This is a genomic window from Paenibacillus sp. GYB004 (genome assembly GCF_036577605.1).
In the GTDB taxonomy this organism is placed as follows: Bacteria; Bacillota; Bacilli; order Paenibacillales; family NBRC-103111; genus Paenibacillus_AB; species Paenibacillus_AB oceani.
In genome coordinates this window covers 1-57,671 of sequence record NZ_JARBDB010000033.1, presented here as the reverse complement: position 1 = coordinate 57,671, position 57,671 = coordinate 1, and the positions used below count along the sequence as shown (strand labels likewise).

47 protein-coding genes and 1 pseudogene (1 of these 48 running past the window's edge) are annotated in these 57,671 nt (G+C 51.4%); 32 read left to right on the top strand and 16 right to left on the bottom strand.

Translation table 11 applies throughout. The annotated features are described in order from the left end of the window. The 3 genes from PV433_RS14335 to PV433_RS14325 all read right to left on the bottom strand — a co-directional run. Nucleotides 1-50 carry the beginning of a sensor histidine kinase gene (locus PV433_RS14335; RefSeq protein WP_332072772.1) on the bottom strand. The gene continues 1,318 nt to the left of window position 1, outside the view, so 50 of the gene's 1,368 nt are visible here — the first part of the coding sequence; the start codon lies at nucleotides 48-50; the stop codon falls past the left edge of the window. Next, the gene (locus tag PV433_RS14330) at nucleotides 47-721 is read right to left on the bottom strand and encodes a response regulator transcription factor (protein WP_332072771.1); all 675 of its coding nucleotides are present in this window, start codon (nucleotides 719-721) and stop codon (nucleotides 47-49) included. The genes PV433_RS14335 and PV433_RS14330 overlap by 4 nt, the downstream gene beginning before the upstream one ends. Nucleotides 722-987: 266 nt before the next feature. After that, on the bottom strand, nucleotides 988-2,988 hold the full coding sequence (locus PV433_RS14325) for a glycosyl hydrolase family 28-related protein (protein WP_332072770.1): 2,001 nt from the start codon (nucleotides 2,986-2,988) through the stop codon (nucleotides 988-990). 289 nt (nucleotides 2,989-3,277) lie between these two features. On the opposite strand from PV433_RS14325, the gene PV433_RS14320 reads away from it, so the two are divergent. The 5 genes from PV433_RS14320 (at nucleotide 3,278) to PV433_RS14300 (ending at nucleotide 8,272) form a co-directional block, all read left to right on the top strand. Further along, nucleotides 3,278-4,267, top strand: coding sequence for a LacI family DNA-binding transcriptional regulator (locus PV433_RS14320; protein WP_332072769.1), 990 nt, complete (start codon nucleotides 3,278-3,280; stop codon nucleotides 4,265-4,267). 162 nt (nucleotides 4,268-4,429) lie between these two features. Further along, entirely contained in the window at nucleotides 4,430-5,818 is a 1,389-nt protein-coding gene (locus PV433_RS14315) for an ABC transporter substrate-binding protein (protein ID WP_332072768.1), read from the top strand. Nucleotides 5,819-6,457: 639 nt separating this feature from the next. Further along, the gene (locus tag PV433_RS14310) at nucleotides 6,458-6,742 is read left to right on the top strand and encodes a hypothetical protein (protein ID WP_332072767.1); all 285 of its coding nucleotides are present in this window, start codon (nucleotides 6,458-6,460) and stop codon (nucleotides 6,740-6,742) included. Between the two features lie 194 nt (nucleotides 6,743-6,936). Then, nucleotides 6,937-7,437 (top strand): DinB family protein, encoded by a 501-nt coding sequence (locus PV433_RS14305; RefSeq protein WP_332072766.1) that lies wholly within the window; start codon nucleotides 6,937-6,939, stop codon nucleotides 7,435-7,437. 271 nt (nucleotides 7,438-7,708) lie between these two features. Beyond that, nucleotides 7,709-8,272, top strand: coding sequence for a hypothetical protein (locus PV433_RS14300; protein ID WP_332072765.1), 564 nt, complete (start codon nucleotides 7,709-7,711; stop codon nucleotides 8,270-8,272). A gap of 415 nt (nucleotides 8,273-8,687) precedes the next feature. Here the strand turns inward: PV433_RS14300 and PV433_RS14295 are convergent, their stop codons facing one another. Continuing rightward, the gene (locus tag PV433_RS14295) at nucleotides 8,688-9,548 is read right to left on the bottom strand and encodes an AraC family transcriptional regulator (RefSeq protein ID WP_332072764.1); all 861 of its coding nucleotides are present in this window, start codon (nucleotides 9,546-9,548) and stop codon (nucleotides 8,688-8,690) included. 378 nt (nucleotides 9,549-9,926) lie between these two features. Here PV433_RS14295 and PV433_RS14290 point away from each other — a divergent pair, with 378 nt between their 5' ends. The 4 genes from PV433_RS14290 (at nucleotide 9,927) to PV433_RS14275 (ending at nucleotide 15,480) form a co-directional block, all read left to right on the top strand. After that, nucleotides 9,927-11,309: an ABC transporter substrate-binding protein gene (locus PV433_RS14290; RefSeq protein ID WP_332072763.1), complete on the top strand. Its 1,383-nt coding sequence runs from the start codon at nucleotides 9,927-9,929 to the stop codon at nucleotides 11,307-11,309. Nucleotides 11,310-11,332: 23 nt separating this feature from the next. After that, the gene (locus tag PV433_RS14285) at nucleotides 11,333-13,666 is read left to right on the top strand and encodes a right-handed parallel beta-helix repeat-containing protein (RefSeq protein WP_332072762.1); all 2,334 of its coding nucleotides are present in this window, start codon (nucleotides 11,333-11,335) and stop codon (nucleotides 13,664-13,666) included. A gap of 4 nt (nucleotides 13,667-13,670) precedes the next feature. Beyond that, nucleotides 13,671-14,483, top strand: coding sequence for a right-handed parallel beta-helix repeat-containing protein (locus PV433_RS14280; protein WP_332072761.1), 813 nt, complete (start codon nucleotides 13,671-13,673; stop codon nucleotides 14,481-14,483). A 565-nt stretch (nucleotides 14,484-15,048) separates the two neighbouring features. Then, entirely contained in the window at nucleotides 15,049-15,480 is a 432-nt protein-coding gene (locus tag PV433_RS14275; RefSeq protein WP_332072760.1) for a hypothetical protein, read from the top strand. A gap of 133 nt (nucleotides 15,481-15,613) precedes the next feature. Here the strand turns inward: PV433_RS14275 and PV433_RS14270 are convergent, their stop codons facing one another. Continuing rightward, nucleotides 15,614-16,816 (bottom strand): multidrug effflux MFS transporter, encoded by a 1,203-nt coding sequence (locus PV433_RS14270; protein WP_332072759.1) that lies wholly within the window; start codon nucleotides 16,814-16,816, stop codon nucleotides 15,614-15,616. Between the two features lie 470 nt (nucleotides 16,817-17,286). Here PV433_RS14270 and PV433_RS14265 point away from each other — a divergent pair, with 470 nt between their 5' ends. From PV433_RS14265 to PV433_RS14255, 3 genes are read left to right on the top strand one after another with little or no spacing between them, the layout of a single operon-like run. Beyond that, on the top strand, nucleotides 17,287-17,715 hold the full coding sequence (locus PV433_RS14265) for a hypothetical protein (RefSeq protein WP_332072758.1): 429 nt from the start codon (nucleotides 17,287-17,289) through the stop codon (nucleotides 17,713-17,715). A gap of 4 nt (nucleotides 17,716-17,719) precedes the next feature. Next, complete coding sequence (locus PV433_RS14260) at nucleotides 17,720-19,465, top strand: SPFH domain-containing protein (RefSeq protein WP_332072757.1); 1,746 nt, start codon at nucleotides 17,720-17,722, stop codon at nucleotides 19,463-19,465. Between the two features lie 27 nt (nucleotides 19,466-19,492). After that, nucleotides 19,493-19,981: a hypothetical protein gene (locus PV433_RS14255; protein WP_332072756.1), complete on the top strand. Its 489-nt coding sequence runs from the start codon at nucleotides 19,493-19,495 to the stop codon at nucleotides 19,979-19,981. Between the two features lie 229 nt (nucleotides 19,982-20,210). On the opposite strand, the gene PV433_RS14250 is transcribed toward PV433_RS14255, so the two are convergent. Beyond that, the gene (locus PV433_RS14250; protein ID WP_332072755.1) at nucleotides 20,211-20,426 is read right to left on the bottom strand and encodes a hypothetical protein; all 216 of its coding nucleotides are present in this window, start codon (nucleotides 20,424-20,426) and stop codon (nucleotides 20,211-20,213) included. A 3-nt stretch (nucleotides 20,427-20,429) separates the two neighbouring features. Next, a complete protein-coding gene (locus PV433_RS14245; RefSeq protein WP_332072754.1) occupies nucleotides 20,430-21,809 on the bottom strand; it encodes an extracellular solute-binding protein in 1,380 nt (459 codons plus the stop codon). Between the two features lie 637 nt (nucleotides 21,810-22,446). Between PV433_RS14245 and PV433_RS14240 the strand changes: the two genes are divergently transcribed. The 7 genes from PV433_RS14240 to PV433_RS14210 all read left to right on the top strand — a co-directional run bounded on the left by PV433_RS14240 (nucleotide 22,447) and on the right by PV433_RS14210 (nucleotide 34,540). Then, nucleotides 22,447-24,216, top strand: a complete 1,770-nt coding sequence (locus PV433_RS14240) for a hypothetical protein (protein ID WP_332072753.1) — start codon at nucleotides 22,447-22,449, stop codon at nucleotides 24,214-24,216. A gap of 45 nt (nucleotides 24,217-24,261) precedes the next feature. After that, the gene (locus PV433_RS14235; RefSeq protein WP_332072752.1) at nucleotides 24,262-27,327 is read left to right on the top strand and encodes a heparinase II/III domain-containing protein; all 3,066 of its coding nucleotides are present in this window, start codon (nucleotides 24,262-24,264) and stop codon (nucleotides 27,325-27,327) included. A 14-nt stretch (nucleotides 27,328-27,341) separates the two neighbouring features. Then, a complete protein-coding gene (locus tag PV433_RS14230; protein WP_332072751.1) occupies nucleotides 27,342-28,682 on the top strand; it encodes an ABC transporter substrate-binding protein in 1,341 nt (446 codons plus the stop codon). Between the two features lie 32 nt (nucleotides 28,683-28,714). Then, on the top strand, nucleotides 28,715-30,679 hold the full coding sequence (locus tag PV433_RS14225) for a right-handed parallel beta-helix repeat-containing protein (RefSeq protein ID WP_332072750.1): 1,965 nt from the start codon (nucleotides 28,715-28,717) through the stop codon (nucleotides 30,677-30,679). Nucleotides 30,680-30,974: 295 nt separating this feature from the next. Beyond that, nucleotides 30,975-32,366, top strand: a complete 1,392-nt coding sequence (locus tag PV433_RS14220; protein WP_332072749.1) for an FAD-dependent oxidoreductase — start codon at nucleotides 30,975-30,977, stop codon at nucleotides 32,364-32,366. A gap of 66 nt (nucleotides 32,367-32,432) precedes the next feature. Beyond that, on the top strand, nucleotides 32,433-33,905 hold the full coding sequence (locus PV433_RS14215) for a hypothetical protein (protein ID WP_332072748.1): 1,473 nt from the start codon (nucleotides 32,433-32,435) through the stop codon (nucleotides 33,903-33,905). Between the two features lie 53 nt (nucleotides 33,906-33,958). Then, on the top strand, nucleotides 33,959-34,540 hold the full coding sequence (locus PV433_RS14210; protein ID WP_332072747.1) for a histidine phosphatase family protein: 582 nt from the start codon (nucleotides 33,959-33,961) through the stop codon (nucleotides 34,538-34,540). Nucleotides 34,541-34,675: 135 nt separating this feature from the next. On the opposite strand, the gene PV433_RS14205 is transcribed toward PV433_RS14210, so the two are convergent. After that, complete coding sequence (locus PV433_RS14205; protein ID WP_332072746.1) at nucleotides 34,676-35,494, bottom strand: AraC family transcriptional regulator; 819 nt, start codon at nucleotides 35,492-35,494, stop codon at nucleotides 34,676-34,678. A gap of 227 nt (nucleotides 35,495-35,721) precedes the next feature. On the opposite strand from PV433_RS14205, the gene PV433_RS14200 reads away from it, so the two are divergent. From PV433_RS14200 to PV433_RS14190, 3 genes are all read left to right on the top strand, one after another. Further along, nucleotides 35,722-37,035 carry an ABC transporter substrate-binding protein gene (locus PV433_RS14200; protein ID WP_332072744.1) on the top strand — a complete coding sequence of 438 codons (1,314 nt, stop codon included), beginning with the start codon at nucleotides 35,722-35,724 and terminating at the stop codon, nucleotides 37,033-37,035. Nucleotides 37,036-37,050: 15 nt separating this feature from the next. After that, nucleotides 37,051-37,932, top strand: coding sequence for a sugar phosphate isomerase/epimerase family protein (locus PV433_RS14195; protein WP_332072743.1), 882 nt, complete (start codon nucleotides 37,051-37,053; stop codon nucleotides 37,930-37,932). 235 nt (nucleotides 37,933-38,167) lie between these two features. Further along, a complete protein-coding gene (locus PV433_RS14190; protein ID WP_332072742.1) occupies nucleotides 38,168-38,635 on the top strand; it encodes a hypothetical protein in 468 nt (155 codons plus the stop codon). Between the two features lie 93 nt (nucleotides 38,636-38,728). Here PV433_RS14190 and PV433_RS14185 read toward each other — a convergent pair. Beyond that, nucleotides 38,729-39,874 (bottom strand): annotated as a pseudogene (locus PV433_RS14185) (flavin monoamine oxidase family protein). Between the two features lie 247 nt (nucleotides 39,875-40,121). Between PV433_RS14185 and PV433_RS14180 the strand changes: the two are divergent. The 8 genes from PV433_RS14180 (at nucleotide 40,122) to PV433_RS14145 (ending at nucleotide 45,201) form a co-directional block, all read left to right on the top strand. Then, on the top strand, nucleotides 40,122-40,457 hold the full coding sequence (locus PV433_RS14180) for a DUF1801 domain-containing protein (protein ID WP_332072741.1): 336 nt from the start codon (nucleotides 40,122-40,124) through the stop codon (nucleotides 40,455-40,457). A 25-nt stretch (nucleotides 40,458-40,482) separates the two neighbouring features. After that, entirely contained in the window at nucleotides 40,483-40,836 is a 354-nt protein-coding gene (locus PV433_RS14175; RefSeq protein ID WP_332072740.1) for an ArsR/SmtB family transcription factor, read from the top strand. Beyond that, entirely contained in the window at nucleotides 40,826-41,326 is a 501-nt protein-coding gene (locus tag PV433_RS14170; RefSeq protein ID WP_332072739.1) for an SRPBCC family protein, read from the top strand. The genes PV433_RS14175 and PV433_RS14170 overlap by 11 nt, the downstream gene beginning before the upstream one ends. Before the next feature lie 188 nt (nucleotides 41,327-41,514). Next, nucleotides 41,515-41,655 carry a hypothetical protein gene (locus tag PV433_RS14165; RefSeq protein ID WP_332072738.1) on the top strand — a complete coding sequence of 47 codons (141 nt, stop codon included), beginning with the start codon at nucleotides 41,515-41,517 and terminating at the stop codon, nucleotides 41,653-41,655. A gap of 28 nt (nucleotides 41,656-41,683) precedes the next feature. Further along, nucleotides 41,684-42,463: a MerR family transcriptional regulator gene (locus tag PV433_RS14160; RefSeq protein WP_332072737.1), complete on the top strand. Its 780-nt coding sequence runs from the start codon at nucleotides 41,684-41,686 to the stop codon at nucleotides 42,461-42,463. Next, nucleotides 42,453-43,109 (top strand): GAP family protein, encoded by a 657-nt coding sequence (locus tag PV433_RS14155; RefSeq protein WP_332072736.1) that lies wholly within the window; start codon nucleotides 42,453-42,455, stop codon nucleotides 43,107-43,109. Before PV433_RS14160 ends, PV433_RS14155 begins: the two co-directional genes overlap by 11 nt. 136 nt (nucleotides 43,110-43,245) lie before the next feature. Beyond that, nucleotides 43,246-44,043, top strand: coding sequence for a DUF2935 domain-containing protein (locus tag PV433_RS14150; RefSeq protein WP_332072735.1), 798 nt, complete (start codon nucleotides 43,246-43,248; stop codon nucleotides 44,041-44,043). A 213-nt stretch (nucleotides 44,044-44,256) separates the two neighbouring features. Then, the gene (locus tag PV433_RS14145) at nucleotides 44,257-45,201 is read left to right on the top strand and encodes a GNAT family N-acetyltransferase (RefSeq protein ID WP_332072734.1); all 945 of its coding nucleotides are present in this window, start codon (nucleotides 44,257-44,259) and stop codon (nucleotides 45,199-45,201) included. A gap of 108 nt (nucleotides 45,202-45,309) precedes the next feature. On the opposite strand, the gene PV433_RS14140 is transcribed toward PV433_RS14145, so the two are convergent. The 6 genes from PV433_RS14140 to PV433_RS14115 all read right to left on the bottom strand — a co-directional run bounded on the left by PV433_RS14140 (nucleotide 45,310) and on the right by PV433_RS14115 (nucleotide 53,252). After that, nucleotides 45,310-47,208, bottom strand: coding sequence for a right-handed parallel beta-helix repeat-containing protein (locus PV433_RS14140; RefSeq protein ID WP_332072733.1), 1,899 nt, complete (start codon nucleotides 47,206-47,208; stop codon nucleotides 45,310-45,312). A 98-nt stretch (nucleotides 47,209-47,306) separates the two neighbouring features. Next, entirely contained in the window at nucleotides 47,307-49,298 is a 1,992-nt protein-coding gene (locus tag PV433_RS14135; RefSeq protein ID WP_332072732.1) for a hypothetical protein, read from the bottom strand. Nucleotides 49,299-49,312: 14 nt separating this feature from the next. Then, entirely contained in the window at nucleotides 49,313-50,134 is an 822-nt protein-coding gene (locus PV433_RS14130; protein ID WP_332072731.1) for an amidohydrolase family protein, read from the bottom strand. Then, nucleotides 50,125-50,886: an amidohydrolase family protein gene (locus PV433_RS14125; protein WP_332072730.1), complete on the bottom strand. Its 762-nt coding sequence runs from the start codon at nucleotides 50,884-50,886 to the stop codon at nucleotides 50,125-50,127. Before PV433_RS14125 ends, PV433_RS14130 begins: the two co-directional genes overlap by 10 nt. Nucleotides 50,887-50,911: 25 nt before the next feature. Further along, the gene (locus PV433_RS14120) at nucleotides 50,912-52,243 is read right to left on the bottom strand and encodes an ABC transporter substrate-binding protein (RefSeq protein ID WP_332072729.1); all 1,332 of its coding nucleotides are present in this window, start codon (nucleotides 52,241-52,243) and stop codon (nucleotides 50,912-50,914) included. 352 nt (nucleotides 52,244-52,595) lie between these two features. After that, nucleotides 52,596-53,252, bottom strand: coding sequence for a GntR family transcriptional regulator (locus PV433_RS14115; protein WP_332072728.1), 657 nt, complete (start codon nucleotides 53,250-53,252; stop codon nucleotides 52,596-52,598). Nucleotides 53,253-53,440: 188 nt separating this feature from the next. On the opposite strand from PV433_RS14115, the gene PV433_RS14110 reads away from it, so the two are divergent. Together PV433_RS14110 and PV433_RS14105 are read left to right on the top strand one after the other, a co-directional pair. Next, entirely contained in the window at nucleotides 53,441-54,370 is a 930-nt protein-coding gene (locus PV433_RS14110; RefSeq protein ID WP_332072727.1) for an SDR family NAD(P)-dependent oxidoreductase, read from the top strand. A 17-nt stretch (nucleotides 54,371-54,387) separates the two neighbouring features. After that, complete coding sequence (locus PV433_RS14105; protein WP_332072726.1) at nucleotides 54,388-55,509, top strand: mandelate racemase/muconate lactonizing enzyme family protein; 1,122 nt, start codon at nucleotides 54,388-54,390, stop codon at nucleotides 55,507-55,509. Between the two features lie 238 nt (nucleotides 55,510-55,747). On the opposite strand, the gene PV433_RS14100 is transcribed toward PV433_RS14105, so the two are convergent. Then, entirely contained in the window at nucleotides 55,748-56,554 is an 807-nt protein-coding gene (locus tag PV433_RS14100; protein WP_332072725.1) for an SGNH/GDSL hydrolase family protein, read from the bottom strand. Nucleotides 56,555-57,671 lie beyond the last annotated feature (1,117 nt).

Sequence of the window (57,671 nt, the reverse complement as noted above, 5' to 3'; positions counted from 1 at the left end):
ACCGAGAGCAGGAATGTCAGGACAACGCGGATATACAACGATTTGATCATTTGCCGGCCTCTAGACGGTAGCCCAGTCCGCGAACGGTTTCGATCCGAAAATCATCCGCCGATGCGAACCGCTCCCGCAAACGTTTAATGTGCACGTCCACCGTGCGATCATCACCCGTGTAGTCAATGCCCCAAATTTGATCGATTAACTGTTCCCGCGTATAGACTTGGCCGGGCGTGCCTGCCAGTTTGTACAACAGCTCGAATTCTTTCAGCGGCAGCGCAAGCGACTCCGTGCCGATGGTCACCTTGTATGTCTGGCGATCGAGAACGACGTTGCCCAATTGAATGAGATTGGTGGAAATAATGCGGTATCTTTTCAACAATGCTCTCACGCGAACCGTCAATTCCAATGGATCGAACGGTTTGGTCAAGTAATCGTCCGTCCCGAGTTCGAAACCTTTCACTTTCTCCCACGTTTCTCCTCTGGCCGTGAGCATCAGTAAGGGGAGATCCGGGTTCGCTCTACGGAGCTCCTTGCATAACGTCCAGCCGTCTATGATCGGCATCATGATATCCAGCACAACCAGGTCGACATGCATTCTGCCGTAAACGGCCAGCGCTTCCTTTCCATCGGTTGCCTCGACGGTTTCAAATCCATCATTACGCAAAAACAAGCACACGAGCTCGCGAATGTTCGCGTCATCGTCAACAACAAGTATCGTAGCCATGCCAACCCTCTTTCCTGGCTGTAAAGCTCCAGTGTAGAAATCGTTCATTACGATATCATACAACAAATCGTGCAACATTGCGTTACACCGCGGTACAAGCCTCTTGACTCGGTAAGGATATCAGAAATTAGTTATAAAGGCCGTAGATGAACTGGAGGGGAGCAATAGAATCAATACTTCATAACGCAAAAAGCCGCAATATACGCGGCCTTTTAAGGAGGTAGCGTTCTCGTCATCCGACACCGTCAAGAGCCACAGCCACCGGTTTAAACGGAAATTGCCCCAAAAGATTTCCATGTACCAGGTGTACCTGCGATCGTGCAGATCCAGCCCACGTTTGATCCTGCAGTCGGATTCGTGTTGTAGAAAATATCCCCTTGTTTCCACGTACCATCGATAGGCGCAGCAGTCCCGTACATGAAAGCCGGAGCCGAGGTCTCCGTAGCCCCGGTGAAAGTGTTACCGATAAGGGAAGGCAGCGGGGAAGCGCTGAGCTTGGTCAGATCGCCTGTGGTAGGATTTAGCGAAACATTTCCGATTAATGTCATTTTCTCGCGCACCTGAAAGGAGTATGATGAAGCGTTCCTAGAGACATTGCCGATCGCAATGGCATTTTGCCCGGCAAGTACGAAGTTGATCACCCCATTTTCCGCCGTGTTGAGAGCGTATATCGGGGCTTCCAGTATTCCTGCCGATACGTGTAAGCAGTTTTGCGCCGATGTCGTCTTCAATTTATTGCCCGTAAAGGAGAACCCTTTGCCGCCGCCTGGCAGCAAAGCAATGATGATCGCTTGATCTACAGCTTCGATCTCATTATTATGAATCCGCAATCCGTTGGTGTTATTGGAGTTCGCATCTGTATAAATGCCTTTGCGCACATTGCGGATCCGGTTATCTTCGATGGCAATACCATCCACATTTTTAGATATAAAAATACCGCCGCCAATCAACTTTTTGTTCACGTTGTTGATGGTGTTTCCCACTATGAGCGACTGTCTTGTATACGATACACTGATCGCGCTTTCATAATTATCGGTTGCACTGTCATTGTTCAGATTGTTAATGGAATTGTAAGCAATGGTATTTCCGTAATTCAAGTAACCGGCAGCGGTACCATGATCATCGATGCAATTCATTCTTTTAGTTGTGTCCGTAATATAACGGTCAGCCTTGCCTCCGCTATAGATGGTATTGAAAGCGGCTATATTATTGTTGCTCCCTTTATCGAAATCGATATGGGTAAGCGTCTTACCATCAAACAAACAATGCGTCACTTTATTGTATCGGGTTGCCCCGCCGGCAAACTCCAATGTGTTCCAAGAATATTCTCCTTTAAAGTAACAGTCGATAAACGTATGACCTTCGTTGTAATGGATAAAATTTTCAGTTGGAATCTGCTTTTCCCAATTGCTAAGCACGCGTATTGCAAAATCGCAACTGGATGTACCGGTTTGGATAAACCGGCATTTGCGTACCGATACGCGATAGCAGCCTCCGATGCCGCCACCCCAGCCAGGCTTTAATTCGTCTTGAGCGATCAGTGCTAGTTGCGGGCCGGAAGGATGACTGTATTCATCATTGAGCCCCGGGTCAATAAAAGATACATGATCGATAACCAAATCGCTGGAGGCGTTAACCAGTACGGCATAGCTTAGAACGTTGGCGGGTATTCGTGCGGAGCCGTTCTGGTGCAAACATAAATCTTTTATCGCGCCGTATTGAACGCCAACCATATCGATCATGCCCCGATATAAATATGTACTTCCCCAGCCGCTGGTGGCGAAAGCTTTGATAACGCTTACATTTCCCTCTCCGTGCAGAACTACATGGGAAGCCATTACAAGCGGTGAACTGATCATATACGTTCCGCCGGGTATGTATACGGTGCCGCCGCCTTTTGTTGAGGCCATATTGATGGCAGCCTGAATACTTGCGGTATCATCTGTTGTTCCGTCACCCAACGCGCCATGATCTTTTACGTTTACGACACACATGTGGTCAAGACGATTCATAATGCTTGCGATTTGCGCCTGCGCCTCTGTACAGCATGAATCCAGGCCGCCTCCTCCGTAGACCGAACTGGTAACGCTTCCATGAAAATCCGCAGCTTCGACCAAGCCTGGAGCCATTAAAGCCCGGGACCCTAAAGCGATTCCGGCGATGCCAAGCGATGCCAGAAGCGTCCTCCGGTTCATCCGTAAGCTCTTCTTCGTGTTCTCTGTGTTCTCTGTCTGCTCTGCTATCTGCAGATCCGCTAAGTCAGCCATAAAATACCGCCTCCTGAAATTGGTGAACCGGTAGGCCGGTTCTTTAGAGTGGATTGCCGTTGATTTAGCTGATGTGGTTGTAGTCTGTTAATGGCGATTATATACTTAAACGTTATCTTTGTAAATAACTATAATGCTGCGGGCTTGACCTGGTATATGATTAAAAAAGTGCTTCTGGTAAAGGGATTGAAGAAAGGTTTTTCTTGGTATTGTATGAATTGACAAAGGAAACGTTTAACTATATACTTTCAGCTAACGGATGAAAGTAGTTATGATTGGGGGGATGTTGGTGCCTACTATTAAAGACATAGCCAAATTGGCCGGCGTCACCTTTGTTTCGGTATCCAGGGCGCTAAATAACGAACCCGGAGTGAGCGAAGAGACACGCCGGAAAATTCTCGATATTGCCAAGCAAATCAATTATGTACCTAACTTGGCAGCCAAACGTCTGGTCGACCGTTCCTCGAATGGAGTCGGCTTGATTTGGCCGAAGCGGGAAGAGCCTTTCTTCTACCGGACTTGCAATCAAATTCAGGAGGAGGCGTCGAGCCGAGGCTATACCGTGATGGTATCGATGGCGGAACGGGAAGAGGCGCTCCGGTCGTTCCGGGAATATTTTATCAACAGGGCGGTATGCTGGCTGGACAGACGTAAGACTCCGGAGTATATCGCTGCCAAGCAGCAGTTTAACGGCACCATCCTCGAAGTCGGGGGCCGGGAAGGCTGGAATCAGGAGAATGCCCACTGGCTCGATATTGACCGCAAAGGAGCAGTCAAGCTGGCGATGAGTCATTTGTTCGAACTCGGACATACGCATATCGCCTTTTTGGGAGGACATTCGGATAAATGGCTAGGGTACACGGAATCGCTGGTGGAGCTTGGACTGGAATTCCGTCCAGAGTTGAATGTGATGACCTTGGTTGGAAATCCGGACATGTCGCTCAAGGTGCGCGACTTCATGCGGCATTTTCACGAATACGGGGCTACGGCGATTGTAGTCGACAGCGAAGGGCTGCTGCGTGAATTCGTCAAGGCAGCTTATGCAGAAGGTGTGCGCATTCCAGAGCAGTTGTCACTTGTAGTATATGACGACTTGCCGGAAACGCAGTCGCTGCTGCCCGTCGCGATTACGACTGTAGGACCTGACATCGTCGAACTGGCCCGCACAATTATCGATCTGATAACGGATGAAGCGGATGCCGCAGAAGAAGGCCATTTTTTTCGAAAGGTTCTAACGACGGAGCTGAGAGTCCGGGAATCAACTCGTTCGACGGGTTGAACCGGACTGCGGGTTCTTTGAGTAAGTACAAATTTTTTTAAATCTTTTAGTAAACGTTTAATATTAAATAGGCCATATTTTTCTTCTTATTTGAGTAAACGTATAACAATAATGCAATGGAGGTGAGTGAAATGTAGACGGCAACAGAAAGCTACAGTGAGGATGGCCAGGGATGAGAAAAATCACCTATTCATTTTGAAAGGGGACCGAAATATGAAAGGGATCTCAATCGGTTTGTTGGCCGGGACAATGGCACTCGGGATATCGGCATGTAGCAGTACTTCGGATCATTCGAAAGGTGCTGGGGACAGCGGGACTCCAGGACCAGGTCAGCCGGCTGCCGTTAAGACGGACCCGGTGGAAATCAATATTTACTCGAATAACAACGCATCGGAGCAAGTGTTTAACGAAAATTATGGAAACGCTCTCAGAAAAGCCTTCCCTCAATTTACCATCAACTACATACAGAGCAAGGCTGGGTCAACGTTGCCGGAGATGATTGCCTCGAAAACGAGAATCGATATTTTTTGGACGTCGATCGGCAATTATGAAACTGCGTTGTTCGAACATGGTTTGCAATTCGATATGACGGATCTGATCAAAAAACACGGCATCGATCTGAACCGGCTGGAACCAACCGTAATCGAGGCGATGAAGCAAATTTCAGGGGGGAAGATGTACGGGCTACCGGTTTCGACAAACACTCTAACGTTGTTCTATAACAAAGATATTTTCAATAAATTCGGTGTACAGATGCCCACGACCGATATGACGTGGGATCAGGCGAACGAGTTGGCTCGCAAAGTCACTCGAGTTGAAAACGGCAAGCAATATTACGGCATCGCGTCTTCACGCGATCACATCATCCGGATGAACCAGCTTTCCGTGCCAAATGTGGATATGGCTACCAAGAAGCCGACGCTTACAACCGACAGCCGCTGGAAGCAATTGTTCGAAACTGTCTTCATTACTCCGTCAGCCGACAGCGGTTACCGTGACGGGATGACTAAGCTGAAAAACTTCCCCGCTCTGGACCAGTTCGCGAAAGAGCAAAGCTTGGCCATGCTTGTATACCCCAATACGCTTCCGACCTCTGTGCCAAATGAGCTAAAAACGTTTGATTGGGATATAGCCCCGATGCCGACCTTTAAGGAACTGCCGAATGTTGGATCGCAATCGTATCCGGTATACTTCGGTCTTACTTCGCAAACGAAAAACAAGGATGAAGCGATGGAACTGTTGAAATTCATGGTATCTGAAGCGTATCAGAATGAGTTGGCCGCAAAAGGAGTATTGCCGATCGTGCAATCCGACTCGACGATGAGGCTGCTAGGAACGAACACGGAATTTAAGAGCAAAAACTACCAGGCGATGATATCCCGGAAGTTTGCTCCGATCACGCCAAAAGTTCCAGAGTATGATACGGACGTATTCCGATTTTACCGGGATCAGGCTTTACCGCTGGCGATGGGACAAACGGACATAAACACGGCATTCCGCATTGCCGTCGAGCAAGCCGAGAAGGTGATTCAGGAGAAGGGGAAGAAGTAATACGGTAAACGAAGGATATATGTCCTTGTCCTCAGCACAGGACAAGAATATATATCCTTTGCTGTATTAGGACAAGAACATATAACCATAATCGTATTGTCAAAAAAAGACCGATGTCGCGAATACGAATCCGACAACAACAGGAAATCTGCAAGTGGCCAGAAACGGTCAAATCAAACTGGCAGTTTCCCGTTCGCGAGAATAATAGATTAGATAAGCGTCATCTGGTGAAGTAAAATAGAGAGAAGTGGAGATATCCCTACGTCTGTTGACCGGGCGGAGAAGCACCTCCAACGTCGGAACGACATTCAATCCGGAACGGCTGCTGGCTGAAACGCAGAATTTAACGGAAGTGGGCGAATGGCATGTAAGACCGCGAACTGTGCAATTTGTATCCGGTACTGCTGGTCAAGCAAAGTTATGACGGATATGTGGAGCAAACGGGAAAAGACCGTTTATCCATTGTGTTTCGGGGTATACCGGCATTCAGCAGTTTACCGCTTCGGAATCGGGCAGATACAACAGCGGCGTCGTGGCGGTCGTTCAGGCGCTAAGCATGGGTTTGTCGGGTCATGCGCACACCGCTTCCCATATTAACGTGGATATGCGCGAAAGCATTCATGCCGGTTTTTTGCAGCCTTGGTCGTTATCAATAGCGGCAGCTACTTCCGGAATCCGTGCGTTCTGGAAAAGCCTCTTCGGGACATGTTCCGCAAATACGCCAGATTGAGGTACCGGCTGCTGCCATACGTGTATGCAACGGCGCACGTTGCCGCTCGTACGGGAATGCCGATTGCCCGAGCGATGCCGCTCATGTTTCCGGACGACCCGCATTGCGGGGAGCTGCTGCAGCAGTACATGCTGGGACCGTTTTTGCTGGTAGCCGTTTTTACCGATCGCGTATATTTGCCTGCAGGCCGTTGAGAGTGTTTGCGAAGTATTGGGGCTCCCCGCCCGAGACGTTCAAACGCGGCAGATAATGTTCATTAGCTAACGTATGATTTAGCGGCAGGCGCAGTACGGTAAGAAAAGACCGTTATCGTCGCGAACCGCAAGGAGCTGTCTCGATAGGGGAGAGCAACATGTGGTAAGATATGGAACAGGGGAGGGAGTTTATCATGGAACTTCAGGAAATCAGGCAACATTTGAAAGTAACGAGAGACGGTTTGCTGGAAATGATTCAAGATCTGAGTGAAGAGCAATTGAACAAACGGAAAGATCCCCGCAGCTGGAGTATCGGCCAGGTGTGCCAGCACTTGAGTAGGACAGAGGAACTGTATGTGATGGCAATAAAGAAAGCGTTAAAGAGTAATGAGGAATCCCCCGTAGAAAATAAACCGTTACAGTTTATGCTTGATCGGAGTCATAAATGGGAAGCCCCCGACATTGCCAGACCGACCGATGAAATCGTGCGGGCCGAATCGATCATTGAAAAGCTGCACCATTCCCGTGAAAGGTTGAATGAACTATTAAACGCAGTAGAAGATCCGTCCTTGCTGAACAGAAGACATTTTACACATCCGGTCTTCAAAGAGATGTTGTTGTCGGACTGGGTCAGATCGCTGTATTTACATGAACAAAGGCATATGGAACAAATCAAAGAGGGACTTTCCTTATAGAGGCAGTAATAGCATTTTATCGGAAAATGTTCACAGCCATATTAGATTTTTAAGGGGAATTATTCATTTTGATGAGCGCCAACTTGAAAAAGAACCATTGATGAGCGATGTATCTGAATAAATGCTCGGCAACCTATTTGGTCCTTGAATCCCAAGGACTTTTTTTGTTCTTTGAATAAGAAACTTCAAAGGGTATAATGCATTATATTCAAATAATCAAATATTTAAATCAGGAGAAGTTTTTTTTATATAAACGGGAAGGTGTGATTGCATGTCTGGTATGCAAGAGATGGTATGCTCTACAACAAAACAAAAAGTGATCGAGGTCGGTCTTGACTTTCTCCAAGGGGTAGGGGCAGATCATATCTGTCGAGTTTGTATTGCTGGCGGTAGTTCCTGCTGCTCGGGTTGCCGCTCGATCAAACATGGTTTCGGTTGTCAAAAACGGAATACAAGCTGCACGGCATGGCTGTGCGGGTTCCTAAAGTTTATCTTCTACAAAGCGGGCTTCATGCACGAGTGGAAACAATTCTGGGATCAAGTACCAGGACAAGATTATCGGGAAGACTTCACACCTCCCTATTTTCCTGTTCGCATGTGGTTGGATAAACCGAATATTCGTTTTTTATCCGAAGCTTTTGCGGAAGATTTGCACGAGTTGAATCCTTACAATAATGTGTTCTGGCTCATTGAAATTAAAGAGACGCTCGATCGGCATATAGATAACCTTATGAAATGTTCCGATCCGAAAGTCAAAAGAAAAATCGAGAAAAAAATTAATTTTTTGACCAAAGATTTTCGACGTTTTCATCTGGCAGCAGAACAACTTGTTTAACTGTGAAAAACGGCATAACCTATGGAGTTCCGCAAAAGTCAAGGAATCCCCATGATGATGCACTGAAAGTGCCGATAGTTGCATGTATCCAGGGTGGGTCCAGCCCAGCTCGATGCACAGGTCTAACTGCTGTTCCCACCGAGGATCAGCGCACCGGGCCTACCCTCATTCATGCATCGAGCAGGCAGTCGCGTGCTCGAGCAATTCCGCAGACGTGCAAAGTCCAGCAAAGCGGCGGGGTTTTTGATTCCCTCGTGATCTAATTGATACGATGGTAATCTCTCATTCCGTGTATGCGAGAAAGCAAAAAAGTGGTTTTCAGTCAAAGTCGATCATGAACATCAGATACTGCACCTGAAACGGGTTAAGTGCAGTTTTGTTTTAATATTGACGGGATCATACGAACCGCACAACTCTAGCGATGTCTGAATTTCCCCGCCCTGTAGTCTCTCGGGGACATACTCTCCATTTTATGGAACACTCGACTGAAATAGAGCTGGTTATCGTATCCGATGAGATGAGAAATTTCCTTTATGCTTAACGAGGTGTTTAAAAGCATGTCCTTGGCTTTATCCATCCGGATCTGGGTCAAGTAACATAGGACCGACCTGCCGGTTTGCTCCTTGAATTTATGCATGACCCGGTTCGGACTCAAACCACATTGTTTTGCAATGTCCGCTACGGTCCATTTTTTGGTGCAATCTGCATGCATTTCAGTCATAATTTGCAAGATGGACGGGTCTTTTACATAAGCTTCGGGCTTCTGCACGAGACTCGCCTTTCTTCCGAATAACGACATCAACAACATGGTGTACGAATCGACGGCGGATTGATACAGCGGCGCTTTGATTTGAAGCTCAACCATGATTTTTTTGTACAGTTCGATCACTTGCGGATCTACTCCGACACGATATAACCGCTTTTTGGAAAGTCCAACCGTCTCAAGCAACGGGAGCGCCCCGTATCCGGAAAAATGAATCCAGTACAGCTCTGGCGAATTCTTGCCAGAATAGGCATACTCCTGTCTTTCATCCGGATGGAATACCACAATCTGCCCCTCGGCTGCCTCGGTCTGTCGGCCATCTATCCAAAAATGGCCCGTTCCTTTCAGCATATAAATCACTTGAAAGTCTGGCCGTCCATGTTCCCTCAGCTTTTTGACATTTTTCGTCATGAATTTTTCATATCCGCAGGAGTTAACCGTGAAGTAATGATCATTGCCGCTGCTGGACAGATCCGCGATATTGGAGCCATTAAAACCCGATAACGTAATCATGAGCCTATGACTGCGGCCTGCGAGGTGCATGTTCGCTTCACAATCCACACCTCCCTTTTTAGCTAAACATAACACAATTATGTATGTATTCAACATGAATGTTCATATATTCGACCGGCAATATACTATATACTCTCAGTGAGAGATTAGATTGTCGTTGTTATTCTGCATAACATTTAGAACGGATTGAGCGGAACACCAGAAAGGGGGGAAGCGAGGAGTAAGCCAGTGTTGCTTCCTGCGATGACGGCTTTCCGTAAAGCGCGCTTCGACACAGCTTAGTTTTGGAACTACTGTTAGGAAATAAATAAAAAACAGCTTGTTTTGTAAGCGTTAACACCCCGTTTTGATATTCTACAAAAGGATGGTGTTTCCAAGATGAAAGGAAAGCCCGCTTTTCTGAAGAGCCTCTTGTTTTTGCTGACGTTGGCAACCGTGCTTGGGGCCTGTAACGGAAAGCCGCATACCGTAGCGGAAGGAGACAGTCCACAATCCGGACAGGTAGATCCGGACAACGACTCCCGAACAATGCCGAATGCTCCCGGCTCCAAAAACGAAAAAGGAGATCCTGTGGAAATTGTGTTCTATACCAATAACGGCGACTCCGAAGCAAGCTTTGACTACCGGTTTGGTGACCTGATTCGCCAGAAGTTCCCTGACTATTCCATCAAGTATATCCCGAGAACCCAAGGAACCAATCTGGATGAATTGCTTGCCAACAAAACGCGGTTTGATATTTTTTTTCAGTCGATTGGCAACTTCGAGGAATGGGCTTTTCCCTACGGCATTGAATACGACATGTCTGAGCTGATCAACAAGCATCAGGTCGATCTGAATCGTTTTGAGCCCACGATCATCGAAGCGATGAGGCAGGCTTCGGGAGGCAAACTATTCGGGCTTCCGGTGCAAACGAATAACTTGGTTTTGTATTACAACAAGGATCTATTCGATAAATTCGGGGTTGAATACCCCCGAGACGGCATGACGTGGGAAGAGATGGTCAAGCTGTCGCTCCGGCTATCCCGCAACGACGGCAACCGGCAGTATTTGGGATACGTTCATTCTCCGGCGCACACGATTCGCATGAATCCGATGTCGATCCCCAATGTCGATCCCCAAACCAATAAACCAACCATTTATAAAGATGAGCGCTGGAAAACGTTCTACGAAACTTACTTCAAAAGTCCGACAACCGGGTCCGGTTATACGGATCTGTTGACCCAAACCGGAACGGTTCCTAACAATAATAATGCTTTTGTCAAAGATCAAAACGCTGCCATGATGATGTATCTGTCGAGTCTGATCTACGTGTGGGAGGAACAACTGAAAGCCGTAAACTGGGATATCGTCTCCCTGCCCACGGTAAAACCCGGGATTGGCTCACAATCGTACCCGTCTTATTTCGGGATTACGAAGATGGCCAAACACAAGGACGCTGCGATGGAAGTGCTCAAGTTCATGGTTTCCGACGAGTTCCAATCCAATTTGGCCCGCAAAGGCATTATGCCCGTCCTGAACAAGGAACCAATCAAACAGGAGTTTGGCAAGGACTCTCCTTACCGCGATCGGAATATGAAAGCTGTATTTTACAATGATTTCGCACCGATTCCGGAAAGGGCGCCTTATGATGCCAAGATCGTAAACGCGTACAGCTCCTTCTTCACCCAAGCAAATGTCGGGAAATTGGATATCAATAGCGCTTTGCTGCAAGCGGAGGAACAAGCGAACATCGCGATCGAGGAATACAAAAAGAATCAGTAGTCCTGTATAGGGAGGCTATTGGAATGAAGAAATTTCGACACAGAAGCTTTCAAGGCGCATGTGTATTTCTGTTTGTATTCATGATTGGCTTGTTGGCCAACATCACAATCGCCGGCACCCGGGAAGTCTATGCCGCCGGCAATACGTACTATGTCGCTCCCACGGGCAACGATGCCCATCCAGGTACGGAGACGGCGCCATGGAAAACGCTTAAGAAGGCCGCAGCAACGCTTCAGGCCGGCGATACTGCGATCTTTGAGGATGGCGTGTACATGAGCACTCAAACGAGGTTTACGAACAGTGGAGCGGAACATGCGCCGATTACGATTAAAGCGAGGAATAAACAGAAGGCGAAGCTGTTATTTTCCAATTTGACTGCAACATCCAAAATCGTGTTGACGAATAAGCAGTACATCTCCATCTTCGATTTTGAAATCACCCAGGAAGTTAGTGGAACAACAAGCGGGGATATATTCATCGACATGAGCGACTGCTCTCACTGTATCGTCAGCGGAAACTCTATTCACGGCGCCGGTGGAAAAGCTGTGCAAGCACTAAAAGGCGAGCGGATTGAGGTGGTCGGCAACGAAATATACGATTTTGTCAACTTCGGCGTCGTATTGGCGAACATTGATCGGCCGATCATCGCAGACAACGAGATTCGCGAGGTCAGTGCCGCCATTCTGGTGCCGGCCGGCACGCGCAGCGTCCAAATCTCCAATAACCGCATACGTGCAATCGACAAGGTGATGAAGAACGGAATTATACTAGGCGGGAGCTATCCTCCTTCGGTAGCGTATGACACCTACGGGTATCAAGCTTATCATGCGGTTGCCTGGAACAACACCCTAGTTGCGGAACAGCCGGGGATGATCGATACGGCGTTCGCCTTTATCGGGAGTGTGGACAGTGCTGTTTATCATAACATCGTCGTTGATGCCAAATACGCGGTAAGCTTCGCTAATGGGGGAGGAGCGACAACCGGATGGGCGCCGGTCCCGACTTCTTCGACATTTGCCAACAATATTTTTTCGGGCTGCACCGGAAATGCCATTCACATGGTAAACCCGCCCATCCATCTTGCGCACGATTACAATTTGTACTACAACTGTACAAATGCGCCTGTTGAGCCAAACGGCGTCTACGAGGCTCCGCTGCTGACTGATCCGTACCATGACTGGTATCTGAGGGAAGACAGTCCGGCGGCCGGTACAGGAACGGCTCTACACGTTAACGGTTTTTACGGTGAGCCGATAGACGTCGATCTGGACGCTAACGGGAATGTCCGAACAGAACCTGTGCATATGGGGGTTTATGCCAATACAGTACCGAAGGTGGGAGAGATTTTGTACACAGAGCAGTTTGAATATGGAGACGGCGCTTGGACTGTGCAGACGGGAACGATGGAAATTGTAGAAGAAACACCTGGAGGCAACCATGTATTTACAGACCCGAACGCGACTTCGAGCAGCGGCATTTCACGCGCTTACTCAGGGTCTATGAATTGGGTAAGTTATCAGATGAACACAAAAGTGAAGTTCGTTCAGTCTTATAATCCGTCAGGCTGGTTAACGTTGTATGCCCGGTATACCGATGTCAATAACTATTACTTGTTGGAGATCCGGCCGGAGAAAGACTACATCGGACTGAAAAAAAAGGTTGCTGGCGTCGTTACCCCGCTGGAGGAGAAGGAGTGGCATCCGTCAATCGGGGTATGGACCGATGTGCGTCTGGTTATAAATGGAGCTTCGATTCAGGTGTACTTAAACGGCAAGCTGGAATTGGCCGGTTCGGACGGGCAGCTGCAGAACGGAGGAATCGCAGCGGCGGTTTACCAGGCGGATATACAGATCGACGATATAAGTGTAGCGAGAATCGATGCGCCCGCGGGGACGGGCGATCCCGAATCCGGCACCGTGCCGGGCGAGACATACTACGTTTCTCCACGGGGCTCCGATATGAACCCCGGTACCGAAGATAAGCCGTGGAAGACGATGGCTAAGGCTGCCCGTATGGCGCAGCGAGGGAACACGGTTATTTTTGAGGACGGCGACTATATCGAGTTTAGCCCGGCCGTTTTCAAGCAAGGCGGCACCGCAGACGAACGCATTGTATTCAAGGCGCGCAACAAACATCAAGCGGTTATTCAGTATCGGAATTTACCATCCTCCAAAGTGATTTTGACGGGCACCCCTTATATTACGCTGAAAGATTTTGAAATAACGCAGGATCAGCGCGGAACGACTACGTCGGATATTTTCATCCAAGTGCTCGAAGGTTCTAATCACGTTCATATTATCGGCAACAAAATTCACAATGCGTTCGAAGAAGGGGTGAAAGGATTATCTCGTTTCTGATTATTTGGTCGAGGGAAACATCATCTACGATATGGGGCATGAAGGCATTGATTTCGTCAACGTCCAGTCCAGCACGATTCGAAATAATGAGATTTATGACGTTGGACGGGTCGGGCTATTGGCCAAAGGCGGCTCGTCGGATATTGAGGTGTACAACAACTACATCCATAACCACAATGTGAACATGGCTGAAGGCGCGATCTATATGGGGGGATCGACCGGCTATGCCTGGACTCGCGATCCCAGCGTAAACGGCTATGAAGCTTGGAACATGGTCGCATACAATAATGTCATTGTGGCCGATACACTGAACGGGTTACCCAGTATCAACAACGGCATTGGCTTCGTGGGCTCCAAAGACAGTGCGGCTTACAACAATATCGTGATCGGCACGAGGAACGGCATTTTCTTGTACAGCCCTCGAAGCACTCAGCCTCAGGTCGGTTGGGACTGGGACCCGGACAACTTAAATCCGGTGTTTATGAACAATATCGTCATGAATGTGACCGACCATGCCGTCAATGCGGCCGGTACGAAGCAGCCGGTTAATATGGTCCACGATTATAACCTGTACGTTAACAATGCGAACTTGCCTGCTCAGCAAGAACCAAACGGTGTATATGCAGATCCGGAATTCGTCAACTTGGCCGAAGGAAACTGGCATCTGCAAGCAGGAAGCCCAGCGATCGGTGCCGGCAAAGCGATCCCGGAGTTTGTGTTGATGGATGGACAGTCCATCGATATTTCATCCGATTATGATAGCAACCCCAGAGGAAACGTATGGGATATGGGGATCTACAAGAACGGGACGCATTAATCGCACATCCAATATCTCCTTTGCCGGATAAAAGGCTGGCACCTGAATGTGCTGCTTGCCGGAACGGTCGATGAATGATGGCGGAAGAGACACAGAAAAGGATGGACGGCGGGCGGGTCTGCCGCTTTCGTCCTGAATACCGTTTATGGCTCTGGTGAAGATGAAACATGCATGTCATCTGAATACCGCTTCCGGTGTCGTCCATTGTCAATGCAACGCTGATCCAGGCAGGTACTCCGGGAGAGCTGTTCTTCGACTGCGAAGAACTTACGATTTTTCGAACTAAAAAACAACAAAAAGACGACTGCGATTCCACTTATTGGGAGGATAGTCGTCTTTTTGTATTAATTCTCTTGTTTTAAACGTATCATTGATTTTGCCAGCGTCTGTATCCTTCTCCTCCATATTGAAGAGCATTGCCAGTGGAGAGCCTGGAGCAGTGTTCCAGTAGTGTTCCAGTCGCTGATTGCATCAGTAAGCGGTTGTTAGTGGAACGGTTATTGAGGGAACAAATGGATGATACAATACGTGGTGATAGCTGTAAACTGCATTGGAGGTAATATATGTGAAAAAAACACTATTTTTTTTAACCTGTTTAAGTTTATTTATTTTATTGACAGGTTGCAGCTCTCCCCCTACGCTAACGGTTACTGCAGATAAGAAAAAAATCGATACTGTAACGGGAAGTTATTGTTGGTCCAGCTTATTTTCTGAGAAGTGCGTTGATACTATTGAACCTTCCGAATTATTGAAAAAGAAGAAAAACGATCCAGTTGGCCTGCATAAGGCTACGACATTAAATTTTAAGTTTGAGGAAGAGCCCCAAACAGTGGAGGTGCGAATCGAACAATCTAATGCAAGCAGCACATCTGCATCTGTAAAGTTGGAGGATAACCAACTAACACTGCCACAAGAAAACGGGACTTATCTGTACATTGTTTTCTCCAAACATGCCAAGGGGACTGTGACCCACCTTTTTACGATAAATGTAGAATAACTGGCTGTACAATCCTGTACAATTTCAGTAGAAGTAAGAACAGATTTGAATTATCCGTTGTCCAAAAATCAAAACCAGTCTAACACTACGTTACAGTGCCAGACTGGTTTTCTATTTAACGCATGCTGCTAGCTTAAGCCGTTCCACGCGATTTTTTTCTGACCAGAAAGAAATAAGCGAGCATCGCTGCGGCGCTCGTCAATAAAATAATTACGCCCAGCGGAACGGCAGTGTCTTCACCCGCGATGCCGACCAGCGGGGAAACGACCGCTCCCAGCAAGAACGGAATGACCCCCAGCAGCGCAGCAGCGCTCCCTGCCATCCGACTCTGGCTCTCCATCGCAAGCGGGAAAGCCGCGGTTGATGTAATGCCGATTGCCGCTACGAAGAAAAACAACGGAATCACTAAAGCGAAAAGAGGGCCGTGAACGAGGGCCACCACCAAGACAGCGACGCTTGCCAGACAGGCTAGCCATAGGCCGAACAACAGAAAGGTTTGTTCGGATACGCGATGCGCCATCCGCCCGACCAGTTGGGAACCGATGATCAGGCTGATGCCGTTCGACCCGAACAACAGGGCGAATACGGTCGGCGAGGCCCCGTAAATGTTTTGATAAATAAAGGGCGTTCCCGAAACGTATGCGAAAACCCCCGCGATCATAATGCCCTGTGCCAGCATATAGCCGACGAACTGGCGATCCCGCAAGAGCGATCCGTAGTTCCGCAACTGCTCTACGAAATTGCTGGGCCTGCGGCGATCGGGTGGCAGTGTCTCCTGCAGCTGCCATTTGGTCATCGTCAACAGGTAGATTCCCAGCAGGGCGAGCGCTAGAAATACGCCGATCCAAGTGGTGAAAGAAAGAATCCCGCTACCGGTAACCGGCGCTACGAGTGGACCCAAATTACCGACAAGCAAGAGCATCGAGAAAAACTTGGTAAGCTCGTGACCGTTGTACAGGTCGCGCGCGATCGCGCGGGAAATGACAATGCCCGCGGAAGCGGCAAAACCTTGCACGAACCGGAAGGCGATCAAGAGCCCGATATTCGGCGAGAATGCGCAAGCTAACGAGGCGGCCACATAAACGGCCATAGAGATAAGCAGCGGATAACGTCTGCCATAAACGTCGCTCAGCGAACCCATGACGAGCTGGCCGATGCCAAGTCCGAGCAAACAAGCGGTCAGGCTGAGTTGCACCAGCGAAGCTGTCGTATCGAATTGCTTCACAATCTCCGGAAACGCCGGTAAATACATATCGATCGTAAAAGGCCCGAGTGTCGAAAATAATCCGAGCAGTAAAGCCAGTCTAACCACATGCTGATTGTTCTTGTTGTTCATAATAAAGCGAATCTCCTATTCTTCATTCCATATCCGAAACTCTTATTCTCTTATTTGCCGATTTCGGAGCTGCACAAGGGAGCCGGAAGCCGGCTTGTACGATTCCGAGACGAGAGTCTGTTTTTCATCCTATCACAACTGTGCGGATTTCGACAACCAATGATGGGGGGGGGGCGAGCTGAATTGTTATCGGCGTTTTGGCTGCATCGTCCATCATCCCTGAATCTTGTAAATTGCATGCGAAACCGCCGAATTTATCCTGCTTTTGCCGGAATGAGGAGGTGTTAGTGGATCGGATGCCCGCCGAATAAGGGGAATTTTCGACTTTCTGTGCTAATATTATGCAGTTTTTGTTGAGAACGACTATAATAGTATAAGTTTGGTTCGTTCAGTTCCTTAACATCCATATCGACGGGGAGGAGATTCGTATTGACCTGTATTTGATTCTTTTTGGTGTAGGGATTCTGCTCGTGGTATTAGCCATGTTCCATGTGGACTTGGGAGACTACATCGGTATTGAAACTTTGACCCTTGCATGCTGTTTCATGTCGTTTGGAGCTTGTGGTTACATAACCCGCAACTGGATCATCGCAGCGGTGTTTGCTATCATTTTCACAATTGCCGTTCATTTCTTAGTGGTAGTCAAACTCCGCAAGATGCAGAACTCCAATGGAGCTTCTGAGGCCAGTTTGGTCGGTATGAGTGCTATCGTAACGGTCCCGATCTCGGAAACAGGCGTGGGTGAGATTTACTTCCCAAGGGGGATTTCCGTTTCCAATCAACCTGCCAGCAGTTTTGACAAGGTCGCGATACCTAGCGGCAGGAAGGTCCACGTCATTGATGTGAAAGACGGCATTTGCCTGGTAAGTAAAATAATAGATCTGGACGAGGAGGAATAATTCTATGTTTGAGTTAAGCAGCACACTGATTCTTGGCGGTATCGGGGTAGCCGTACTAATCGTGGCGGTATTGGTATTTATTAACCGCTACCGTACGGTTTCTTCCAACGAAGCGATGATCGTCACAGGGAACATGCTCGGTTCGAGGAACATCGTCGAATCGGAGAACCAAAACGGCGGCCGGATCAAGATCATCAAAGGCGGCGGCGCGCTCGTTCTGCCAGTCGTGCAGGTTGAAAAGCGTCTGAGCTTGAAATCTCACATGATTGAGGTCAAAACACCTGAGGTGTACACAGAAGAAGGCGTTCCGGTTCAGGTGGACGCGACAGCTCTCATTAAGGTCGGCAGTATGATCGAGGATATCGCCAAAGCAGCCGAGCGTTACCTGGATAAGTCCGATGAAGTCCTCAAGCTCGAAGCGGGCGAGGTGCTTGAAGGTCACCTCCGTTCCATTCTCGGTTCGATGACGGTAGAGGAAATTTACAAAAACCGTGATAAGTTTGCTCAAGACGTGCAGGCAGTTGCCGTGGTTGACTTGAAGAAAATGGGTCTGGCCATCGACTCCTTCACGATCAAAGACGTTCGCGATAAACACGAGTACCTTGCTTCTCTCGGTAAACCCCGGATTGCGCAGGTGAAGCGCGATGCTGACATTGCCGAAGCGGAAGCTCTGCAGCAAGCCCGGGTTAAAAAGGCGGAAGCTGAGCAAATTGCCCGCCAGGCCGAGCTTGAGCGTGAAGCGAAGATTGAAGAAGCTACCAAAGATCGCAACCTGAAAGTGTCGCAGTTTAAAGAAGAGTCGGACAAAGCGAAAGCGAAGGCGGACGTTGCCTACTCGGTACAAAAAGCGGTTTCCGACCGCGAAGCTGTCGAGGCGGAGATGCAAGTGCAAAAGATCAAGCTTGAGCGTGAGACGGAACTCGCTGAGAAGCAAGTTGCCCTCACAACCCAAAAGCTCGAGGCGGAAGTTAAGGTTAAAGCCGATGCCGAGGTTTACGAGCGTTCACAAAAAGCCGAAGCGGCTAAAATCGAGCAAGAGCGCCAAGCTGAAGCTGATGCGACGAAACGCCGTCTGCAAGCGGAAGCTGAATCTAAGGCGAAAGAGCTGGAAGGGAAAGCCGAAGCCGAAGTGACCAAGGCGAAAGGTCTTGCCGAAGCGGCTTCTACACGTGAAAAAGGTTCCGCTGAAGCTGACGTTGCTCAGCGTCTGGCGCAAGTCGAAGTCGAGAAGGAAATGGGTCTTGCCGACGCCGCGCTGAAACTGGGTCAACTGCGTTATGTCGAGCTGATCACAGCGGTTCTGCCTGAAGTTGCAGGTAAGATTGCCGAGCCAATGGCCAACATCGATAAGCTGACGATCATCGACGCTAACGGCAACGGTGAAGCCGGAAGCGGTATGGGGAAAGTTACGAGCCAAGTGACGAACCTCATGAAGTTCCTGCCGGAAGTGGTAAACGATATGACGGGGATCAAGCTGGGTGACGTTCTTGCCCACATGACCAACGGCCGTGTCGGTCAAACGGGTGAATTCGACCCGAACAGCATCGCCCAGCTCTTGAAGCAGGCTAAAGGCGTTGATCCTCAAGTTCTTTCACTTCTTCTGCAAAGCGCCGGTATCAGCGGTCTGACGGGTACAAACTCCGCACCTGTAATGGAAACGTCCAGCAGTGCCGCTGCGGAATCTTCCTCCCAAACGGAAGGGGTTGGCAGTGAAATCGGTGAGAAAGCTTCCCCGGAGAATGACAAGTAGATCCTAGCAAGACGGAAAGAGAGTAGTGTGGTTTCACGCCGGCTGCTCTCTTTTTTCGTGCGTTCCTCCAGAACTAAGCGGCTAACTCTCATTTCCACCATCTACCTGCGTTGTTATCGGTTCATTTTTTTTATTGATAAGCTGCAGTTCCCTCCTTCATTAGTTATTACCGCAGATAAGAAAAAAATCGATACGGTAACCGGTAGTTATTGTTGGTCTGGCGCATTTTCCGAGAAGTGTGTTGACACGCTTCCACCTTCCGAATTATTGGAAGTTAAGAAATACGATCCGGTTAAACTACCCAAGGCCGCAACAATCAATTTGAAGTTTGATGAAGAACCCCAAACAGTTGAGGTGCGAATCGAACAATCTGGCGAAAACAGCACTCCTGCATCCGTAAGGCTGGAGGATAACAAATTAACACTGCCACAAGAAAACGGGATTTATTTGTACCATATTTTCGCCAAATATAGCAAGGGGACGGTCACCTACATGTTTTCGATAAATGTAGAATAACTGCCTATATTTTTTGGGGCATCCTGCTCGCAAGCAAGAGGGGAACGGGCTCAAGTGGAGGCGGGTGGTTCCCACACCACCATATTCGCAATGACCTGGTGCCCTCTCCCTTCCCTTTCCTTTCCCTTTCACCTACAAGGTAGAGGGTTGCACGCAAAAGGGGCTGTCTCCAAGATATTCTGCGATGTGGGGAGCCCCGCCCCGGACCGATTCCTTAAGTAAAAGGACCTCAGCCTCCGCATTCCAGTGGAAGTTGAGGTCCTTTCGTTTCTAAGTTCGGGACGTTCTCCGGTGATCCGACAACCGACATGCCGACGTACAGGTTCGTCTCCGTCGCGGCCGGATTTGCGGCGATAATTTCCTTCGCAAGATCGACGCCCGTTCGGCCGGACGTAACTCCTAGCGCGCGGTGTTTCGCTGCATGACGGTGGTCGGTCGACCGCATGCCCTATACCCACCGGCGCGCGATAATGTCATGCATCTGCCCGGCGAAAGATGAGGCGGACTCCAGGCCTGCCCAAAACCATTCCATGCCTTGCTCCAGATCCAGAATATCCATCGGATTCGGAAACAGCTCGTGCAGGAAATAACTGTTTTCGATATCGTCGTTATGAATATTTAGCGAATGCAAATAATCGTCGCTCCATACTTGCCGGTTTACTTGCTTCAGTACGGAGATGAAGTGGGTCTGCTCGACCATGGATTTCTGGACATCTTCCCGGATCGAGGTCTGAATGAACAGATTGGCCAACTCGGAATTGCGGCACGTGGCAGGAATCGCGAGTAAGTTAGCCACTACTGTCGTTGCTTCCGACGGGCCGAATGGCATCGCAGTAACTTGAGGTTCGAACGGCATTTGCTTTCTCCAACCGGCCAATTCCATCGATGTTGTCAGCACCATGGCCGCCCGCTGTCTGGGAAAGGCGTCCCCGTTGATAAGAAAACGCCGGCTCTGGAACAAGGTTGCAATCTTGTAGCGGAAGAGCAAGTCATGGATAAAGTCCAGCGAGTTTTGAAGCGGTTCCACTTGCTCGGACTTGGTGAAGAAGCGGACATCGTTTTGCAGAGCAAAAACAAGCCATCGGCTGAAAGTGGATGACAAGGATAGGCCGTACTGGTCTGTGATGCCGTCGCCGTTCGTATCGAGCGTTAATTTTTGGGCGGCGCGCAGCAGATCCTCCCGCACCCAATCGGCGGTTGGCTTCGGTACGTTATATTTGTCGAACAGCCCGGGATTGTACGCCATGAAGATGGTTGAGAACGTCACCGGGATCGCTTTGAACCGGCCGTTCTCCTGAAAGGCCGACAACAGCTTCGGATATATGCCGGAGGCGGATTTGGATACGGAGCCGTGAAGTTCGCTGAACGCCGTGTCGTTCTCGATATCCGCGTACTGCCGATCCGTAATCAACAGCAGGTCGGGCTCCATGCCGCCGTTCATACAGTCCCAGAACGAACCGGCGGGATAGCCGACCACTTTCACCTGGACATGCGGATTCTCGCGCTCGAAGGTTTCGATGACGATCGGGAGACAAGCGTTCATAAATTCGGAAGGGGACGTGCAGACGATATGCAGCGTCTTATGCTGCTCCCCCGGTATAACCAGATCGGGCGAAACCATCGAGCCGCGGGAAGGCTGTTTGACAATAAGGCCTTCCTGCATAAGTTTATCCAGGGTAGCTCTGACGGATGTCCGGCTCATCCCGTAATATTCGCTTAACCGGTTTTCCGACAACAGGTAATCACCGGGCTTGATGTAGCCCGAGTAGATTTGCTCGCGTAAAATATTGGCCAATTCCGTATATCTCAGTTCGTTTTCTCTGCGCATGGGAACCTATCCTTTTCTAAAATCATCGTATCGCTATTGTAGCAAAGCAAACCGGAATCATACAACATGGTTTTCGAACAACGGCCTATATTTTTCCTTGTCAGATGGTGTGAAACCTTATATACTTTAAATCGTCCGGTATCATACCGGTTTAATCATTTGAATATAAACAAGCTGGAGATGAATCTTGAACGAAATGGGGGAGACATTTTTTTTACGAAAAGCAGGCGATCAGGGCAGCAGGGCAGCAGGGCAGCAGAAGCAGCAGGGCAGCAGGGCAGCAGAGCAGCAGAGCAACAGAGCAACAGAGCAACAGAGCAACAGAGCACTAGTTTCAACAAGTTGCGAAAATCCTAGATGCCTCACTAAACAGAGCTTTTAAACGAAGCTATGTCCATGCCGGATCAGCCTGTGCAAAAGGCAGCTTTACTTTGATGTCTCGGTCCGCTATAAGACTTTTGCGAACTGCGACCGTAACCACATTTGAAGCGTTAACCAAAGCTTTTAAACGGTTGAAGACGTTGCGTTGACCTACTGCTATTCTTGGGAGAAAAGATTTTATTATAACCGGTATGACTCCGGTTGTAACTTTGTTTTAACACAAACTGGCTGCGAAAAGGGCATTGGGGGAACGCATATGAAACTGGCACGAATCGCGATTTGGTTCGATCCGGAAGTTGCCGAAGCTCGCTGGCGCTACGGAATGAATGTATTTGAAGCTTACTTGGAGGAACTGCTGAATCATCGGGGAATAACGTATGAGATGCCGAAGCGGCTGGATGACTTGCAGCGAAGCCGGTACGATCTGGTGCTGGTTGCCTTGGCCGCCGAGACGGAGGCTACCGTCGATGTCCTGCACCGCTTCGCCAGCGAGGGAGGGGGCGTCGTCTTGTTTGCCAATCTGAACCGGATGGCCGCAAGATTCGGATATACCAGGCAGCCGCGGTACCACTCCGGGTATGCTTCCTTCGGCTCCGGCGGGAAAGGAACGGATGGCTCGGAATCCAGGCCGCTGCGCTTTCTCGATGCTTTGCCTTGGCGGCCATTCGAAGAAAACGCCGCTTCGGCCGGGAAGCTTGGGGAAATCCGCTTGGATGCGCTGCAGGACGATGCCCGCGACGCCGATCATGAGGTGCTGCCTGCGCTTCTCCGTTTTCGGGTCGGCGCCGGCTTCGTTGACCGTTGGTCGGTCGGGCTGCTGACGACAATCGTGGGGCTGCAGCAAGGGTCCGCGCCGCTTGCCGAGGACGGAGCTCCGGCACCGGATGGCACCGCTTCCGTAAATGACGGAATTTTGAAGGCGGACGATACGATAGAGATGTGCTGGCGGCGCGACCGACGGGTCAGCGAGACCGGAGCTCCCTATTTCGCTTATCCCTACGCCGACGAATGGCGCGAGGTCATAATCGGACATCTCGTTCGGCGTGCGGCCGAGCACGGCTGGAGCGTTCCGTATATCGGCTACTGGCCGCCTGGGGTCGAAGCGGTCGCGATGATTTCCCACGACAGCGACGGCAATGACGAGGAGCACGGCATGACGACGCTTGAGCTGATGAAGGAGTGCGGGATCCGTACGACCTGGTGCATGATCGAGAGCGGTTACAGCCGGAAACTATATGACCGGATCGAGCAGGACGGCCATGAAATCGCGTTCCACTATAATGCGATCGACCGGAACGGCTATTGGGCTGAAGCTGAATTCAAGCGCCAGCTGGATTTTTTGAGAGCGGTTGCAAGCGATACGGACGTTGTGTCGAACAAAAACCACGTTACCCGCTTCGAGGGCTGGGGCGAACTGTTCCGCTGGTGTGAAAAGTACGGCATCGAGAGCGACCAGACGAGAGGGCCGAGCAAGAAGGGGAACGTCGGCTTTTTGTTCGGAACATGCCACCCCTACCGGCCGATCGCCTGGTCGGAGGAACGAAACCGGCGGTACAACGTGCTGGAGATCGGGTTTTTGACCCAGGATCTGGATCATGGCAAGTGGACGGACACCAGTGTAATCGTTCCTTTCCTGGAGGAAGTGCGCCGTGCTGAAGGGGTTGCCCATTTCCTGTTCCACCAAGTGCATCTTCACCAAAAACAGCCCGTCCGGGAAGCGTTCCGGCGCACGGTCCAGGAAGCGAAGGCGCGAGGCTTCGAATTTTGGACCGGGAAGCGGATCAACGACTGGGAACGGGCCAGACGGGGCCTGCGAATCGTAAGCGTCGCGGACGATGGGGCAATCTCCGTCGCAGCCGGGACGGGGGAAGCAGAGAAGATCGAGGCGGTGCTGTATATTCCGGTTCCGGAGGGAGGAAGCGGAAGCGGCGAGCACTCGCACGCTTCATCCGTCACGGTGCGTTATGGCGTTCCGACGATCCGAACTTCGACCGGAACGACGCCGCTTATGCGATCCGTAAAGTAGTCCGTCATCCGCAGTCTGAACCGAAAGCGAGTTGAGAATGAACAAATGGTCATCACGAACGCAAAGCGCAGGGTCACCCTGTATACCCCAAGCAAAATCGCCAATGCGCGGGCGAATATCGCAACCTGCCGATGGGCCCGTGACTTGATGGAGCGGGCGACCGCCAAGGCGGACGAGGCTTTGTCGCGCGGAGCGGACTTCTGGTGGAGCCTGATTCCTCCCCAGTCCGTTCCACGCAGCTACGCTACGAACCAGGTGGAAGGTTCACCGATTACCGGAAAAGCGTTTCTCGCTATGTACGGCCCTTACGGTTACACGCTGGATCTGGACGAACCTTGGACAATAACGGACCCGAGCAGCGGCTATCAATTCCCGACCAACGACTTCGCCGCTTATTACGCCAGCGGTCTCGACCGGCACGGCATCTTCGATCCGCGACTCGCGGACCGACGGCTTCTTGTAAACACGCGTTATCCCGGCAAAGGGGAGTCGTGGGGGGTCGACGACGGCTTCGGATGGGTGGACGAACACGGCAACCGGTGGACATTCGTCGCCTATTACCATCACTTTTTGTGGAAAAACGTAGTGATGGACGTACTTACCGGCCTTCGGGACGCTTATCTGTATACGGGCGATATTCGTTATGCCCGGACAGGAGTCATCCTGCTGGACCGGATCGCAGACGTTTATCCCGATATGGATACGCTGCCTTATGACAAAGCGGTATTCCTTAATTCTCACGGCGGAGACGGTCTCGGCAAAACGATCGGCTCGATATGGGAAACCCGCCTCGTCAAATTATACGCAAGCGCTTACGATGCGTTCTACCCGATGATGGACGACAGGGAAACGATTGACTTCCTTGCGCAAAAAGCGCGGCGGTACGGCCTGGCCAATACGAAAAACACGGCGGAGGCGATCCGCCTGAACATCGAGAACGGCATAATCCGGGAAGTATATCCGGGGGTACGAACCGCGCGCATCCGCGGCAATACGGGCTACCACCAAAGCGCTCTGGCGATGGCGGCCGTCGTGCTCGACGAGCCCGGTACGACGGAGGAGTGGCTGCAATTCGTCTTCCAGTCGGGCGCGTACTTGAAAAAGCCCGCCCATCACATATCCGGCGGCAACATGCTGGCCTCGCTCGTCAATCTCGTGGACAGGGACGGCCATGGCGACGAAGGCTCTCCCGGCTACAACAGCGGCTGGCTGGAAGGTTATATGCTTATTTCCGATCTATTGTCCGGATACGACAACAGGCCGGAGAGCGCCGATTTGTACCGGAACGTAAGGCTGAAGCGCATGTTCCACTCCCAGCTTCCGCTGATCATGCTGGACCGGTATACAGCCCAGATCGGGGATACGGGGCTGACCGGCAACGCCTTCCGCCTGATAGATCTGAAGGTGGCCGTGAAAGCCTACGAGTTATATCGCGAACCGGTGATGGCTCAAGTCGCCTATTTTCTGAACGGGAATTCGGCAGAGGGCATTCACGGCGATATATTCTCGGAAGAGGCGGACCGCCTGGCGGCTAGGATCAGACATGAGATCGATACGCACGGCGAGTGGAAGCCGCGGAGCGATCAGATGACCGGCTTCGGCTTTGCCGTTCTGCGGGATGGAGACAAAGCGGACCCGGCCTTCGGAGATACGAGGCGGGACATCTGGATGTATTACGGGCGTTCGGGGACGAGTCATGCCCATCGCGATAAGCTGAATATCGGCGTGCACGCTTTCGGTCTGGACTTGAGCCCTGATCTCGGATACCCGGAGGCGACGGGGATGTGGCCGAAGCGGCATGAATGGGAGAACAATACGATCAGTCACAATACGGTCGTCGTGGATAACCGGAAGCAGAAAGGTTCCTGGGTCGGCCTTCCGCGCCATTTCGACGACGGTCCGCAAGTACAGCTGATCGAGGTGGAGGACCCGCAGGCGTATCCGCAAACCGATCTGTACCGGCGGACGACCGCTATGATCCGGGTGGATGAGACGAACAGCTACACCGTCGATTTTTTTCGCATCAAGGGAGGCGGCGATCACCGCTACAGCTTCCACGGGACGGTAGGCGGCGTTAGCGTCGAAGGACTGCGTCTCGTGCCGCAGACGGACGAAACGGGACAGTTCGCCGGAACCTACGCCGGACCGGACGTCCCTTACGGGATTCCGAACGATGCCGATCCCGAGGAGAAGCTGTATCGGGGAAGCGGCTATCATTACTTGAGGAATGTGGAGCGCGACACGGTTCCCCCTGAACAGTTCAGCGTCGATTGGGCGGCCGTTGACTTTCGCGGCCTTTCGCCGGATGCCAGAGACGTTCATCTGCGGTTGACCATGCTGGGAAAGGTCGACGACGTAGCTCTGGCCGATGGCGTGCCTCCACAGAAACCGACCAACCCGCCGTCCCTGAAGTATGTCATCGCGCACCGGCAGGGGAACGATCTCGAGTCGATTTTCAGCTCCGTGATAGAGCCTTACCGGGGGCGCCGGTTTATCCGGTCTATCGAACCGCTGGAGGTGAGGAGGGCTGACGGGACGATTGCAGGGAACTTCGAAGCGAGAGCGATCCGCATCGCGCTGGAGGGCGGCAGATCGGATACGGTCGTCTGCACGCTGTCGTCGGATACCGAGTATATCGTGGACGGGACGCTGAAGTTTGCCGGATTTTTCGGCGTATACGCGGAGCAGGACGATCGCGAAGTGTTCGTCTATGCGAATGACGGCCGGTTCACGGACTTCTCCGGCGAGAGACGCGCGTTTGCGGCGGGGACGGTCGTTGATTTTACGCGGGAGCTTTCCTTTCGCAACGTACTCGTGGTGGAACTGGACGCATTGCCCGGGGACGGCGCCAGCGATACATGGGAAGATTGGATCGGCCGTTTCGTTTATGTCGCGAATGACGGAATCCGCAATGCGGCTTATCGGATCGAGCATGCCGAACGACTCGGCGGCGCGCGTTACCGTCTCGATATCGGGGAAGCGTCCTTGGTGCGGCAGTATGCGGATGCCGACGATTTTTCCAAAGGATACGTGTACGACATTGCCGAAGGGGCAGCCTTCCGTATACCTTTGTCTCATTTGATCGTCAGAGAGAATAACCGTAAATCATAAGGGGGATGTTCACCATGTCTGTTAAAAGGTATGCCGCACCGGTAGTGATCATGGTTGCCGCCATCGTATTGGCGTCGGCCTGCTCGGGTGAAAGGGAAGGGAAGCGAGGGGGAACCGACTCGGATTCCTCTCAGCTCCAGGAGCAAACGCCGGCCAAAAGAGAACCGGCGGAGGTGGTGTTTTATTCGAATAATAACGATCCGACGGAAAGCTTCGACTACCGTTTCGGCAATACGCTGCGCAAGAAATTTCCCGAATATACGATCAAATATATTCAAAGCCAAGGCATCACGCTTGAGCAAATGATCGCGACAAATACGACGTTCGACATTTTCTTCCAATCGATCGGGAATTATGAAAACTTTATGGTGCCGGCCGCGCTCGAGTACGACATGACCGAGCTGATCCGCGAGCACAAGGTCGACCTGAACAAGTTCGAGCCGACGATCATCGATGCGGTGCGGCAGGCTTCCGGCGGGAAAATGTACGGCTTGCCCGTCTTCACCAGCAATCTCGTCCTTTATTACAATAAGACGTTATTCGACAAGTTCGGCGTGCCGTATCCGAAATCCGACGCCACTTGGGAGGAAACGATCGCAACGGCCAAGAAGATGGCCCGCATCGAAGGCGGCGTCTCCTATTTCGGCATGACCCATTCCCAGAAGCATATGTTCCGGTTAAATCCGCTCTCGATCGCGAATGCCGATCTGGCATCCAACGCGCCCACCATCAATAAGGACGAACGCTGGAAAACGTTCTATCGCACGCTGTTCATGGACCCTTTCCAGGATTCCGTCGTAACCGATTATATGAGAACTTCGGGGAAAATTCCGGATATCTACGATTTTACCGATAAGCAGAGGGTAGCGATGTTCCCTTATTTGTCCAGTCTGATCTACGCATGGGAACAGCAGCTTAAGGCGTTCAACTGGGATATCGTCGCACTGCCCTCCTTCTCCAATCTCCCGAATACGGGCTCGCCTTCTTATCCGACCTACTTCGGCATTACGAAAACATCCAAGAGCAAATCGGCCGCTATGGAAGTATTGAAATATATGGTATCCGACGAGTTTCAGATGGAACTGGCCCGAAAAGGCATCATGCCGGTCTTGAAAAACGATGAGGTGTTGAAAACGTTTGGTACGGAATCGCCGTTCAAGGATAAAAACCTGAAAGCCGTATTTGAGAAAAAATTTGCACCGAACGCTCCCAAAGCCCTTTACGACGCAAAGCTGATCGATCTGTACACGTCCTACGGACTGAAGCTGCAAAAGGGCGAGCTCGATCTGAATACGGCACTGCGCCAGGCGGATGAGGATGCTGTAAAAGTAATAGCAGAGGCGTTAAACAAGTAATGGATATTACCTCATAACAGGAGGTCGTGCACATGTCCGAAAGCAAAACGGCAATCAGCCGGCGCAAGCTGTTATCCGGGATGGCGATGGCGATGGCCGGAGCCGCCTCGGCCGCAAGCTTCGGTTATTCCGCGGCAGCTATGCCCGGCTCCGTAACGGAGTCCGTCTATGGCGGAAGGTCGGAGGACTGCTGCGAACAGCTCGCTGCCGATCTGGCCGACGGGGCGGACCCGGCCAAGGGAGCGGAGCTTATCGGCTACGGCGGAGGAACGGTGGCCGGGGTGCTGGGAGCGCTGATCTACACAGGCGGCAAAAATTATGCAGACGTGCAGACGGCGCTCGACGCAGCGCAAGGAAGGACGATTCGCTTCTCGCCGGGCACTTACGATTTTACGGGCGGCACGCCGATCGTTCGATCCGGCACCCGTCTGGCGGCGGAGGGCGACGTGATCATTCTGCAGCCGAATCCGGGCGCCTATGCGGGCTTCGCCGTCGAGCCCGGGAGCCGGGACATTGCGATCGACGGCTTCGACATACGCGGTCCGTGGTACGGCACAGGCGTGCCCGACTGGGTGAACGGAGACCAGGATGCAGCGATCTGGAACGCCCAATACGCTGAAAATATCGGCATCGATATACGGGGCCGGTGGTATCAGCGGGGTGTCCTCGGCTACAACGCCGCTCAAATGCAAGCGCTTACCGATGTAGGGGAACGAATCGTCGTCGAGAATTGCCGGATCGAGGGATTCGGCCAGTCGGGCATCCTTGCCGACAACGTCACCTCTTTCCGCGCGATCAACAATAAGATCAGCAGATGCGGCCGGGACGGCATCCGCTTGTACGGCATCGTCAATGGCACATGCATCGGCAATACGATAGAGCAGCTGTCTCCCGGGTTTGCGGGCGCGAAGCCGAACTACAACGTGTACGGCATCGCCGTCACGCGGCTTCATGGCAGCACGAGCGTGCCTGATCCGAATCTGACGATTGGCCGGCCGTCGGATAACGTAAATATCGCCTTCAACCATGTCAAGGGAGCAACGACATGGAAGTCGCTGGACACCCACGGGGGTCGCAATATCCGGTTCATCGGCAACGTGACGCGGGGATCGTATATCGCCATCGGCATCGACGAGGGCGGCTCCAACGATACGAACGGCAAGGCTCCGCCGCGTAATATCGTATGCGTCGGCAACGAGCTGATCCTGGAGCCGACGGACCCTTACCGGAGAGCGGCCATTACCGCCTTCAGCCCGGGCGGAACGGACGATCTGATCGGGCGCAGCCTGATTGTCGCGGACAACTATATCCAAGGCTACGGCTACCATCCGAACGACGGTGCCGTCAGCATCTCCTTCTTCGAAAATGTGACCGTTTGCGGCAATGTGTTTCGCAATTCACTGCGATCCGCGCTTACACTGCGGAATACGGTCAAAGATTTTTCGTTCACAGGCAATGTCGTAGACAACGTTCAGGTGAGCGACTACAATGTCGCTTTCGGAGTGCTCGTGGCTTCAGGCAATGTAAGCGGTGTCATAAACGGCAATACGTTTCGCAATCGCGATCAACCGTTTATGACCGCCGGCGTATCGCTTCCGGCTCCGGCGTCCGGTTACGGAGTCAAGGTCGGGAAGGACAACTCCTTCTACGGAGGGATGAACGCAAAGGTGAACACAGCGGCCAACGAAGCTGGAGGGTCGTGGTTTCTGACGCCGGTCGCCTATGGGCATATCCGCTTGAACGGCACCGATGCGATCCTGAGGGCGGGAAAGGGGATTGCTTCCGTAACGAGAGCCGGTACCGGCTTGGTCGATATCGTCCTTGGCGAAGCGTTGGGCTCGGCGGACAGCGTCGTCCCGCAAATCACGGCGAGAGGCGGCGCGGCACTGGTCTATTCGGTCGTATCGTCCGCTGCGAACGGTTTTCGGGTGCGGATTGCCAATCCGGGCGATATTCCGGTTGATAGCGATTTTTATGTTACGGTGCTTGGCTATTAAGGTTTGGGAAAGCCGTTCGCACCGGCGGGTATCGTCAGCTTTTCCAAGGCAAGCTTGCTCGTTAAGCCCTGCTTGGACGGATCATTCCGGGGAATGAATCCGCCCGACAGGGCTTTTCATGTTGTCGCCGGCAGCAGACTGCCACAGTGCCCCGTGATGAAACAAAATATATGTGCGAATGAAATAATCGTGCATGTTCGGGCGATGATCGCCTCTATATAATGAAATAAAAGTTATGGATCAGCGATATTCCCTATTAATGAACCGACATGATGAGAAGAAAGAAGGGACCCGTATGCAGGATAATGTCAAACGAGAACAAATAAAAACGCAGGTGCTCGTCCTGGGCGGCGGCGCCGGGGGGATTGGAGCGGCAATCGCGGCGGCGCGCGAAGGCGCGGAAACGATAATCGTGGACCGGCAAGGCTTTTTAGGCGGAAATATGACGATCGGCTTGCCTTTATTGGCTTTTTTGGACGCTGGGGGACGGCAGGTGACCGGCGGGCTGCCCCAGGAGATCGTGGACCGTCTGATCGAACTGGACGGTTCGTTCGGCCACCGGGCATGTCCCTTGCACAATTCGACGACGGTGATTGACCCGAATCTAATGAAAATCGTGCTTTTCGAAAAAGTAAAAAAATACGGGGTGCGTCCGCTGCTCCATTGCGAAATTATCGGGACCACCGTCAAGAACGGCGAGCTGCAATCGGTTATTGTGAAAGGCAAAGGCAAAGAAATCGAACTGTTTGCCGACGTATTTGTCGATGCGACAGGGGACGGCGACGTTGCGTTTATGGCGGGAGCCGAATTTGAAAAGGGGCAGTATGCGAACGGCGAGACGCAACCCCCCACCTTAATGTTTACGGTTGGAGGCTTCGAGCTGGAACGGTTTATGAATTTTCTGGAGGAACACCCGGAAGAGCTCAAGCACGGTTCCTCGATGAAAATACGTCCCGGATATACGGCCCAATTTCTGCGGGCCAGCGAAAATCATGTGTTCGTCGGATTAAAAAATACGATATCCCGGCTGAGACAAGAAGGGAAATGCCCGATTGATCGTGATACGATTATTTATATCAACTTGCCGCGGGAAGGGCATATCGCTTTAAACTGTATTCGCATCCTGAACTTTGACGGCACCCGGATCGAGGAGCTGAGCCGGGGCGAGGTGGAGTCGCATTTGCAGATCCTCCCCCTCATCCGGATGCTGAAGGAGCATATCCCCGGCTTTGAACATATTTATTTGTCCTCCATCGCGCCGTTTCTGGGCATCCGCGAAACCCGCCGGATCAAAGGCATGCAGATGATACGCGAAGACGCGGCGGTGCAAGGAGTCATTCCTGAGGACACGATCGCTTTAGGATCGTATATTATCGATATTCACAGCGGCTCGGGGGATTCGACACTGATCCGCTCGCTTGCCGGCCCTTATGGCATCACTTATGGGGCGACGATTTCCAAAGATATTAAGCGGCTCATGTTAAGCGGCAGGTGCATCAGCGTGGACCCGGTTGTATTCGGTTCCTCCCGAGTGATGCCTACTTGTATGGCCGTAGGCGAAGGGGTGGGCATCGGGGCCGCGATAGCGGCGAAGCAAAATATCACGCCCGAAGAGGTGGATGTGCAAATGATCCGGCAAAAGCTGCGGGAGCGTGGGGCGATCCTATCTTTGGACGGGCACGGGTAACCGCTGCTCCGGCCAAGCTTCCTTTGCAGGCGGAAATGGTTTGAAAGAGGAGCGGTAGCATGTGCGATGAAGCGGTTTCGGATGGCGGAGCAGACTGAAGGAGCGGAGGAGGAGAGCGTTATGCGCGAAGGGCAATTGACTTTTTTCGGCGGGGTAGGAAAGTCGGGAGGCGTACAGGTTGTTTACGGGAAAGGTGATCAGGGGCTTTTGTTCGATTTCGGCGTAGAGCATAGCAGTCTGCTGTTCCCGAAGCAGTTGACGCTGTACGAGCCGGTAGGAGCGACGCCCGGCCGGGAGCTGCGGCAATATGTGCTGGGCGGGATGACCGCGCCGCTGGTTCAGCTGTATGACCCGGATCAGCTCGGCGGATTGGATATGCAGAAGGTGAGCCAGGTATGGGGCGATCGGCAGTTTCCTTCGTACGGGCGGATCAGCGTGTTTATCGGGCATATGCATACGGACCATATGGCTGTTCTTCCTTATGCGAAGCCGGGCCTTCCCGTCTATATGAACCGCGACGCGTATGCCTTGTATCGGGGCATGGTTGCAGGAGGACACTCTCCGGATACTTCGGCGCAGATTCAGGCATGCGAGGATCTAAGCGTCGTCGATTTCGGCGAATTTGCGATGCAGGTTGTCGAGATGGACCATAATGCGACGGGTTCAGCGGGAATCCTCATCGATGACGGCGTCCACAAAATCGCATATACGGGAGACTGGCGGCGGCACGGCAAACATCCGGAGCGGATCGACCGGTTCATCCGGTTATGCCGCGAGAGACAGGTCGACCTGCTGATTACGGAAGGCACGCGTCTGGCAGCCGACCCGTCCGCCGAAGTTCCGCGTCAGCTGACGGAGGACGAACTGCTGGCCGGGTTCTCCGATAGGGTGAGTGAAGCGGAGGGACTCGTGTATGTGCAAATGTCGCCCCGCGATCTGGAACGAATGGCTAACCTGATGGCCATTGCCAACAAGAACGGGCGGGAGATCGTGATGGAGGCGTCCCATGCCCTGATCTGGCATGCCGCCAATCGTGAGGGGCTGCGCATTCTGGAGGGGCATCCGGCTCTCGGCGCGGATATCCGGGTGATCGATGCAACCGTGACGAACCCGACAACGATGCCTTACAGGACGATTTCGCTGGAGGAAGTGGCCGGGCGTAAACAGCAATACGTGTACTTTTTCAAATTTCCCGATCTTGCCCATCTGATAGAGCTGGAAACGCTTGGCGATCTGCAGGGGCGATCGCACTTCATTCAGTCTGATTACAGCGTAAAGCTGGAGCATCCCGATGTGGCCAAATATTTGAAAACGTTTGGCATTACAGGCCATTCGTTGTGCAACGGAGGGCATGCGCATCCCGAGGCGATCGCCGACATGATCGAGGGGATTGCGCCCAAGGCGGTCATAACGCTGCACAGCCGTCATCCAAGATCGCAACATACGAGAGGCGTTTACGCTTATCATCCGGAAAAGGGCGAGACGGCGACAGTTTCGTCTATCCTGGCTTCGGCCACCCTTGCCGGAAACCGAGCCTGAAGCCGGCTTGGAGCTTAAGCGACTTATTACGATAGCGGGGGGACAGAACCAGGATGGCTGTAATCACTTTCGTCAGACACGGCGTGACCGATCACAATCTGGAGAAGAGAGCGCAAGGACATACGCCGAACCCGCTTAATGCGGAAGGAAGGGCGCAAGCGCAGCTCGTGGCCGGGCGACTTGCCGAGGAGCAGTGGGACGTCTTTATCTCCAGCGATCTGAGACGAGCCCGGGAAACAGCGGAGATTATAGCTGCGGCGATCGGCAAGCCGGTGGATTGCTTCGACCCGCGGCTGCGCGAGATGGACAGAGGGAAAATCGCCGACACGACGGAGGAAGAGCGGGTAGCGCGATGGGGGGCAGCCTGGAAGGAGCTGGATATGGGCCAGGAATCCCACGAGTCCATGCGTGCGCGCGGGATCGGCTTTATCGAGGATATCGCCTCGCGTTATGCAGGCCAAAACGTGCTCGTCGTCACTCACGGGTATTTCCTTGGGCAGACGTTAAAGGAATTAATGAAGGACGAATCGACAGGCGGCGACTTGCGCAATACTTCCGTTACGAAGGTCGTTTGTAACGACGGGAAGTGGGCGTATAGGCTTTATGATTGCGTCAGGCATTTGCCTCAAAAATGACGACGGAGCACAGATGCGAAAAAAGTCTGGCTTCCGCTTGTCGAAGCGTTTTGGACGAAGAAAGAGCCGAACCTCATGCAACCTGACATGAGACCGGCTTTTTTTCGCTTGGTTACGCGGATGCACACAGGCCGTCTATACCCGATTCATCTCGCGATATTTGGAAGGCCGCATCCCCATACTTTTGGCAAATACAAGGCTTAAATAAAATCCGTTCTCATAGCCGCACCGGCCGGCAATCTGATCCAGCGTCATGTCGGTATCGAGCAGCAGCTCAGCCGCCTTGCGGATGCGCAATGTCCGCACGAAATCCGATGGCGTCATGCGGAACGCTTTCCGGAACCGGCGTGTAAACTGGACGGGGCTTAGTCCGAGCTGGCTGGAAAGGTCGTTCATGCCGAACGGGGCATGGGCGTGACGATGGAGCCATTCCGTCGCCCGGTTCATCAGCTCGTCTTCCGATACGGGAGGAGGCTCCAGCTGATCTTCGAGATGCCTGTCTTCCTCCCAATCCTCACATGCAAGCTGCCAAATATCGTTAAGTACCGTCTGTTTGCGGTGGAAGCTGCGGGCATCGCCTGCGAGATGAAGCTTGCGCAAGTAGGCGAAGTCCGAAAAAAGCCGTTTGTCGTCCGCCGGGTGCGATTTGACGGATGGCAGCATCGGCCTCACCTCGGCCGGTCCGCTTCCGGCGAATTGGAAGCCGATATAGTGGAGTCTCAGAGGCGACACCATCTCGCGATGAAACGTGCTGCCCGGCGGGCAAAAAATCAGCTCACCCGCGCCGGCTTCCCCACTTTCCGCATCGATCCGATACCGGAACTTTCCCGTCTCAACGGCAAAGAGGACCCATACCGGATACGTATCCGCCTGCATTTCAAATTGTTCCTTGCGCTCGAAATAAAATTGATAATCCAGCATCAGCTGCCGGTCCCATAAAGGTTGCGCGTCCATGGTAGAGCATCAGTCCCTTTGTTGAAATAAATTATATTATAAATGACAGAATACTGTATGTTCAAGTAATTATATTTTTGTTCTAATGAAATAAAAATACGGTTTTACAATATCTTTACCGCCAGTTAACAGATTTCGCAGCTTGAGTTGCTATACTTTAAATGCCAATGGAGTGGTCAAAGGGAGAAACTTTGTTACATCACACCTATCAAAGGGAGGCATTTAGAATGAACAAAAGAAACATGAAGTTGCTGCTGAGTCTGTCCGTTATAGGAGCTGTCGCACTGGCCGGTTGCGCCAAGGAAGGAACGGGCGGGAACGATGGCGGTACCCCGAAGCCCGCGGCGGCCAAGGCCGCAGATCCGACACCTGTTACACTCAAGTTTGCCGTGCATTTGCCGATTAACGAGGAGTTCAAGAAGCTGTACATCGAGCCGGTCACGAAGAAGTATCCCCACATTGCGTTTGAGTTTTTTGAAGCCAGCAACTTTAAGGCGTACGACCAGCTCATTGTGTCCGGTGAAGTTCCGGATCTCTACATCTCGTTTAACGGCAATATGCCGGGTTTGAAGGATCGGGCCATCAACATGGATATGAAGCCGCTATTACAAAATAACAAAATGGACTTGAACCGGTTTGAAACGAACTATCTGGACGATATTCAATATGCGGTAACCGATAAAGGCGAATTATATGGCTTGCCGATAGAAACGGCGTTCCACGCATTGTATTACAACAAAGATATATTCGATAAATTCGGCGTCCCTTATCCGAAGGACGGCATGACGATGGAGGAGGCTTTGGAGCTCACCAGGAAAGTAACGCGAAACGAAAACGGCGTCCAGTACCGGGGCTGGGATTTCGGGAGTATTGTGAGAATGGCTCAGCCTCTCGGACTCGTCTATATAGATCCTAAGAATGAGAAAGCGATAACCTCAAGCGACAGCTGGAGACGCGTATTTGAGCTCGGTAAGCAAATTTATTCGATTCCCGGCAATGAGCCGTCGAAAGATTCGAAAATGAACGGATTAAGCGGGTTTACGAAAGAGCGGACGATTGCTATGCTGAATGAGACCAGCAAGTTCTCGCAGCTGAAAGAGGCGGAGAAGGACGGACTCAACTGGGATGTCGTGCAGCATCCGTTTTATGCGGATCGGCCGAATATATACGGGAATTCGACCGTTTATATGATTGGAGCCGTTCCGACAACCAAACATATGGACCAGGTGCTTCAGGTGATGGAAGTACTCACATCCGACGAAGTGCAGATGAACGTCTCCAAATCCGGCCGGATATCGCCGCTTAAAAACGAGGCGGTGAAGAAAGTGTTCGGGCAGGGCGATCCCGCCTTGCAAGGGAAAAACGTGGCCGGTATTGTGAAAGGCAGCCCGGTGAAATACCCGGTATACTTGTACCGGGAAATTGCGGAACCGCTGACCAATAAAAAGTTTACCGATTTCATGAACCGCTCGGACGATGCGTATACCGTGCTGCGGGAGCTGGATCATGAAATCAATCAAGCGGTCGAAACCCAAAAATAAAAAGGAGGAAGAAGCATGCGTCTTTCCACGACAACCGCTACATTCAGCCAAACTTTATCGGGAGGGTATACGCCGTACAAGGAAGCGATGAGAAGGTTAAAGGCGGTCGGGTACGAGGTACTGGATATTAACTTTTGCCGGGCTCTGACGGGCCAGACCGACCTGGTCTGCGACAACTGGGAGACCCTGATGCACGAGCTCCGGGAAGAAGCCGAGCTGCTGGGCGTCGAGTTCAGCCAGTCGCACCCCGTGTTTTTACCCGGACATGTGAATCATCAGCCGGCTGAACGTCTGGAGGTATATGATGAAATGATGCGCCGATCCATCATCGCCAGCTCGATTCTTGGTGTCAAATGGGCGGTCGTGCACCCTCACGAAGACCGGGAGTCGACGGCCTTGGACGCCGATGCCTGTATCAAGGACAATGTGGAGCATTTCTCGCCGATCGTCGAGCTGGCCGTCAAGCACAATGTCGGGATCGCCTTTGAAAATATGATTGAACGAGAGACGTCCAAAAGACGGTTTGCCAGCCATGCCGCCGAGCTCGCCGCCTTAATCGACGTCTGGGGCGATTCACAGATCGGCGCGTGCTGGGACTTCGGGCACGGAAACTTCCTGTACAAGGATCAGCGCCCGGCGCTGCGCACGCTTGGCAAGCGGCTGAAGGCGACGCATATCAACGACAATTACGGCAAATCGGATGAGCATATGTTTCCGTTCCACGGCAGCGTCGACTGGCATTCCGTCTTGCCGGTGCTTGCCGAGATCGGTTACGAGGGCGATTTTACTTATGAAACGCATAAAGAATTTGGCCGCCTGCCCGAGTCCCTCAAAGACCCTCTGGCGAAGATCGGGTACGACATCGCCCAGTATTGCCTGACACTTGCACAGCCGTAAAGGCAGAGTCAACGTCCAAGCAAAGGAAACCGATACTAGCATACAAAAATAAAAGCGAAAAGCCGCCGATTCATTCAGCGGCTTTTTTTTATTACAAGGCGATCCCGACCAAAGTCCAGTTCAGATAAGGGCGCTGGTCTGATTTGGTACATAAAGGAACGCTATATAATAAAATCAAAACAAAGTGCGTCAACAACTGGCAGAAGAATAATTTGAATAGACAGGGGTGTTTCAGATGGATTTTCTTAAAGGGTTTGGAAAGCTGGCGGGGGATGTGACAGGTCTGGTGCTTGGAGGGACTGTGCGTGTTGCCGGCGAGCTTGTAAATAGCAATTATATTAAAGAGATCGGTAATGATGTAGAAAGAGTAACGGCTAAGACGGGTGAGCTTGCTGGGCAAGCAGCGAGCGGCGTCTGGGATGTTGGCGCAGGCTTGTTAACGGCGGATCGGCAGCAAGCGAAGACAGGACTCGACGAGTTGGGTGATGCTGCAGCTACAACCGTTGCAGGCGTCAGCCATGGGATCGAATATGTGGTCGGAAGCGGGAAAGACATGATGACAGGCATCAAAGAAAACGATAAGGATTTACTTAAAGAAGGCGCAAAGAAGATGGGGAAGGCAGCGGCGGTCACCATCATTGGAATCGGCTTGGTCGATCTTGTCGATGGCCCGGACGGAACGGATTCGTCTGGTACAGTATAAAGTGACGCCCAATATCCAGGGAATGCACAGATCCCCCTTCAAACATTCCAACAATGAATGTGAACGCGAGACTTCAAGTATGCTCCAACTCGCCTAATGGATCTCATAGGCCACACGAATAACGGATCGTGTCGCTCCTTGAATCCAACCATGATAGTCGGAAGCATGTTCTCCGGCGAAATGCGCTCTTCCCTCTGGCGATGCAATGTACGGGGCAAGCTCCTTTTCCTGAAAAAGTTTAAACATGGTGAAAGCACCTGCTGCATAGGGGTGCAGTACCCAATTATGCGCCGCTCCAGCGACAAACGTTTTGTACACGACGTTGCCGTGTATCGCGGCCATAACCTTTAAAGCCTTCTGTACTTGTTCTTCCTGCGACATATGAATCCAAGGCAGCGCATCGTCCTCCCACGTATAACTTGCCAAAACTACACCGTCTGGTCCGACAAATTTGTGACTGGGGTAATAGGATAAACGAATAGGCAAGTCTGTAACCGTCTGACCGGCGTACAATCCGTTTTCTTCCCAAAACCTTCGAGAAAATTGGATGCCTATTTTTGTCGAGGAGACATAATGGAGCTGGCGAATTGCACTCCATTTATGATAGGAGAACATGTCGGGAGGATCTACTTTAATTAATTGAAGAACAGGAAACGGAAAGGTAATGATGGCGAGGTCTGCGGTGATCTGGAACAGCTCTGCAGAATGAGTCTGTACGCCCGAAATCGTAACCTGATTAGGGTTCTGTGCAATTTTCGTCATCCTAGTATTGAAATATATATGATCTTTTAATTGTGGAAGGAAGAACGAGGCAGTCGGTCAAAACCGCCCGATATTTCATAAAACCGGGTAGTAGGGGTAAAGAGAATAAAATCATTTTGCTCCATTCACCATGATCCAATCATTGGATGTCGTGTTTATAAACTCGTTCAGGGGCAGACGAAACTTCGAGATGTATTCTAACGTTAATTCATGGGTACTCGGAATGCGCATAGCCCCTGCTTCAAAATACTGGTCATTGCAAAAAGGAGAACGAAGCGTAAAGACACGGCCTCCAACCCTGTCTGATGCTTCAAGGATCGTCACCTGATGCCCTGCGTCTTTAAGCAAGGAGGCCGACACCAGTCCCGCCATGCCCGCGCCAACAATCACGATCTGTTTAGGGGATGAAGTTTTGGGCAACCGGTTTCTAATGGTAGAAAGCATCTTAGATAGAGAGGCTGAAGAGGTTTTAGCCATATCTGCTCCCTTTAAGAAGTTACTTTTAAACCATATTATTCAAAGGTTTGGCTGGATATGTTAGCTACAGGGGCCGGCATCTTCGTCATGATAACAGCAGCATAGCGGAATCCGGTTGCAGCCGAGCGATTATTTTCCAACCTGTATGGAGGAAAAATTTATCATCAATATTCCTTTACAGGAATATGCCCTATGTGGTATATTGTGTGCGTAGCAATGCACAATCCGGATTGGAGGGAATATCAGAATGAATCAGGAAGTTACTGCCTACATTGAGAAATTACCGAAATGGCAAGCCGACATTAGTTCGACCTTACGGGACATGGTTCAAGAGACGATTCCGGAAGCTGAGGAACGTATTCAGTACAAGAAGCCGCATTTTCTCAAAAACGGACATTATGCAGCCGTAATTTCACCTTCCAAAGATGCAATTGCGTTTATGATCATGAACGCGAATGGTATCGACTTTCCGAAAGGATTTGATGGACCTGCCGAACGGAAATGGATCAAGTTGCGGGAAGGCGACACGCCGGATCTTGTTTTGCTGTCCGGGCTTCTGAAGCAAGCCTCCAGCACTTTGTAACGGCTTATCATCGGGAGGGGCGCCCATGGATATCAACACTTTGAGTGCGCTTGCAGAACCCAACCGATTGCAGATTATTGAACTGTTGCGTGAAGGACCGCTAACAGTTGGCGAAATAGCGGATCGGCTGAATCTTCGTCAGCCCCAGGCGTCCAAACATCTGAAAATCTTGAGTGAAGCAGGGCTTGTGGAAGTACGGGTGGACGCCAATCGGCGAATCTATCGATTACGCCCGGAGCCGCTGATGGAAATCGACAAATGGCTGGAATCGTATCGCGATATGTGGGATAAGCAGTTCGACCGTTTATCCGATTACCTTATCCATTTGAAAAATCAGGTTGAGCCCCGAAAACCAAGGAGGAGAAACGATGAGCAGTGAAAAAGGCCTTTTGTTGAAACGGGAATTCCATGCACCGCGCGAACTGGTGTATAAGGTATGGACCGAACCTGAGCATTTCGGCAACTGGTGGGGACCCAAAGGATTTTTGCTGGAAGTGGCCAAGATGGACGTACGGCCGGGCGGCATGTTCCTCGGCTGCCAGAAGTCCCCGGACGGGCAGCACGCCATGTGGGGCAAGTTCGTTTATCGGGAAGTCCAGCCGCCGGAAAAACTCGTTTGGGTGCAATCCTTTTCCGATGAGGCGGGAAATACCGTTCGCGCTCCGTTTAATCCGAACTGGCCGTTAGAAATTCTGAACATCCTGTCACTCGAAGAAAGAGATGGAAAGACTTTGCTGACACTGCAAGGCGGACCGCTTCATGCGTCCGATGAAGAGCAGGCTGCGTTTGATGCCATGTCGCCGATGGTTGCTCAAGGGTTTGAAGGCACGTTCGAGCAACTCGACAATTACCTGGCCAGTCAACAGTAAGGCCGATATATATGATGGAACGAAAGCCGCGGGCCAATATTCGCGGCTTTTTTTTCATTTACGCCCGGTATAGGGGGACAATTGTTAAAAACACTTGAAAGTGACGTTACGTCATTTTGTATAATCAAGCTAATCATGCAACTCTACGTGATTGCGGTCACCTATATAATAAAGGGGATATTACGGATATGAAACAAGAGGATATCGTGATTTATGCCTGCGTCATAATAGGAGCAGGAATCGGACTAATGTTGGATCAAGCATTGCCTGGCGTATTAGTCGGACTAGGTGCGGGATATTTAATCAAATATGCTTTATTTAAAAACTAACAGTTTTTATCGTCGGAGGTGTCTGTACTTGATTCATATCAAAGACGTTGCCAAACAAACAAACATTACTGTCAGAACACTCCGGTATTATGATCAAATCGGATTATTGACAGCTCCATCCAAGACGGAAGGGGGGCATCGCTTATATTCGGAAGAGGAGCTGAGGAAGCTTCAGTTTATCCAATTTTTCAAAGGAATGGGCTACAAATTGCTGGAAATTAAAGGCATGTTATCCGACCCGAATTGGAATTGGTTGGTTAGTCTGAAAAGCCAGTACGCCTATATTCTTGAAGAGCAGCAAAGATTAAAGAGCATAGAGTCGTCTCTGCGTGAATTGATAAATGGGATCGCAGTCGAAGACGGGAACGATCGGATTGCGATACAGAAGCTTATTAAGTTATCGAATCAAAATAAAAAAAGATGGCCGACATTGAAGGAGAACGTGTTTAATGATAAGGAACTGGAGCTTTGGAATAAGCTGCCCAAAATGAATGGAGAAGACCCCGATTCTCTGGAGTGGATCGCTTTGATAGGCCAAATAAAAAGATATACGAATGATGATCCGGCTTCAACAAGAGTGCAAAACATCATACGGCGTATGACGGAAAAGCAATCGGAAAAATTCAAAGATGAAGACGAGTTTTTGGCTAAACTATGGAATTTGAGGAAATCTCCGCAGCAATCGGAGAGACTCGGACTTTATCCTATTGAAAAGGAAGTTCTTGATTTTTTGGAACGGGCATTTGACATTTACATAGCTTCCAACGGGACTATTCCTTCGAGCAAGGAGGAGAATCGTGAGCTATGAACTTCTTTTAATGGTAGGCGGATTAGCCTTATTAGATATGCTAAGCCCTACAATATTGGGGGTAACCGTATATTTACTGATAACTGAAAAAGAGCGTTTAAGTTCACGGTTGATGGTTTATTTAGCGACAGTCGCAGTGTCTTATTTTCTAGTTGGTCTTGCTTTCATGGCAGGAATGGATATGTTTATGGATGGATTCGCTTCCATCTTTCAAAATCGGACCATGAGCTGGCTCATGCTCATCATTGGGGTAATTCTATTTATAGCTAGTTTTTACTACCCTAAGAGTAAAAAGAAGGATTTGCCAAGACCGAAGTCAAAAACTCAAACATCGATGATTGTGCTCGGGTTCACGACATTTTTAATTGAAGCGGGAGCGGCATTTCCGTATTTTGCTGCAATTGGTCTTATGGCTACCTCAAATTTAGCCGTTTTTCAGTGGCTTCCGATCTTAGTTGGTTATAATTTCATTATGGTGCTGCCGCCCTTGATTGTTTTTACCTTGCATGTATTATTAGGGCGATTGATGCAAAGACCGCTAGAAAGGCTTCAAATCAAGCTTTCCAAGCATTCTGGATCGGCTATATCATGGGTAATGTGTATCGTTGGGCTGATTTTGATTTTTAATAGTTTAGATTATTTGTGAAGAGTATTAATTGAAACAATTACTAAAGTTGACGCAGTCGGCGAACGGGCCGGGCCGGCTCTTGAATTGCGTAATAAATTGGGGAGTTTACTCATACTCTTTATCGTTAAAATGCGTCGCAAGGAGGGACCCATGTTTGGCCCAGGCAGCGCTGTTCGAACATCGTTTTTGGCTGCAAATTCTCGGAGATCATAGTCGTTTTATTTATAATGCGCTCTCCCCCAAAGAATCGGAAGATATTCAAGCCGCACACCATTTTATTCAATCGTTTGACCGCCTGCTGGAACTTTCGCGAACCGCTGCGAGTAATGCAGACATTCATACTTTGACTCAACAGGCTCTTCCATTGACTAGTCAGTTGCGGTTATTCAAATTAAATCTTCTGCAGAAGCTGCTTCTCGGTCAAGTTACGATCGGATTCACGCCAACTTTTATCAATCATATGGTGAATGAACTGGAGGAATATTTGCGAATCTTGAATGCACTGGCTGCAGGGGATGCGGTACCCCGATTCGATGCCCTGCATCACGATATGCTCTGGTTATCGGATGCAGTGGGTCACGCTGCAGCAATAGCAAGCAACTTGGACTTCGTAGAAAAACGTTTGATAGAGAAAAGTCAAAAGTTCGAGGTGCATTTCCAGCAATTTTACATGAAAAGTATTGAAATGGCCGGCTATATGCGGACGCAGTTACGAGACTTTCCGGCATTTCGCAGGTTCCATACGGATATCGATCTCGAAATGAAGCTGTTTGTATCCTTTCTCCGTGAACTCGAGGAAATGGAATTGTCAGCCGAAGTACTTGACCGAATCGCTCCCCTTATGCCCGATCATATGATGCGGGAAGAATGTTATTACTTAATGAAACTCGCAACTTTAGGTTTGGTGCCCGATCCGAAATGCGACCCGGCCAAACCAAGAGTGGAGGCATAAACCAGTCGGCATAGGCAAGCCGGATTTATTGTATCGGGGGGAGCGAAAGCAAGCTCCCTTTTTTCTTTTGCAATGGATTCCTTTTGCTTTTTTCCGGAGCTGCAGCTGCCGAATTATCTGGTCTCGAGCGGGTTAAGGGAGTATACTTTTCTGGGGGAAGTCATCCGGCGACGATGACAGAATACGACGTTTGGGGAAAGCAGGTATACGATAATGGACAATAACGAGCTGCGATTGGGAAGACTGCATCAATGCACGTTCGAGCAGGCATTGGAACTGAGGAAGCGAGGCTTCGAAGGATATCACGCCGAAATGGCGATTCATTATCCCGGGTTTGCGCGTCCGCCGGCGCCGACGGGCGTTCCTGTTCCAGGCGAGCTGGACCGGATGCTGGACGGGTTCGGAACGGAGGGAATACGGCCGGAGTTGTCGGTCGTATGCTTCGCGGGCGATAAACCGGTTGGATTCGTATTCATCGCAGTAAAGCAGGCGGACGGCAAGAAGCTCGTCTGGAACGGCGGAACGGGCGTATTCCCGGAGTATCGCGGCAAAGGGATTGCGAAAGCGATGATGCTGGAAGCGGGCAAGGTGATCCGGGAGCAGGAAGCGGATCACGCTTTCCTGGAGGTGGTCGCCAAGAACGAGCATGCGATCAGAGCCTATCAAAAAGGAGGCTTTGAAATAGCAGACCGCTTAATTGGGATGACGTGCGCAGGGACGGGAGCAGCATTTTTTGACCGTCCGGACGGTCTCGACGGTATTCGCCTTGTTCATGGCGCTCCGTCGGCGGTATCCAAACTGCCTTTCTACCGATCCGAGGCGGCTTGGTGGTGCATGTGGCACAATATGAAGGCAGGGCAATCCGTTACAGCGTTCGATCCGGAAGGCAAGGAAATCGGCTATGCCTTGTTTAATCGTGCTTATGGAGCGGGCGGCGAGCTGAAGTCCGTTGTACTCAAGCAATGCGAGTTGAGTGCAGCTTGCGTAGACAGAGAGGCCGTATTCCGAATGTTGCTGGCTGAGGCCTATGGACCTTTCGATCCTGCCGTTACCTATAAAACCTCCGACTTGTCGATGTCGAACCCCGAGGTTGTCCGTCTGCACGAGGCAGCCGGGTTTATTACAAACTATGAACAATACCTGATGATGATGAAATAGACTGTAAGGAAGCCGCAAGGATGTAAAGCAGGAACCGGCCGGGAATAGTTCCGGCCGGTTTTTCGGATTTGTCAGCCAGGATGGCCGAGGGGCGGCGTATCTCCTGCATCAGTCCTCTATTTTCCCAAAACCCTTCCACACCCCGGGTGTGCCCGAAGCGGTGCAGACCCATCCGATCGTCCCGCTGGCAGCGGGGTCCGCGTTGTAGAATAGATCTCCTTGCCTATAATTCACGTAGTAGTTCGAGGCTTGAGGAACCTGGGCGGTTATGCCCGTCAGCGGGCCGTTTCTTTTTTGATGCAGATGGTCGAGTTCTCGGGTATCGCCGCTTTGGTGGGCGTTCATGGCCAGCTCATGAAAGCTCACGCAGGAAATCGTATGTGTACCCGGCGAAGTGCTGGACGAATTCATCAGCAAAATCTCGGCGCTGACGGCACCGGGCGGCGGGGTCAGAATCGCGATCCGTCTCGTCATATCGGTCGATTGCCCCGGGAGAGCCCGGTTGACGGACACGAAATATTGTTTGATCAAAACCGACGCCGCATCAAAATAACGAATGCCTGCTTGAATCGAGATGAAGTTGGCCCCTGCCAGAGGATACTCCGCTTTGCTCGTAATAGCGAGTATATATTTCCTGTCGTCCCGCAGGGTTACACGATTGCGCGAATTCAGAAAAACGACGCCTGCCGCCTTGTCGGGATTGAGTTGAATCGCCCGGCCGTCCCGATCCTCGATCCGCTCGAAATGATGACTGGATAAGGGCGAATAATAAAGCTTCCAGCTGGATAAACCGTTCCGGCTGACGCTCGTCAGGTGCGGATCTTCAAGCAAATTTGCACCAATCGAGACGCTTTGATGAAACTCGATCGGACTGGCAAAGGTAACTCTCGTATCCGGATAGGAGGCAAAGTTAGCTTCGCGTGATTCGAAACCGTTAATTTTCGTGTTGCTGAATTCAACGCTTCCGCCGTGGTACATCAGGCTGTTGATAGTTGCGTTTTCAATTTTGCAGCTAACGATGGAATTGCCGACGTAGGCGTTTTCGGATATGGAGAGGTGGGTAAAGTGTCCGCCGTTCACATAAATCCGTTTCAAAGGCGCCGACGAATCATTCGGCTCCAAATTCAGATGCAAGGAATCGACCAGCGCCCGGGGGCCGAGAATCGTAATATTCTCGCTTCCCTCCAAGATGGCAATGTCTGCCTGCGTATTATTATGAAAGGCACAATTTTCAATCCATATATTTTTGGAGTTTTTCATATACAGACCCCATGCGTTTGGAGCGGTGCTATTATGGCGAAAACCTTGGATCGTGCATTGGCGAATCACTATGTTTTTTCGATTGGTCAATTCACAGCGGTTCCATTCCAGGCTCGTCTCCACACAATTAAAATGGAGATTCTCGTAAACGGAATCGTCAGCGAAGCCCACTAACACGACACTGCCGCTGGACGGATAAAATAAATCAAGCTGCGGGTGATTGACGCCAATTACTTTTTGCCCCGGTATCCCTTGAAATTTGGACAGGCGGTATGAACTTCCGGTTGCGGGGATGAGGATCGTTTGACCGGCCGCAAATGCTTTGGAGAAAACAGCCGTATCATCCGTCACTCCGTCTCCCGCAGCGCCAAACCATTGCACATTCAGGATTCCGTCATGAATCCGCTTGAATCGCGCCCCCGATGTTGAAACCAGGACGGTCCCGGTATTATCGGGCGAACTGAGATCGGTCGGATCATAGTAAAAATGACCTTCCTTTCCCGAGTCTGCAACATAATAGATAACGTCTGAATCCGGAGAGGTCAAGCCTCTCAGCTGACTTAGAGTTGTAACAGCAACCAGACCCTCATTATCAAGAGCGTGAACAGAACCCCCGCCCAAGCGGCTGCCGGTCAAAGCCAGACCGGCGCCTGCCAAACCAAGCGAAGCCAGCAGCTTGCGCCTGCTGAGCCGCCCTAATTCCGAAGTTCGTCCTTGCTCTTTCCCAGCTTGATAGTTTTGTTCCATACAGTAGCACTACCTCCTGATATAAGATGTTATAAAAGTTGGTAATTATAGCCGCTAATATAGCTCGACATGTCATCGTGGAAAGTAAGATTGCGCGCTCACACCAGCTCAATAAACCGAACATCCCAATTGCCAACAGGCGGAATGAGGAAGGAGCTGTAGCCGCCGTTAGAAGAGCTTGCACTTACGATGGTGTCGCTGCACTGCATATCCGTGATCCGAATCCGGTCTGAAGTTGTCTTGATATTCAGCGCCAGATCGTCCGCTTGATCCATGCTGGAATTTAACAGAACAATGCCATAACGGCCGTCCGCCATCTCTCTCACCCACAGATTGCACTTATGGAACGAAGCGATGTACGCAGGCAGCCGGTCTTTCGATAACCAGCGCATCAGCCGCCTCAGCTGTATCGATTTGGCCTGATTGTGCAGCATCGTCCACGGATAATAACCTGCCACGGCTATCCGCCCTCCGAGCTTGTTCTCGAAAATCCCGCTCCCGCACAGGCTTACTTCCTCATTGGCGTAATTCACAATCCGGCTTAAAGCGGCGGCTCCGGGCTGCGTCTGCACAAGATGAGCGGCAGGGACGTTCCAGAACGACTGCCGGCAATTTCGTTTGCGGCCTGCCGCCGCCCCGTTTAGCGGATGATCCGTGAACTGCTCGATACAATCTTCGCGGACGGACGACTCGACCCGAAACCCGACCTCCTCGCCGTATCCCATCGCGCATAGCTGCTCCAGCGCCTGGCCGTCCATATAGACGCCGTTTTGCAAAAGCTGTTCAATCTGCTTGTCGCTCATCGCCCGGACGCTTTCCCCGGCCAATAAGGAGACAACCGCAGCCGATTCGGAATAAGCCGGAGGCAGACCCAGCTCGAACAGTTCCAACGCATGGTGTCCGGTAATATGGCCGATATAACCTTCGAACCAATTCCCTGATAACCGTTGAACGGCAAAGCTGTCCATGTTCCATCCCGTGTGCAGGCCGGCAGGCTTCGAGCGCCCCAGCTTGCCGACAAGCAAATCGTAGAAGGGGCGGTTCTTCTGCAGCTGACGCAGCAGAGGACCGTATTCGTCATCATAGGGCTCGCCGCCTGTTAAGGACAACACGTTATACGCTGCTCCCGTACAGCCCGCCGCGATATGGCATGCCGCTTCCACCGCAGTTAATCGGTCGCTTTTGCGAATCCGCTGATACGGAAAATTCTCGATCTCGCTCTGGATGTCAGTGACCCGGTCCGGCAATAAAGAGACTTGCCTGCCGATGGCATGCGATTTCGCGGTGAGTTCGGCCGGACGTTCGTCCCAATAAAATCCGCCTCCGGGCCGCCACATGACGGCCGTTTCGCCGTTATCGGAAAGAGTGCGCTCCATACCGGGGAAATCGTACCCCTCATAAAAACGGTCACCGCTCATGAAGCCGATCGGCATGTCCGGACGGATTTCGTGCACGGTCTGCTCGATGAGCTGCAGCAGCCGGTTCAGCGTGTCGCGGTTATGCTGCAGCCACTGCCGGCGAATCGCCAATTTATCCGCTTCGGGGCCTTCGTTGAATTGCCGCTTTAACTGTTCTCTCGTATAGGTCGCACAGGTCCGGACGCCGAACCGTTCCAGACACGTGTCGCAAAAACAGCCTTGCCCGACCGGTCTATGGTTCGCCAGGCGGATATCGTCATCGAGCCATATGTATTCGGGCTCAGCGAGCGCGACGAGCCGGTACAGCTCCCGGACGTACTCCCGCATCCGCTCGTCGTTCGGGCAAAAGGAGCCTTGGCATACGTCACCCTCGATACCCGTCATGCGGGTATAGGGGCCGGCAAGCGAGTGGGGCAAATGTTCGTTGTGATGCCCGAGTGTCGTCATCACGTTGATGCCTGCGCGGAAACCTCGGCGTCGAGCCTCCTGCATCCTCAGCTTCAGCACGGCAACCCGTTCCTTGGCCGCTTCTAAAGGAATCGGGGCGTGAGTGGAAGTGGTGAAAAAGGTGAGGGCGTCGGCCGCTCCTTCATACTTGCGGAAGAAATCCAGCAGCTGCTCGAACCGGGAATCGGTCAAATCGAAAACGTCGTACAGACGAAATGAAAACATGCGTAGTCCTCCTCTTACGATCCGATATACCGGCTCAACAGCCTTTTGGCATTGAGGCCCAAAATTTTCTCTTTCGCATCGTCGGAAATACAGGCGTACAAAATATTACCGATTTCCCAAGTCAGATCGTTAAAGGTTGCATCGCTGGAAAAGAGGAGCTTCTCGGGATCGGCCTGCTCGGCAAAATAGTCTAATGTTTTCGTGGAGTATATAAAGGCACCGGTGAGATCCAGGTACAAATTGTCGTACTTGTTGGCCAGTTCAATAGCTGTAGGAATGCCAGCACCGATCCCGCCGGAGTGACCGATCAGGATGGTTGCGTTTTTATACGTCTCCGCGATATTTCGCAGCATGGCGGGGTTCGAGTAAGGGCCGGTCGACCATGTGTGGACAAGCACCAGCAATCCTTTCGAGTCGGCATACTCCCAGCATGGTGTGTAGAGAGGGCCGTTCATCGGGTATCGATTAATATCCGGATGAATTTTCATGCCGACAAAACGATCGGAGCCGGTGAAACACGTATCGGCGATTTGCAAACTTTTTTGTTGAAGCCAAGGAATATAAGTCACCCATCCTAAAATTTGCCGGTGATCTTCCATAATTTTCGCCAAGTCCAGATTCGCTTCCAGTTCATCCGAGTAAAGTCCGCGAAGCATCGAGATGACCGCGTAATCGACGCCTACACGCTCCATCGTCTGGATGAAGGGAACGACTTGCTCCGCTTCGCTGCGAAACGGCACTAACGGGTCGGCGGGAGAGCCGAGGTGGCAGTGGATATCGATGACAGGGATGCCGGTTAAGGCAAGGCCGTTTTCGGCATAATCTTTTAGCTGCATGGAAGTTCTCCCCCAATCAGTCTGTTGGCATTACGGAAAGCGATATTTTCCTTATCGTTCGAATCGATTTGGGCATAGGTCAGCATCGTGATGGCTGCGCCGGGCATGTTGATCGGCATGTTGGACCCCCACAATAGGTTGTGGGAGCCGAACAACCGCACCGCTTCTTCGTAAGCCAGCCAATTGTCATAGACCGAAAACTCGGTGTAAAAATTCGGATATTGCTCGAAGTAGCTGTACATCACCATTTTCCGGCGATGACGGATCGAGGTTAAGATGACCGTAACGGTCGGATAATTGCGCAATAAAGCTTCGAAGCATTCAAGCTCTGTCCCCGATGCGTCGACGATTTCGGATTGATCGATCAGCATATGGATGTTGTTGCGCGCGGCGATATCGAACAGCTCGCGCGTATGCGAGCCGTGCAAGGTGAAGCCTTGCTCCTTCGGGAATATTTTGGCGAATTTGATTTGCTGCTCCTGCAGCAGCAGTTCCAGAGCGTTCCAGCCCATATCGTACTTATAATGCGGGGACAGGATGAAGCAAGGGATGATTTGATCGGACGTTCGGGCTAAGGCCAGAAGCCGCTCATTGCCGATAATCGGATTCATACGCCGTGCCGTTGCGTGGTAGGCAATGGCTTGATCGATCCGGAAATAGTCCAGCGCTTCGAGAAATTGTTGTTCCGTGTTGATCGCATATTCTTGGCTGACGCTGTTCCCGATCATGCAGTTGACATCGATTTTACGCATAATGAATAGTCTCCTTCGGCGATAGTTACTTGCCTGTCATGCTTTTTTGTTCCTCGATTTTTTTATTGGTTACCTCGGCGGCGTCGCGCAATGCGGTGTTGATATCTTTCTTGCCATCGGCTACCTCGTTGTAAGCGGTTGTAAGCGCTCCCGAACCGATAGTTACATATTTGCTGTAAGGCATTTTTTCGGCAAGCTTGGCCGGAACGAGCGCTTTGGCATTTTTGCCGTTCAGCTCCGACAGTCTCGCTCCGAAAACATCGCGTATGGCAGAGTCGCGCAGCACCGACTGCTGTCCGTCCATCGACAGCTCCCGCTGCACCTCGGGGGACGACAGCTCTGCGGCGGCCAGAAAAGCGGCTTCCCGGTTTTTGCTGGTGGACGGGATGTACAGCATAACAATTTCCGGCTGCGGTCCGACGCCCGGCGCTTCCTTCAAAGTCGGATAGTTCGCTACGTCCCAATTCAGACCGGGACTATGGGCAAACATTGTAAAATTGCTGTTCATGGTTGATGTCATAGCGAGCCGTTGACCCTTTATGAACATATCCAGTTTGCTGCCTTCCGCAGGCGTTACCCCGGCAATCCGGGCCGGCGTGATCATTTGGGTTATATAATTTTTCCATCTATCGGTTTCGAAGGCCGAGCGATCGGTTTTGGGATCGACAATAGGCATGGAGAGCGGGTTAACCAACATTTTGGTTCCGACATTTTGGGTATCGTATCCCCAGTACATCGTGCCTGCATCGTTGCGGGTTAATTTCAGCGACATGTCGCGCACATCGTCCCATGTCATATTGTCTTTCGGGAAAGGCACTCCGAATTTGGAGAACAGATCTTTGTTATAGTAAAAAGCTAACGTTTGAAGCGAAAGCGGTATGGCGGGGATTTTGCCGTCGTTAAATTCCCTCATATACTTGGTGACGGACGGATCCCACTTCTCCATATCATACTTGTACGTTTTGATCAGATCGGATAAATCGGTCGAGATGCCCAAGCTGATCATACTGTTCAAATTAAGCTCCGTGTGGAAAATAAAATCAACGTTCGTATTGCTCGCCACCAATTGCTCCAACGAGCCGGCCGATGTACCGATCACCTCAAAGGAGAGGTTCGGGTATTTCTTGGTTACATATTTTCCGTACAGGTTCATAAATCCTTCAGTCGTCATTCCCCACTGGTGGTACACGACTAGCTTGGTAGGTTTGTCGATCGCCGGGGTTTTTACATGTTCCTTCTCTGATGGTGTCAACGGCTGTGTTGTCTTCGGGTTGGGCGATTGCCCGGAGCAAGCGGTTACAATTAGAAAAACGGCGGCAACAAGGAACATGAGAACACTTCGTACACGAATGATCATACTCTTCCTCCTTCTCGATCAAGCAGGCTTAACTTCCCGACACGGTTTACTTCCGACACCCTTACCCTTTCGAATTCAAGCTCCAAGCTAAACGTCATGGTGAAACGGGCTTCCCCCTTCCGAAAAGGCTGCGCTTCATTTCAATCCAATAGTAGTATGGCGAATGTCAATTGTCAACAAATTATTGTTGATTATATTTGCGGCTATACCGGATCGTACAGAAAGATGGATGTGCTTGCTTGACAAGCCGTCCCGATTGATGAAAAGCCCAAAAAGACCGTCTCTGCATGCAAGGAAGCGAGGAACGGTCTCAATGACACTTATGAAGGATAGCGATACTCTGACTTACTCCTTACAAATAAAGCATACAATCTTCGTCCTGGATATGCTTCTCCCAGGCGGCGGTAATCCGGCCGAAATCTTTCGTCCGCAGCGCGTCGACCAGCGTACGGTGATCGTCCGGTACCCGGGACAAGTCCGGAAAATGACGGGTGTTTTTCATAAAATGGAGCCGCAGCCGGTTGACGATCCCCGACCATATTTGCTGGGTGTACGTGGACTCCGTCCATAAAAGAATCCGTTCGTGGAATATAATATCTTCCTCCACGAGCCCGGCAATATCGTTGTCGGCCGCGAACTGGTCCATTCGGGCGATATTCTCGTTCAGCGCGCTGAAGAAACCGTCGTCAAACTGATCCAGCCTGTATTTGATCGAATACAGCTCCAACCGGAGACGTATCGGGATTAGCAAATCGACGATTTCTTCTTTCGTCACGTCCGCGACTACGGTTTCTTTGTAAGGAAGACACGTAACCAGTCCCATTGCTTCCAAATCGCGCAGTGCTTCGCGGATCGGACCGCGGCTGATGCCCATCTGCTCGGATATTTCCTGCTCCTTGAGCTTCTCCCCGGGCTTTAAGCTGCCCTGAATGATGGCGTTGCGTATGTCTGCCGCTACCTTTTGGCGGAGAGATAAGTTTTCCTGGCTTTTAAATTGAAATTTACTCATTCCTGTTCTCCCGGAAGCGATATAAGCTCGCTAAAACTTATACAGCAAATTTATGTTACCTCCCTAGTATAGCGTAATCCGCAGAAAATTCAACAGAAATCAATCAATAGTTGATTGTTGACAATACAATTGTGCGGATCGTATGATGGAGCTAAGGATCGGGCCAAAGATTCTGTATGGGGGAGAGGATGATTGGTACATACATGGGCGGACAATCGGCGCGCATCCGGATGATGCGGAAAGAGGATGCGGGATACGCCGGCCAAGTTCAGGCAACGGGGAGATCAGGCGGTGATCGCAAGCAAGCAACGAAACAGACAGCTGAAAGGCAGGTGTTCCACCTGGAACGGTTTAAGGGTAAAACTGTGATCATTACCGGAGGCGCTACCGGAATCGGCCTGGCTGCCGCCAAGAAATTCGCCGACGAAGGTGCAAACCTAGTAATAGCCGGGCCTTTTCTAGCCGATGGGCAGAAGGTGCTGCACGTGCTGAGCGACTCGGGAGGGAGTCATGCGTTCATTCAAACCGACGTATCCCGGGAAGCGGACGTTCGCCTGCTGATGGAGCAAACGGTGGAGCGCTATGGCCGCATCGACGTCCTCGTTAACAATGCCGCGATCTTTTTCGAGAGCGATTATTTGCTGGAGACGACGGAGCGGTGGCGCCAGGTGTTCGATGTTATCGTAAGCGGCGCTTATTTCTGTACCCGTTATGCAGCCGAGGCGATGCGATTGGCCGGAGGAGGCGGGGCTATTGTAAACGTTTCCTCGATTAACGGCAGCCGGGCCCTCCATAAATCCAGTCATTACAATGCTGCCAAAGGCGCTCTGGATCAGCTTACGCGCTGCACCGCGCTCGAATTGTCGCCATACGGCATACGCGTAAACGGCGTAGCCCCCGGCTTTGTCGACGCGGGGTTAAGCGTCGTGGGCGGGAATAATGAACTGGAGACGGAAACGTTCCGGGAGCTCTACGTCCGGCAAAGGAAAATTCCGCTGGCGCGGCCCGGTACGGCTGACGAGGTAGCATCTGTCATCCTATTTCTTGCCTCTGAACAGTCGTCGTACATCCAGGGGGCGATTATCCCGGTAGACGGCGGTTTATCGATTACTTTTTGAAGAAAGGCTGGGTTGGGATGAAAATCACGAATGTGGAAGCGATTTATTTGAAAATACCCGATCTGAATGCGGACCAATGCGACGGCACCCAGGATACGCTCGTTATTCGTGTTCATACGGATGAAGGGATTGTCGGCGTTGGCGAGGTCGATTCCTCTCCGCTTGTGGCCAAAGCCGTGGTGGATGCTCCGCCTTCCCATTCGATAGCGACAGGGCTTCGCAGCTTGCTGATCGGCGAGAATCCGATCGAGATCGAGCGGCTGTGGGATAACATGTATCGCGGCACGATTTATTTCGGCCGTACCGGTCCCGCGCTTCATGCGATGAGCGGGGTCGATATCGCGCTGTGGGATATTATGGGCCAAGCGATGAACCGGCCGGTATGCGAAATGCTGGGAGGCGTCTTCAACCGGAAGCTCAAAGCGTACGCGAGCGCCCTGATGCCAGGTACGGTCCAGGAAGCGGCACGTTTGGCAGATCAGTATGCGAAGCTGGGGTACAAAGCTGTCAAGTTCGGCTGGGGACCGATCGGTCGCGATGCGAAATTCGATGAAGCGCAAATTCAGGCGATTCGTTCAGCGGTAGGCGACGATGTGGATATTATGATTGACGCGGGATTGGCGTGGGATTTGAAGGGCGCCCTGCGGATGGCGGACATCTATGAGAAGTACAACGTGTTTTGGCTGGAGGAGCCGCTCCATCCGGGCGATATAGCCGGTTATCGGGAGCTGGCGCGCCGAACGAACCTCTCGATAGCCGGCGGGGAGCAGGAAAGCGGAAGAGCGGCGTTCGGGCGGCTGCTGGATGAGGCGCAGCTGGATATTGTCCAGCCCGATCTGGCCCGGGTCGGAGGGTTGACCGAAGGCAAGCGGATTGCCTATATGGCTTACGACCGGCATAAAAAGGTTGTACCCCACGCCTTCAAAAGCGGCATCCTAGTGGCGGCCAGCACGCATTTCGCGGCATCGATACCGAACGGGTTTATGATCGAATATACCGTATCCGAATCTCCCTTGGCGCGGGAGCTGGTACAACGGGAGATCGAATTCAAAGACGGCTACGTGACCGTTCCGGTCGACCGCCCGGGTCTGGGCATTGAAATCAACGAAGACGTCCTGAACAAATACAGAGTCGGGTGACTTGCCAGACAGGTTGAACGAACTATCTTCTATAGGACGTCTGCACGTAGTTGGCCGGCACGTTTTCCAAGGAACGTGTCCCGCGACGGAGCGTGCGCCGTTATCGGACGGAGCGCAGGTTCTTCCGCTTCCCCGGGGGCGGAGACGGCGGCCGCAGCAAACAATCAAGGCATATACTCGCCGAAGAGCTTTCGGCAGGTACATGCCTTGTTTTTCCGATTGAACGGAACCTTCAAGATTATCCATTCGTGCTGTCTAACGCTTGGAGGAGCGCTTCCAAGTAAAGATCGTGGCCATGCTGGTTCACGTGGATTCTTCCCGCGCTTTCGCCGATCGTCCAATTGCGATGGTCTTCCCTTTTGTAGCGGTATAAGAAGTACTCATATGTATGGATAAAGGAAATGTCCCGTTCTGCACACACTGACCGGATGACGTCATAATAATCGCTATATCGGCCATAACCCCACAAATCGTCCTTAAACGGCGGCTTGGCCGCATATTCGTCGTTGTCCGCATAATCGAAAGGGGCCGACAACGTGATGATTGGAGCGGGGCCGATCACAACCAGACCGACTTGGGCCGATTGAATACGTCCGATCATCCGGGTAAAGGCACTTTTCGTATCCGGGAGGGGCATGCCATGGAACCAGTCGTTAATAATCATCGGCTGCAGGATGATCAAGGTCGGATTCAACTCCAGAACCTCGGCTAAATGATCCGTATGGTCTTTGTCGCCCACTCCTCCTGCCCCGATCGTTACCGGTTCGCCAAGGTAATCCCTGATCGTATGATTGCCTCTGCCGGCGTTCACAAACTGATGCATTCCGATCCCCGTCTTGCTTCTCATATGCCTTGCGAATTGATCGACCCATACGCCGGAAGAGGGATCGCGTTGATGAAACCTGTCCGTAACGCCTGGAGGAGCGGGAAGTCCACGGACCCGGTCATCGCCTGTATCCGTTGCCCCTTGTCCTACCGTGTGGGAATCGCCGATAAATACGATCAATGATTCGGCTGCATCGATGTTCACATTCGCTAGTTTCACAGCTTCAACTCCTCAGTGGAAGGTAGTGTAGTTCCTCGTTCTATTATAAACTCAACTGTTGACAATAGACAATTATTAATTTTGATTCGCGTTTGACAGAGGAAGGCCGATTAATGGAGGCATCAGGGCAGGGCGGCCGATACCGTACGTCAAGCGCGTTACGTGGAAGCTTTCCTTCCCGGCACGACGTATCGTATGAGCTGCACGTCAAAAAACCGCCCGGGATGATGTTCCCAGACAGTTTGTCTTATCGATACACGCCAGAAAGTTTAAGTTCTTTACCAAGTGAAGGGAGGGGAGGCCTTCCTTGGTTGTAGAGAACGTAGACTCAGGTCCAATGACAAACGAATTGGATCGTGCTTATGGCTGAAAAACGACGTTATTCCAGACGTAACGAATCCGGGGATCGTTATCGAACCGAAAGTGGAAAAAAACGATCCGATTTGCGGGAATAACAACACAAGAGTTCGTTACAAATTCAAACGTCCGCATTCAGCTCTGATAACGAATGCTGGGTTCGTTAGCCATACCACAGCATGAAGACAACACGACTGAGGGCGAGCAGATGGAGCGATGGTAACGATTCCCTTCCAACGTACAAACGTAGGGGTTTGCACGTCAAAGGACCGTCCGAACGGTTTGTCTTATCGAGTAAGCAAGTGACGTTACCCCTTTTTTCGCGGCTATTCGGCGTTAGCCCTGCTTACATGCGGCCGGAAGGAACCGGATAGGAGCGGTTTGTGAGGCTGACGATTCAATGTGGACAACCAAGTGGAAAGGGAAAAGATTACCTTCTGGCGAGTTTTGTCTGGAATCCCCTACCTTACCATCCTTATTCAATCAAGGGATTCCGGACAACCTGTTTGAGCAGAAGAAGGTAACTTTTCACTTGGAACGGTCTTGCTAACACTTCTACACAATGAATCGACAGTCTTGTTTGGAGCCGTTATTTTGTTCAAAACCTGTCTGGAGGGGGAAATAAGAGCGGTTTGAAGCGGCTAATATTCGCGATAAGGGTGCAGACCGTGCGAGTTGGTTGAAACAAGGGGTGCAACCGCCTTTATTTGGCCCAGTTTCTCGAAAAGGCCGAAAATAGGAGGTGCCAAAGACTTCTATT

Excerpts from the sequence above, each read along its gene's own strand:
- PV433_RS14330 (WP_332072771.1), bottom strand. The coding sequence starts at position 721 with ATGGCTACGATACTTGTTGTTGACGATGACGCGAACATTCGCGAGCTC.
- PV433_RS14325 (WP_332072770.1), bottom strand. The coding sequence starts at position 2,988 with ATGGCTGACTTAGCGGATCTGCAGATAGCAGAGCAGACAGAGAACACA.
- PV433_RS14315 (WP_332072768.1), top strand. The coding sequence starts at position 4,430 with ATGGCCAGGGATGAGAAAAATCACCTATTCATTTTGAAAGGGGACCGA.
- PV433_RS14305 (WP_332072766.1), top strand. The coding sequence starts at position 6,937 with ATGGAACTTCAGGAAATCAGGCAACATTTGAAAGTAACGAGAGACGGT.
- PV433_RS14300 (WP_332072765.1), top strand. The coding sequence starts at position 7,709 with ATGTCTGGTATGCAAGAGATGGTATGCTCTACAACAAAACAAAAAGTG.
- PV433_RS14295 (WP_332072764.1), bottom strand. The coding sequence starts at position 9,548 with ATGATTACGTTATCGGGTTTTAATGGCTCCAATATCGCGGATCTGTCC.
- PV433_RS14290 (WP_332072763.1), top strand. The coding sequence starts at position 9,927 with ATGAAAGGAAAGCCCGCTTTTCTGAAGAGCCTCTTGTTTTTGCTGACG.
- PV433_RS14285 (WP_332072762.1), top strand. The coding sequence starts at position 11,333 with ATGAAGAAATTTCGACACAGAAGCTTTCAAGGCGCATGTGTATTTCTG.
- PV433_RS14270 (WP_332072759.1), bottom strand. The coding sequence starts at position 16,816 with ATGAACAACAAGAACAATCAGCATGTGGTTAGACTGGCTTTACTGCTC.
- PV433_RS14260 (WP_332072757.1), top strand. The coding sequence starts at position 17,720 with ATGTTTGAGTTAAGCAGCACACTGATTCTTGGCGGTATCGGGGTAGCC.
- PV433_RS14250 (WP_332072755.1), bottom strand. The coding sequence starts at position 20,426 with ATGCGGTCGACCGACCACCGTCATGCAGCGAAACACCGCGCGCTAGGA.
- PV433_RS14245 (WP_332072754.1), bottom strand. The coding sequence starts at position 21,809 with ATGCGCAGAGAAAACGAACTGAGATATACGGAATTGGCCAATATTTTA.
- PV433_RS14240 (WP_332072753.1), top strand. The coding sequence starts at position 22,447 with ATGAAACTGGCACGAATCGCGATTTGGTTCGATCCGGAAGTTGCCGAA.
- PV433_RS14235 (WP_332072752.1), top strand. The coding sequence starts at position 24,262 with ATGGTCATCACGAACGCAAAGCGCAGGGTCACCCTGTATACCCCAAGC.
- PV433_RS14230 (WP_332072751.1), top strand. The coding sequence starts at position 27,342 with ATGTCTGTTAAAAGGTATGCCGCACCGGTAGTGATCATGGTTGCCGCC.
- PV433_RS14225 (WP_332072750.1), top strand. The coding sequence starts at position 28,715 with ATGTCCGAAAGCAAAACGGCAATCAGCCGGCGCAAGCTGTTATCCGGG.
- PV433_RS14220 (WP_332072749.1), top strand. The coding sequence starts at position 30,975 with ATGCAGGATAATGTCAAACGAGAACAAATAAAAACGCAGGTGCTCGTC.
- PV433_RS14215 (WP_332072748.1), top strand. The coding sequence starts at position 32,433 with ATGAAGCGGTTTCGGATGGCGGAGCAGACTGAAGGAGCGGAGGAGGAG.
- PV433_RS14210 (WP_332072747.1), top strand. The coding sequence starts at position 33,959 with ATGGCTGTAATCACTTTCGTCAGACACGGCGTGACCGATCACAATCTG.
- PV433_RS14205 (WP_332072746.1), bottom strand. The coding sequence starts at position 35,494 with ATGGACGCGCAACCTTTATGGGACCGGCAGCTGATGCTGGATTATCAA.
- PV433_RS14200 (WP_332072744.1), top strand. The coding sequence starts at position 35,722 with ATGAACAAAAGAAACATGAAGTTGCTGCTGAGTCTGTCCGTTATAGGA.
- PV433_RS14195 (WP_332072743.1), top strand. The coding sequence starts at position 37,051 with ATGCGTCTTTCCACGACAACCGCTACATTCAGCCAAACTTTATCGGGA.
- PV433_RS14190 (WP_332072742.1), top strand. The coding sequence starts at position 38,168 with ATGGATTTTCTTAAAGGGTTTGGAAAGCTGGCGGGGGATGTGACAGGT.
- PV433_RS14180 (WP_332072741.1), top strand. The coding sequence starts at position 40,122 with ATGAATCAGGAAGTTACTGCCTACATTGAGAAATTACCGAAATGGCAA.
- PV433_RS14175 (WP_332072740.1), top strand. The coding sequence starts at position 40,483 with ATGGATATCAACACTTTGAGTGCGCTTGCAGAACCCAACCGATTGCAG.
- PV433_RS14170 (WP_332072739.1), top strand. The coding sequence starts at position 40,826 with ATGAGCAGTGAAAAAGGCCTTTTGTTGAAACGGGAATTCCATGCACCG.
- PV433_RS14165 (WP_332072738.1), top strand. The coding sequence starts at position 41,515 with ATGAAACAAGAGGATATCGTGATTTATGCCTGCGTCATAATAGGAGCA.
- PV433_RS14145 (WP_332072734.1), top strand. The coding sequence starts at position 44,257 with ATGGACAATAACGAGCTGCGATTGGGAAGACTGCATCAATGCACGTTC.
- PV433_RS14140 (WP_332072733.1), bottom strand. The coding sequence starts at position 47,208 with ATGGAACAAAACTATCAAGCTGGGAAAGAGCAAGGACGAACTTCGGAA.
- PV433_RS14135 (WP_332072732.1), bottom strand. The coding sequence starts at position 49,298 with ATGTTTTCATTTCGTCTGTACGACGTTTTCGATTTGACCGATTCCCGG.
- PV433_RS14130 (WP_332072731.1), bottom strand. The coding sequence starts at position 50,134 with ATGCAGCTAAAAGATTATGCCGAAAACGGCCTTGCCTTAACCGGCATC.
- PV433_RS14125 (WP_332072730.1), bottom strand. The coding sequence starts at position 50,886 with ATGCGTAAAATCGATGTCAACTGCATGATCGGGAACAGCGTCAGCCAA.
- PV433_RS14120 (WP_332072729.1), bottom strand. The coding sequence starts at position 52,243 with ATGATCATTCGTGTACGAAGTGTTCTCATGTTCCTTGTTGCCGCCGTT.
- PV433_RS14115 (WP_332072728.1), bottom strand. The coding sequence starts at position 53,252 with ATGAGTAAATTTCAATTTAAAAGCCAGGAAAACTTATCTCTCCGCCAA.
- PV433_RS14110 (WP_332072727.1), top strand. The coding sequence starts at position 53,441 with ATGATTGGTACATACATGGGCGGACAATCGGCGCGCATCCGGATGATG.
- PV433_RS14105 (WP_332072726.1), top strand. The coding sequence starts at position 54,388 with ATGAAAATCACGAATGTGGAAGCGATTTATTTGAAAATACCCGATCTG.